Consider the following 56,131-nt stretch of genomic DNA (forward strand, 5'->3'; position numbering starts at 1 on the left):
GCACCACGCCCATGCCGAAGATGCCGCTGGCGCGGCCCTGCTCGTGCGGCTCGAAGGCGCGCAGGATGATGATGGCCGGGATCGGCTGCACCACGCCCGCGGCCAGTCCCTCGGCCACGCGCGCGATCAGCACCAGCGAGAAGTCGTTGGCCAGCCCGCCCGCGATGCCGCCGGCCAGCAGCAGCACCATGGTGCCGACATAGGTGCGCCGATAACCGTAACGGCCCAGCAGCCAGGGCGTGGTCAGCATCGACACCGTCATCGCCACCATGAAGCCCGAACTCACCCACTGGGCGCGTTCCTGGCCCAGCGCGAAGTAATGGCTCATGCCGGGGATCGCCACGTTGACGATGGTCGACGACATGATCGAGGCCATGGTGCCGACCATCACCGACAGCAGCAGCAGCCAGCGGTAGCGTTCGCCATAGCGTTGGCTGAGGGAGGGGAGGGGCGAGGCGGTCATGGGGCGGGGCGGCGGCCGTTTGGGGTCGGCCTGTCCTACAAGGATATCGGTCTTTGCGCTTCGCGGCGCCCGGAAGCGGGGGAGACAATGCCTGCGCTGTCCCACACCCACCCAGAAGAACATACACCATGGACTCTCTCTCCGATGACGGCAGCCAGGCCGTCGATCCGCAGGGGCTGCCCGACGGCAATGCCTCCTCGCTGGCCGCCGACCTGCGCGCGCCCACCATCAGCCGCGCCTACCAGTGCCAGTGCGGCCGGCCGGTCTTCCTCGGCAACAGCCAGTGCCTGGCCTGCCGCACGCCGCTGGGCTTCGTGCCCGAGCGGCTGGGCGTGGTGCCGCTCTCGCCCGGCCCCGAAACCGACACCTTCACCGTCTTCGGCGATGCCGGCGGACCGGTGCTGCGGCGCTGCGCCAACTTCCTGACCGCGGCCGGCTGCAACTGGATGGTGCCCATGCCGGCGCCGGGCGGCGACGCCGTGCCCTCGCCGCAGGGCCTGGCGCCCGGCTACTGCCTGTCGTGCAGCGCGACCCGGACCATTCCCGACCTCTCGATCGAGACCAACGGCACGCTGTGGCGCAAGCTCGAGCAGGCCAAGCGCCGGCTGCTCTCGCAACTGCTTGCGCTGGGCCTGCCGGTGGTCACGCGCCATGCCGATCCGGTGCATGGCCTGGCCTTCGATTTCCTGAGCAACGTGCCGGGCGGCCCCCATGTGCTGACCGGCCACGAGATGGGCGTGATCACGCTCAACGCCGAAGAGGCCGAAGATGCGGTGCGCGAACGCATCCGCGCCGAGATGCGCGAGCCCTACCGCACGCTGGTGGGCCACTTCCGCCACGAGATCGGCCACTACTACTGGGACCTGCTGGTGGCGCCCACGCCCTGGGTCGAAGGCTTCCGCGGCCTGTTCGGCGACGAGCGCGCCGACTACGCGACCGCATTGCGCACGCACTACGAGAACGGCCCCCCACCCGACTGGGCGGTGCGCTTCGTCACCAGCTACGCCAGCTCGCATCCCTGGGAGGACTGGGCCGAGACCTGGGCCCACTACCTGCACATGGCCGACACGGCCGACACCGCGATGAGCTTCGGCGTCGACGCGCAGAACGTCGAACTGGCGAGCGACCTGTTCACCGTCGAGGACCTCTGGCAACCCGAGCACCCGGGCGCGCTGAAATTCCTCGACTTCCTCAATGGCTGGGTGCGGCTGACCAACGTGCTCAACGAGTTGTCGCGCAGCATGGGCCAGCCCGACTACTACCCCTTCGTGCTGCCGCGTGCCACCGTGGGCAAGCTGCAGTTCATCCACCAGGTGATCACCGAGCAGCGCCAGCGCGACCACGCGGGCGCGCCGCAGGACGAGGCCACCGGCACCGACGTGCCGCTCGACGCCGCCCCCGCGCCGCTGCCGCCGCCGGTCGATGCGCCGATGGAGAACAGCCAGGGACAGAGCCAGGGCCAGGTGCAGGCGCAGCAGCCTTTCTGCCAGACCGGGCTGCAGCAGAACCAGGGGATGTTTCAGGACGAGGGCGAAGGCACGCCGCCGCGCTGAGCGCCGTCGTCGGCGGCCGCCGCTGCGCAGCGCGCGCAGATGCAGGCCTGTCCACGCGCCTGGGCCGGGATGCGCGCCAGCAGCGCCTCGCCGAAGCTGAAATCCGCCGCCATGCACCAGCAGGGCGGCTGCGCCTCGTCGGTCGCGCGTTCGATCTCCATTGCGCAGGCGTTCGACGCGCCGCACAGCGGGCAGCGCGTGGGATCGGTCGGCACAGGCGTGGGCATGGACCGATTGTCGGCCCTGCGCGACTCAGCCGCCGGCCAGGAAAGGGAAGTGCTCGCGCAGGCTGCTGGCTTCCGGCAGCACATAGACCACGCCATGCGCCGTGCCCAGTGCCGGCTTCACGTAGCTGTCGTAGAAACTCGCCGGTATGTTGATGCAGCCGTAGGAGATGCGGTTGTCGGCCACGGTCGGCGTGGCCAGCCGTTCGAGGCGGCGATCGGCCTTGTTGCTTGCGCGCACGCGGTGCATCGAGACGGCCGCGTCGTAGTCGACCCAGACGATGTCCTCGCCGCCGGTGTTGCGGCCGGGCTCCGACACGAAGCGCCCAGCCGGCGTGGTGCGCTCGTGCGGCTGGATCTGCGCCATCGGCCGCTCGCCGATGCCGGGCACCGAACGGTCGCCGCGCGCCAGCCCCAGCAGCACCGGCGACGAGGCCTGCAGCCGGCCCTCGCCGTCGTAGACGTAGAGGCGCGCGTTCTTCTTGTCGATCACCGCGAAGGGCTGGCGCTGGTGGTCGTTCGAGGCGAGCACGCCCTGCACCACGGTGCGCACATCGGTCGACAACGTGGGCGCAGGCGGCGCCGCCTGCGCGAAGCCCGCGGCGCCCAGCAGGGCGATCGCGGCGATGCGGGTACAGAAGGAGGAACGCGTCATGTCGGCCCTTCGGAATTTGGTGACGACGCAGTGTCGCCCGGAAGCTGTTTTTCCAACGCACGAGGCCGGCAGCGCATGGCGATGCCGGCCTCGCGTGGCGGCGTGGGCCGCCCTCAGTTGCGGTCGGCGCGTGCGGGACGCATCGCCGGCGCGGGCATCGGTGCCGGTGCAGGCGCCGCGGCCGGGGCGGCGGTGTTGTTCATGGGGGCGCCCGCGGCCGGGCCGGTCGGGGTGCCGGTGGTGCCCATCGGCGTGCCCATCTGGGTCTGCTGGCCCGCGGCCGTCGCCGGGTTGGGCGAGGCGTTGGTCGGCGGGTTGCCCTGGGCGAAAGCCATGCCGGCGGTGCCGAGCAGAAGGGCGGCGAGAAGGGGGGCAGTGCGTTGGATCATGTTGTATCTCCTAGGGTGGTGGAACGAACAGGGTGTCGACCGAACCGGCGGGGCCGGCATCGCTGCTGGCCCTTGGGGACAGCTGCGTTCACCTTAGGGGGCGGGGCATGGCGCACCGGGTCGGCATGCCGCGCGGTGCCGTGTAGGCGCAACGTGCCCTTGCGTGTGGACATCGGGGCTGCCGGCTTGCGCGCCTGCGCTGTCGTGGGGTGCGCGTGGGCCAAAAAAAACGGCACCCGAAGGTGCCGTTCATGCTGCCGCGAGGGGCCGCTGGATCAGGCCTCGCCCTTGACCTTCAACCGCCACGCATGCAACAGCGGCTCGGTGTAGCCGCTGGGCTGCTCGAGGCCCTTGAACACCAGGTCCTGCGCGGCCTGGTAGGCGGCCGAGGTCTTGAAGTGGCCGGCCATCGGCTGGTAGAGGCTGTCGCCCTCGTTCTGGCCGTCGACCACCGCGGCCATGCGTTCGAAGGTGGCATTGACCTGCTCCTTCGTCACGATGCCGTGCAGCAGCCAGTTGGCGATGTGCTGGCTCGAGATGCGCAGCGTGGCGCGGTCTTCCATCAGGCCCACGTTGTGGATGTCGGGCACCTTCGAGCAGCCCACGCCCTGGTCGATCCAGCGCACCACGTAGCCCAGGATGCCCTGCACGTTGTTGTCCAGCTCCTGCTGCTTGTCGGCATCGCTCCAGACCGGCTTCGGCGCGACCGGGATCTGCAGCAGGTCGTTGAGGATGTTGTCGCGCTCGGCGTTGGCGTCGATCTTCTCGAGTTCCTTCTGCACTTCGGCCACGTTGACCTGGTGGTAGTGCAGCGCATGCAGCGTGGCGGCCGTGGGCGAGGGCACCCAGGCGGTGTTGGCGCCGGCCTTGGGGTGGCCGATCTTCTGCTTGAGCATGTCGGCCATCAGGTCGGGCATGGCCCACATGCCCTTGCCGATCTGCGCCTTGCCGCGCAGGCCGCACGAGAGGCCGACCAGCACGTTGTTCTTCTCGTAGGCCGCGATCCACTTGGTGCCCTTGATGTCGCCCTTGCGCAGCATCGCGCCGGCGTGCATCGCGGTGTGCATCTCGTCGCCGGTGCGGTCGAGGAAGCCGGTGTTGATGAAGGCCACGCGCGCGCCGGCTTCGGCGATGCAGGCCTTGAGGTTGACGCTGGTGCGGCGCTCCTCGTCCATGATGCCCAGCTTCACCGTGTTGGCGGGCAGGCCCAGCAGCTGCTCGACGCGGCCGAACAGCTCGCTGGCGAAAGCCACTTCGGCCGGGCCGTGCATCTTCGGCTTCACGATGTAGACGCTGCCGGTGCGCGAGTTGCCCTTGCGCTTCAGGTCGATGGTGGCGATGGTGGTGGTCACCACGGCGTCGAGGATGCCTTCGGGGATCTCCTGGCCGTCGCCGTAGAGGATGGCCGGGTTGGTCATCAGGTGGCCCACGTTGCGCAGGAACATGAGCGAGCGGCCGTGCAGCTTCAGCGGCTTTCCGTCGGCACCGGTGTATTCGCGGTCGGGGTTCAGGCCGCGGGTGAAGGTCTTGCCGCCCTTGGCGACTTCCTCGGTCAGCGTACCTTGCTGGATGCCCAGCCAGTTCGAATACGCCAGCACCTTGTCGGCCGCGTCGACCACGGCCACCGAATCCTCGAGGTCGAGGATGGTCGAGAGCGCGGCTTCGAGCACCAGGTCGCTCACGCCGGCGGCGTCGGTCTTGCCGATGGCGGTCGTGCGGTCGATCTGCAGGTCGAGGTGGATGCCGTTGTGCTTGAGCAGCACCGACGACGGCGCGGCCGCGTCGCCCTGGTAGCCGACGAAGGCGGCCGGGTCCTTGAGCGCGGTGCTGCTGCTGTGCAGCGCGACGACCAGCTGGCCGTCCTTCACGCTGTAGCCGGTCGCGTCCTTGTGCGAGCCGTTGACCAGCGGCACGGCTTGGTCGAGCACCTCCCGCGCGAAGGCGATGACCTTGGCGCCGCGCACCGGGTTGTAGCCCTTGCCCTTTTCGGCGCCGTCGGTCTCGGGGATCGCGTCGGTGCCGTAGAGCGCGTCGTACAGCGAGCCCCAGCGCGCGTTGGCGGCGTTGAGCGCGTAGCGCGCGTTCAGGATCGGCACCACCAGCTGCGGGCCGGCCTGCAGCGCGAGTTCGGCATCGACGTTGGCGGTGGTGGCCGTCACGTCCTGGGGCTGCGGCAGCAGGTAGCCGATCTTCTCGAGGAAGGCGCGGTAGGCGGGCATGTCGGCGATCGGGCCGGGATTCGCCTTGTGCCAGGCGTCGAGCTCGGCCTGCAGCCGGTCGCGTTCGGCCAGCAGCGCGATGTTCTTGGGCGCCAGGTCGGCCACGATGGCGTCGAAGCCCTGCCAGAAGCGCGCGCTGTCCACGCCGGTGGCGGGCAGCACCTTGTCTTCGATGAAGCGGTGGAGTTCGTTGGCGACCTGGAGGCCGTGGACGGTGGTGCGATCGGTCATGGGAACCTCGTCTGGTGGATGGGGGGCAAAGAAAGCGCGCCGGGGCGCGCGACGCTGCCTGGCCCTCTACTTTATTGCATCCCCGACTGCCAATTAATCGCCGGGAAATCCTTTGATTGATGACAAAAATGAAGGTAATGATGGAGCGGTCGCGCCGGCAACGGCCGCATGGCGACAATGCGATCCTCTTCCTTCGAACGCCACGGATGTCCCCATGCCCCAGCCCGATGTGCTGATCAGCGAGGTCGGCCCTCGCGACGGACTGCAGTCCGTCCACGCCACGATGCCCACGGCGGACAAGCTGCGCTGGATCGACGCGCTCTACGCCGCGGGCGTGCGCGAGATCGAGGTCGCCTCCTTCGTGCCCGCGCGGCTGCTGCCGCAGATGGCCGATGCCGCCGAGGTGGTGCGCCATGCGGTCTCGCTGCCCGGCCTCACGGTGATGGCGCTGGTGCCCAACCGGCGCGGCGCCGAGGCCGCGCTGGCCGCGGGCGTGCACAAGCTCACCGTGCCGGTGTCGGCCAGCGAGGCGCATTCGCTGGCCAACGTGCGCAAGACGCGCGCGCAGATGGTCGAGGAGGTGCGCGCCATCGCCGAGCTGCGCCGCAGCCTCGCACCGCAGGTCGGCTTCGAGGCCGGCCTGTCGACGGCCTTCGGCTGCACGCTGCAGGGCGAGGTGCCGGAGGACGAGGTGATCCGCCTCGCGGTGCAATGCATCGAGGCCGGCGCCGACGAAGCCGGGCTGTCCGACACCGTGGGCTACGCCAACCCGGCCCAGGTGCGGCGGCTGTTCCGCCGGCTGCGCGCCGAGCTGGGCGACAAGGCCGGCGCCGCCCACATGCACAACACGCGCGGCCTGGGCCTGGCCAACTGCCTGGCGGCCCATGACGAGGGTGTGCGCACCTTCGATGCCTCGCTGGGCGGCCTGGGCGGCTGCCCCTATGCGCCGGGCGCCTCGGGCAATGTGGTGACCGAGGACCTGGTCTTCATGTTCGAGGCCATGGGCGTGCGCACCGGCATCGACCTGCCGCAGCTGATCGCGGCGCGCGCGCCGCTCATGGCCGGCCTGCCCGGCGAACCGGTGTACGGCATGACGCCCGAGGCCGGCCTGCCCAAGGGCTTCCGGCCCTGAGGCGGCGGTCGGCATCGAGGCTACGGCCCAGGAACAGCGGCACCCGCGGCGGCGCCCTGCATCGCGGCGAAGCCCGCGTCCAGGTCGGCCAGCAGGTCGGCCGGGTCTTCCAGCCCCACGTGCAGGCGGACCACCGGTCCGCGCCCCTGCCAGTCCGCGCGGCTGCGGGCGCGCGCCATGTCGACCAGGACGGCGAGGCTCTCGAAGCCACCCCAGGAGGCACCGATGCCGAACAGCGACAGGCTGTCCACCAGCCGCTCGGCCGCCAGCGCCGAGATCTGCGGCTGCAGTTCGAAGGACAGCAGGCCGTTGGTGCCGGCGGCATCGCGCAGCCACAGGTCGTGGCCCGGATGCGTCGGCAGCGCGGGGCAGAACACGGTCGCGACTTCCGGCCGCGACTGCAGCCAGGCGGCCACCTGCAGCGCGTGGCGCTCGTGCATCTGCAGCCGCGCCGAGAGGGTGCGCATGCCGCGCAGCACCAGCCAGGCGTCGTCCGGGCTGACCGTCATGCCGAAGGTGTCGCTGCGCCGCGCCAGCGGTTCCCAGGCCTCGCGCGTGGTGCACACGGTGCCCATCATCACGTCCGAGTGCCCTGACAGGTACTTGGTCGCGGCCATGATGGAGATGTCGGCACCGAGGGCGAGCGGGCGGTACTGGCAGCCCGAGCCCCAGGTGTTGTCGGCCGCGAGCCAGGCGCCGTGCGCGTGGGCCAGCGCGGCCAGGCGGGGCAGGTCGCACAGCTCGTAGACCAGCGACCCCGGGCATTCGGCGTAGACCATGCGCGTCGCGGGCGTGAGCAGTTCCGCCACGTCGCTGCCGTCGGCGCGGAAGAAGGTGCAGCCGATGCCGTAGGACGCGAGGAAGTCCTCCGCCAGCTTGCGCACGGGCTCGTAGACGCTGTCGGACATCAGCACGTGGTCGCCGGGCTTCAGGTAGGCCAGCAGCGTCATGCCGACGGCCGCTAGGCCGGTCGGGAACAGCCGGGTGCGGAAGCCGCCTTCGAGCTCGGTGACCGCGTCCTCGAGCGCGAAGGTGGTGGGCGTGCCGCGCGCGCCGTAGGTGAACAGGCGCTCGTCGCCGCGGCGCGCCCGCATCTCGCGCTGCGCCGCGACGCTGTCGAACAGCACGGTGCTGGCGCGCACCAGCGGCGGGTTGACCGCGCTGCCGCCGGCATAGGCGGGCGCCTGGCCCGCGTGCAGCAGGCGGGTCTGCAGGCCCAGGCCGGGCGCAGGGGGGGATGGGGCACGCATGGTCGCTCGCGCCGGGTCAGTCGATCTTCGCGCCGGACAGCTTCACCACGCGCGCCCAGCGGACGATGTCCTGCTGCAGCTGGGCGGCAAAGGCGTCGGCCGTGCCGGCGACCACCTCGCTGCCGCCGTCGGTGATCAGCCGGCTGACCTCGGGCATGCGCAGCGTGCGCACCAGCGCTTCATTGAGGTAGGCCACGCGTTCCGGCGGCGTGCCGGCGGGCGCGAAGAAGCCGTACCAGTCCTCGAAGCGGGTGTTCGGGTAGCCCAGTTCTTCCAGCGTCGGCACCTTGGCGAACACGCCGATGCGGCGTGGGCTGGTGACGGCGAGGGCACGCATCTTGCCGCTCTGCAGCATGCCGGCCACCGAGGCGGTGGAGCTCACGAGCACGTCCACCTGGTGGCCCAGCAGGTCCGTGATGGCCGGCCCCGCGCCCTTGTAGGGCACGTGCGTCATCTCGATGCCGCTGTCCTTGCCGAGCACCACGCCGAACAGGTGCGACAGGGTGCCGTTGCCGGGCGTCGCATAGGTCACCGTGCCCGGGTGGCTCTTGGTGCGCGCGGCCAGGTCGGCGAAGGTCTTGTAGGGCGATTCGGCCGCCACGACCAGCGCCAGCGGCGCCGCGTTGATCTGGGTGATCGGCACGAAGTTCTTCAGCGGGTCGAAGCCGGCCGAGGCATAGAGACTGGGGTTGACCGCCATCAGCGAGACCTGGGCCGTGAGCACGGTGTAGCCATCGGCCTTGGCGTCGGCCACGGCCTTGGCGCCGATGTTGCCGCCCGCGCCGCCGCGGTTCTCAACCACCGCCGACTGGCCCGTCAGCTCCGGCAGCCGGGTGGTGACGAAGCGGGTGGTGCCGTCGTTGCCGCCGCCGGGTGGGAAGGGCGAGATGAAGCGGATCGGTTGCGACGGGAAGCCGTTGCGCTGCGGCAGCGGCTCGGCGGAGGCGACCGGCAGCATGAAGGAGGCGGCGCAGCCGACGATGGCGGCCCATGGCAGCAGGGACGGGAGACGAAGCACACGAAGCACGGAAGGCATGGCGAAACTCCTGAAAGTGGAAGAGGCGGAAAACGGGAAAGGCGCTAGCGAGATCTAGGCCGATGCGGCCGGCAGCCGGAAGCCGGCGAGTTCGTCGGCGTCGAGCTGCGCGACCAGGCCGGTCTCCCAGGCCAGGTAGCGGCGCGCGGCCTCCTTGTTGCCGTCGTGCCGGTCGTGCACGAAGAACAGGTAGTCGATGCACTGCGCGTCAGGCGGCGTGTCCGGGCTCGCGGCCACGGGCTGTCCGGCTTCGCGCCAGGCCGCCATGCCGCCGTCGAGCAGCAGCGGCGCGGGGCGCCCGCCGGGCCATTCGGTGGCGGCCCACGCGGCGAGCGCGGGCGTGTCGGCGACCAGCACGACCGGCCGCGTCTCGTGCTGCAGCAGCGAGGCCAGCGCGGGCCGGATCGACCAGCGCGCCTGCGGGATGTGCGCCGCGCGGAAGGCCATGCCGGGGCGCAGGTCGACCAGCGCCACCTCGTCGCGGCGCAGGCGCGCGGCCAGCGTCGCCGCATCGATGCCGGCCAGCGCCGGGGGCTGCGGCGCATCGGCCGGCGGGAGCGCCAGGCCGCTGGCCAGCCCGCCTTCGAGCACGCTGGCATCGTGGCCCATCTGGCGCAGCCAGCTCGCCACCGTGGGCGCGCGCACACCGTCGTCGTCGATCAGCACCAGGCGCGCGCCGCGCACGCCGACGTACTGGTCACCGGCCTGCATCAGCTGCCCGCCCGGCGTGTGCTGTGCCGTCGGCAGGCTGCCCGCGGCGAACTCCTCGGGCGTGCGCACGTCGCACAGGAACAGCGTGCGCTGCGGGTCGGCGGCCCAGCCGCGGACCGTGGCCGCATCCACCTGCGGCACCTCGAAGCGCTGCGCGAGCGCCTCGGCGGCCGGCTTCAGCGCGGGGCTGCCCGAGTCCTCGGCGTAGCCGCGGGTGCCGCCGTGCGCCAGCCGGTGGTCGGCGAGGTACCAGCCCTGCGTGCCGTTCTCCAGCGCGTACACCGGGTTGGGTACGCCCAGGTTGATGAGCGTCTGCGCGCCGATGATGCTGCGCGTGCGTCCGGCGCAGTTGACCACGATGGGCATGGTCGCATCGGGCACCAGCGTCGACACCCGCCAGGCCAGTTCGCCGTTGGGGCAGCAGGTGGCACCGGGGATGTTCATCTTGTGGAACTCGGACAGCGGACGGCCGTCGAGCACCGCCACGGGTTCGCCCTGCGCCAGCATCCGCGCCAGGCGGTCGGCCCCGATGCGGGGCGTGTGGTAGGTCTGCTCGGCGAGCTCGCCGAAGGTCTTGGACGGCAGGTTCACGCCCGCGAACAGGACGAAGCCCGCCGCCTTCCATGCGCGCGTGCCGCCTTCGAGCACCCGGACCTGGGTGTAGCCCAGGGCCTCCAGCCGCGCGGCGGCCCGCTCGGCCACCTGGGGCGTGCTGTCGTCGCCCGCGTCGCAGACCACCAGGCGCACGCTGCGGCGCGGCACCAGCCGGGGCGCGTCGATCTCGAGCCGGCTGTAGGGCAGCGGCACCGCATAGAACAGGTGCGCTTCGCCGTACTGGCCATGCTCGCGCACGTCGAGCAACGCGACCTCCTGTCCGTCGTGCAGCCAGGATTTCAGTGTGGAGGGAGACAGGTAGGTCGTCATGCGCGGAAGGGCTGGGTGGAGGGAGGGGACGACCGGCGTGCGCGGTCGCTGCCGCGGCGGCGCGGGGGCCGTCGCAGCGGGGTGTGTGTGGAGGTCGGGACAGGCGGCTGCCGCCGCGGCGCACTAGCGGCGCGTCTGCACGCCGATGCCCATGGTCTGGCAGGTGCCGGCGTCCAGGTCGTAGCCGGTGCGCGCGTTCAGCGTCTCCAGCGCCCGGCCGTACATGTGGAGATGGCGGATCACCTGCTCGCCCTGGATCTCCACCGAATGGATGTCCTCGGGCATCAGCGCGATGCCGGTGCCGGGCGCGACGACCACGCACTCGGTCTCCCGCAGCCGGCCCACGCCGGGCACCGTGCCGTCGTCCAGCCGCTCGTAGACGCGGTTGTGCTCGGTGCCCTCGACCGCCGCGATGCAGGCCCAAGTCGTGTGGTTGTGCGGCACGATGCGCTTGCCCGGCCGCATCACGTTGAGGTAGAGCGCGAAGCTCTGGTCGGCGTCCTCGGCGATCAGGTAGCGCGCCTGGTGCTCGCCGGCGGCGGGCGCCTGGAAGCTGTCCTCCTGCCAGAGCGGCTTCTGGTCGGCGAGCTGCAGCAGCGCGTCCAGCACCGGAACCAGCGTCTCGCGGGTCGCCTCGCCGCCCCGCAGCGTTTCCTTCATGTGCGCGATGGCGGACTGCACCGCCTGCTGGCGTTCGTCGGCAAGGGAAGCATGGGTCGCGGTCATGGAAATGGTTCCTTCGGAATTCGTGGTCGGTGGGATTCGCCGGACTTCACTTTAGTGACGACCGTCCGTTCGAACAATCCAGCTGCGGCACTGAAAACATCAGTAAAGTTAATCAATGGGCACACTGGATCTCGAACTGCTGCGCGCGCTGGCTGCGATCGTGGCGCACGACGGCTTCGCCGCCGCGGCGGTGCACCTGGGCAAGACGCAGTCGGCCGTGACGCAGCAGATGCAGCGGCTGGAGGAGCAGATCGGCCATCCGCTGTTCGAGAAGCACGGCCGCAACAAGCGCCTCACCGACCATGGGCAGCGGCTGCTCGTCTACGCCCGCCACCTCTTGGCGATCAACGACGAAGCCCTGCGCAGCCTGCAGCAGGGCCAGCTCGAAGGCGTGCTGCGCATCGGCGCGCCGCACGACGTGGCCGACACCATGCTGCCGCTGCTGCTGACCGAGATCGCGCGCAACTCGCCCCTGCTGCAACTCGACATCCACATCGGCCGCAGCCCCTTCCTCATGAAATCGATCCAGAGCGGCGAGCTCGACATGATCATCTCCAATCGCAGCGATCCGCAGCTCGAAGGCGTGGTGCTGCGGACTTCGCCGACCGTGTGGCTGTGCGGCGCGGGCTACCTGCACGATCCGGCCAAGCCGGTGCCGCTGATCATGGCGGACGGGCCCAGCATTTTCCGCCGCATCGGCCACGAGGCGCTGGATGCCGCCGGCGTCGCCTGGACGCCGCGCTACACCTCGTCGAGCCTGATCGGCATCAAGGCCGCCCTGCGCGCGGGCCTGGGCGTGACGGCGCGCGGCGTCGAGCAGCTCGATGCCGGCCTGCGCGTGCTCGGGCCGGGCGACGGCATGCCGCGCCTGCCCGACCTCGTCTATTACCTCTACGTGCGCAGCCACGTCGTCAACCCGGTCACGCGCCAGGTCTTCGACACCCTGAAGAAGCACCTGGGGCTGCTGCGCTCCGACGGCCTGGAGCGGTCGTGACGCACGGGCGTCCACGCATCAGCGTCCCTTATGGTTCCAAGCCCTGCCCTCGGCGATGCCGCATGCCGCGCCGGCCGCCGATCCGCTGAAAATAGCGCTTTTCCAGTGTCCCAGGCTCACCCATGTCCCATGCTCCACCCCTGCCCTATGCGGGCATCCGCGTCGTCGAATTCACCCACATGGTCATGGGTCCGACCTGCGGCATGCTGCTGGGCGACCTGGGCGCCGAAGTCATCAAGGTCGAGCCGATCGCGGGTGACGACACGCGCCGGTTGCTGGGGTCGGGCGCGGGCTTCTTTCCCACCTTCAACCGAAACAAGAAGAGCATCGCGCTCGACCTGAAGAAGCCCGAAGGCGTGGCGGCCGCGCTCAAGCTGATCGCCAGCGCCGACATCGTGAGCGAGAACTTCAAGCCGGGCACGATGAAGAAACTGGGCCTCGACTATGACGCCCTGCGCCAGCGCGACCCGCGCCTGATCTACGTGAGCCACAAGGGCTTCCTGCCCGGCCCCTACGACCACCGCACCGCGCTCGACGAGGTGGTGCAGATGATGGGCGGCCTGGCCTACATGACCGGCCGCGCCGGCGACCCGCTGCGCGCGGGCACCAGCGTGAACGACATCATGGGCGGCATGTTCGGCGCCATCGGCGCCATGGCCGCGCTGCGCCAGCGCGAACAGACGGGCGAAGGCTGCGAGGTGCAGTCGGCGCTGTTCGAGAACAACATCTTCCTGGTGGCGCAGCACATGATGCAGTTCGCCGCCACCGGCAAGGCCGCCGACCCGATGCCCAGCCGCATCTCGGCCTGGGGCATCTACGACGTGTTCACGGTGCAGGGCGGCGAGCAGATCTTCCTGGCCGTGGTGAGCGACAAGCAGTGGGCCATCTTCTGCCAGGCCTTCGGGCTGGCCGAGATGCAGGCCGACCCGCGGCTTGCGACCAACAACGACCGCGTGCGGGCGCGCGACTGGATGATGCCGATCCTGCGCGCGCACCTGGCCTCGCGCAGCGCGGCCGAACTCAGCGCGGTGTTCGAGCGCAACGAGCTGCCCTTCGCGCCGATCGTCAAGCCGCAGGAGCTGTTCGACGACCCGCACCTCAACGCCACCGGCGGCCTGGCGCCCGTGCGCATGAACGACGGCAGCGAATCCAAGGTGCCGCTGATGCCCTTCACGCTGGGCGGCCAGCGTCCGGGCCTGCGGCTGCAGCCCCCGCTGCTGGGCGAGCACACCGATGCGCTGATGAAGGAAGTCGGCTACAGCGACGCGGAGATCGCCGCACTGAAGGCGGGCGGCGCGGCGGCCTAGCGCTTCGCGTCCGCCGCCTGCCACCCACCGCCCAGCGCGCGGTCGAGCGCGATGCGGGCCGAGAGCTGGTCCGCCCGCAGCTGCAGCGCCGTCTGCTGCGCGCTGAACAGGTTGCGCTGCGCGTCCAGTTCGTCGAGGTGCGAGGCATAGCCCTCGCGGTAGCGGTTGCTCGCGACGCGCAGGGTCTCCTGCAGCGCCACGCGCTGGGCTTCCACCTCGACCGCCTGGCGCGCCAGCTCGTCGATCGCGGCCAGCTGGTCTTCCACTTCGCCGAAGGCGGTCAGCACGCTCTTCTCGTAGGCAGCCAGCGCCTGGTCGCGCCGCGCGTCGGCGGCGCGCACGCCCGCGCGCAGCCTGCCCCCCTCGAACAACGGCGCCAGCACGCTGCCGCCCAGGCTCCAGAGCTGGAACGGGTCGCCGGTGAGCGCGCTCGAGCTGATGCTGCCCAGCGTGGCCGACAGGCGGATCGCGGGCAGCAGCTGCGCGCGTGCCGCGGCGATCTGCGCATCGGTCGCGGCCAGTTGCGCTTCGGCGCTCGCGATGTCGGGGCGGCGGCGCAGCAGCTCCGAAGGCAGGCCGATCGAAGGCAGCGCGGCCATGCGCAGGTCGGTCAGCGGCAGGCCGCGTTCGACGGCGCCGGGCGCGTCGCCGGTCAAGAGGCGCAGCGCATGTTCCTGACGGCGGATCGCCAGCGCGAGCTGCGGCACCACGGCCGCGGTCGCGCGGTATTCGGCTTCGCTCTGCTGCGTTTCCAGCGCCGAGCTGTAGCCGCGCTGCTGGCGCGAGCGCGCGAGGTCCAGGGCCGATGCGCGCGCCGCCAAGGTCTGGCGCGCGACCTCGACCCGGGCATCCAGCGCCCGCAGGTTGACGTAGCCCGAGACCAGGGTCGCAGCCACGCTCAGCGCGGCGCTGTCGCGCGCGGATTCGCTGGCCTGCAGCTGCGCGTCGGCGGCCTGGCCCAGCGCATCGATGCGGCCCCACAGGTCGACCTCGTAGGCGGCCTGGAACTGCGGCTGCAGCACGGTCGACAGGTAGGGCTTGCCGGTGGCGGCGCTGATGCTGCGGCTGCGGTTGGCACCCACGCCGAAGTCCAGCGTGGGCAGCGCGGAAGCCTGCTGCACGTCGCTGAGCGCGCGCGCTTCGGCCACGCGGGCGGCGGCGCTGCGCAGGTCGGTGTTGCGCGCCAGTGCGCGTTCGACCAGGCCGTCGAGCACCGGGTCGCCGAGATCGCGCCACCAGCCGGCCTGCACGCGGGTGGCCGAGGTCTGCAGGGTCGAGGGCTGCCATGCGGCGGGCACCTCGGCCGGGAGCGCATGCGCGGCCGGCACGCTGCCGCAGGCCTGCAGCAGCAGCGCCGCACCCAGGGCCGTGGCGATCAGGGCGAGGCGTTTCACGGCGTGCTCCTTGTCGTGTCCTGCGCCGAGTGCGTGTCCACGCTCACCACCACCGACATGCCCGGGCGCAGGCGCGCGCTCTGGGCCTGGTCGGGATCGACCGCGATGCGCACCGACAGCCGCTGCGGGATCTTGGTGAAGTTGCCGGTCGCGTTGTCCTGCTTGATCACGCTGAATTCCGAGCCGGTGGCCGGCGACAGGCGCTCGACGCGACCGGTCAGCGCCGCATCCGACAACGCATCGACATGGAAGCGCGCCACCTGGCCCGGCGCCATGCGCGCGGTCTGCGCTTCCTTGAAGTTCGCCACCACCCACACTTGTGACGGCACCACCGCCACCAGCTGCGTGCCCGGCGTGACGTACTGGCCCAGCTTCACGCCGACTTCGCCCACATGGCCGTCGCGCGGTGCGCGAATCTGCGTGTTGTCGAGATCGATCTCGGCCAGCTTGACCGCGGCGCGCGCCGACTCGACCGCCGCTTCCACCGCGCCGCGGTTGACCACCACGGTCTGCAGGTCCTGCGTGGCGACCGCCTGGCCGGCCTGGGCCTGCGCCGCGCCGGCCTCGGCCTGCTTGAGCGTGGCCTCGGCCTGGTGCAGCGCGGCCTCGGTCTGGTCGCGTTCGCGCTGCGACAGCGAGCCGTCCTGCGCCAGCGGCGTGGCGCGCCGCATGTCGGCCTGGGCGCGCGCGAGCTGGGCGCGGGCATTGGCCTGCTGGGCCTTGGCGCTGGCGATCTGCGCCTGCGTGTTGCCGATCGCGGCCTCGCGCGCGCGGCGCGCCTGCACGGTGTTGGCCAGGTTGGCTTCCTGCGCGGCGAGCGCGCTGCGTGCCTGCTCGAGCTTCTGGCGGTAGATGCGATCGTCCAGCTTCACCAGCACTTGGCCCGCCTGCACCGCCATGTAGTCCTGCACCAGCACCTCGGCCACGTAGCCGTCGACCTTGGGCGCGACCAGGGTCACCATGCCGCGCACGTAGGCGTTCTCGGTGGTCTCGGTGCCGGTGCGGAAGGGCGGCAGGCGCCAGGCGTAGAGCACCAGGCCCAGGCAGAGCAGGGTGGCGGCGAGCACGATCCAGGTGCTGCGCGAACGGAGGGTCTTGGAAGCGAAGGACATGATGAGGCGATCAGGAAGAAGCGGGTGCGAGCGGCGCGGCCGGGGCCGCGTTGCGGGCACGGTGCCAGCGGTGCGTCTTGACGCCCGCGAAGACGAGGAAGCCCAGCGTGGAGACCAGCGCCACCGCGTGGAACAGGTCGTTGTAGGCCATGACGAAGGACTGCTGCGTGACCTGCTGGCCCAGCAGCGTGAGCGCCTGGTTGGCGCGCGCGGCGCTGTCGTTGAGCGTCGAGGCGTAGGCGCCGCCGAGCTGCGTGAGCCGCTGCACCACCTGCGGGTCGCCCAGCGTCAGGTGTTCGACCAGCTGGCCGTAGTGCAGCCGCTGGCGTTCGGCCAGCAGGGTCGAGAGCCAGGCCTGGCCGACCAGGCCGGCCAGGGCCTGGCCGCCGCTGAAGATGGCGATGAAGCTCACCAGGTTCTTCATGCCGCCCGCGATCACGTGCAGGAAGCCCTGCAGCATGGCCGAGGCCAGGAACATCGAGCTGGCCGCGGCCAGAAGCGTCTGCGAGAGGTACAGGTCGTGCGGGCGGGTGAGCACGGTCGAGCGGCCGTCCATCACGGCCGCCACCATGATCAGCACCAGCGCGATGTCGCCCAGCACCCCGAAGCGCTTCGACGGGATCGCCAGCGCGGCCGCGAGGAAGCCGACCACCGTGCCCACCGTGACCCAGGCGAACAGCACATGCATCTGGTCGTTGGTGAAACCCAGCGTGTTCATCAGGCCGACCGCGCCCACGGTCTGCTCCGACAGCACGATGCGGAACAGCAGGATCGCGCCCATGAAGCGCAGCATGAAGGGCGTGCCCAGCCAGTGCAGGTCGATCAGCGGCTTCTCGCGCTGCAGCTCGATCGCCAGGTAGAGCCCGAAGCACACCACCGCGCCGGCCAGGCACAGGCCCAGCCAGGGCGTGTCGCTCCACCAGTGCAGCCGGCCCTGCGTGAGCACCACGCACAGCAGCGCCAGCGCCACCGCGTAGAGCGTGAACACGATGCCGTCGCCCTTGGCGAACATCTGCTGCGTGGGCATGGGCTTGAGCCGCACCACGTTGATCGCGGCGAAGCACAGGATGGCCAGGCCGGCGTCGATGAAGTGCAGGCCGTGCCACTGGCCGATCTGCAGCAGGTCCTCGGAAATGATGCGTGACAGCGGCGCCCCGATCTGCAGGCCGGCGAAGCCGAGCAGCAGCCCGATCACGGCCTTGGGCGCGGGAAAGGCCTGCGCCATGTAGAGCACGGCCAGGCTGCTGATCGGCGCGGCCGCCAGCCCCAGCGCGGCGCGCACCAGGATGGCCGAGCCCAGGTGCTGCGCGAACAGGTGCGACACCGCCAGCAGCAGGTACAGCGGGATCACGATGTCGACGAAGCGGCGCAGCCCGTACTGGTAGCGCACCTTGGTCAGCAGCAGCGAGGCCGTGATGTTGGTGGCGAAGTAGGCGGTGGTGAGCCAGCTCGCCTCGGTGGCGGTGGCGCCGAGCGCGCCCTGGATGCCGCTCAGGTTCGAGTTGACCAGGTTCACGCCCAGCCCCTGCGTGAGCGCGAGCAGCAGCGACACCGCGCCGAAGGCCACGCCTTCGCGCACGCTGTAGGGCGCGGCCTCGGGCACGGCCGGTGCTGCGGTGTCGACGGCCTGCTCGCTCATCTCGCCGTGTCCTTGCCGGGCGCGCGCGTGAGCGGCAGCACCAGGCCGTCGATGAAGCGCGCGATCGAGGCGCGGCTGACCTTCTGGTTGCGCGTGTTGTAGCGGTACAGGATCATGGCCGGCACCAGGTCGAGCAGCATGTCCATGTCCTCCGGCGCCGCGATCTCGCCGCGCGCGACCGCGCGCTCGACCAGCGCGCGCACCTTGGCGCGGCGCGCCGTGAGCCGCTCGGGCGTGACCTTCTCGGTCCAGGCCATGTGCTGGCGCACGTTGCCCAGCATCTCCTGCACCGCCGCCTGCATCACGTGGTTGCCCAAGCCGTAGTAGTGCTCGTAGACCTTGGCCAGGTCGCCGCGCAGCGAGCCGGTGTCGACCTCCACGTCGATGGGCGAATGCAGCGTGAGCGCATCGGCCAGCAGTTCGTCCTTGGACTTCCAGCGCCGGTAGAGCGAGGCCTTGCCCGCGCCCGCGCGCTGCGCCACCGCGTCCATGGTCACGGCATGGATGCCGGACTCGCCCAGGATCTCCATCGCGGCGCGCAGGATGCTGGCGTCGAGCGCGGCATCGCGCGGGCGGCCGGGGGTGGGCAGGGGCGTGTCGGTGGTCATGGAGATAACGGAACGATGTAGTTTCGAAACTCTATTGTATCGAAACATCGGATTTCCCGCTGGCGCCGGCCGTGCTCCCCATAATCGCCCCCGATGGACCGCCTCACCCAACTCGAATCCTTCGTCTCGGTCGCGACCCGCGGCAGCCTCACGGCGGCCGCCAAGGCCGAGGGGGTGGCGCCGGCCATCATCGGCCGGCGCATCGACGCGCTGGAGGAACGGCTGGGCGTCAAGCTGCTGCTGCGCACCACGCGGCGCCTCACGCTGACCCACGAGGGCAGCGCCTACCTCGAGGACTGCCAGCGCCTGCTGGCGGAGTTCGCCAACGCCGAGGCCAGCGTCAGCGCCGGCGGGGTCAAGGCCAGCGGCCACCTGCGGGTCACGGCGCCGGCCGGCTTCGGGCGCCGCCACGTGGCGCCGCTGGTGCCGCGTTTCCACGCGCTGCATCCGGAGGTCACGATCTCGCTCAACCTGAGCGACCGGGTGGTCGACGTGGCGGGCGAGAGCTTCGACTGCGCGGTGCGCGTGGGCGACCTGCCCGACTCCTCGCTGGTGAGCCTGCGCCTGGCCGACAACCGCCGGCGCTGCGTGGCCACGCCCGAGTTCCTGCGCCGCCATGGCATGCCGCGCCATCCTTCGGAGCTGGCGCGCTTCGCCTGCCTCACGCTGTCGAGCGATGCCTCGCAGACTCGCGGCTGGGCATTTCGCGTGGCCTCGGCCCAGGGCGAGGCCGAGATCGTCCACATGAAACCGACCGGCCCGCTCGACTGCTCCGACGGCCAGGTGCTGCACGACTGGTGCCTGGCCGGCCACGGCATTGCCTGGCGCAGCAGCTGGGAGATCGAGGCCGAGGTCGAGGCCGGGCTGCTGGTGCCGCTGCTCGACGACTACGCGGCGCCGCCCAACGGCATCTACGCGGTGTTCCCCCAGCGCAAGCATCTGGCGCTGCGGGTGCGGCTGTGGCTGGATTTCCTCAAGGCCGAGTACGGCCGGCCGGAGTTCTGGACGACCGGATAGCGGCACAATCGGCCGCACCGTCCGACCCCTTGACGAAGAAGAGAGCCATCGATGACCCTCGAAGCCATCCTCGCCTACCTGCACATCCTGGCCATCCTCACGATGGTCGTGTTCGTCTCCAGCGAAGCCGCGCTGTGCCGCGTGCAGTGGCTCAACGCCGCCGTGGTCGAGCGCCTGGCCACGGTGGACCGGGTCTACGGCATCGCGGCGGTCGCGGTGCTGGCCACCGGCATCGCCCGCACGCTGCTGGGTGTCAAGGGCACGGCCTGGTACTGGACCCACCCGCTGCTGCACGTGAAGCTCACCTTGTTCATCGTGGTCGGCCTCGTCTCGATCTTCCCCACGCTGACCTACCTGCGCTGGCGCAAGACGCTGCGCGCGACCGGTGCCTTGCCGGCCGCCGCCGAGGTCGCGAAGACGCGCAAGCTGGTGATGGTGCAGGCGCACCTGATCGCGGTGATCCCGCTGTTCGCCGTCTTCCTGGCGCGCGGCTTCGGCAAGTAGCACCCGCCATGACAAAGGCCCGCACGCGGCGGGCCTTCGGTCAGCGGCTGTCCGCGCCTCGCGGTGTCAGCCCTTGGCGGCGTCCGCTTCGCACTTCTTGACGAAGCTGTTCTTGGCGGCGCCGGCCAGGGGCTTGCCGTTCTTGTCGATGGCCTTGGCGGCGCAGGCGGGTGCCGAGGCGGCCTTGGCGTCCTTCTCACACTTCTTCACAAAACTGGTCTTGGCGGCGCCGGCCAGGGCCTTGCCGTTCTTGTCGACGGCCTTGGCGTCGCAGGTGGCGCCGGCGGCCGCGGTGGCGGCGGGCGCGGCTGCCGGTGCGGCGGCCTTGTCCTGCGCATAGGCGCTGAAGGAGAGGCAGGCGCCCAGCGCGATGGTGGAGGCGACCAGGGAAAGGAGCTTTTTCATGATGGGATGTGTCCTTGCAAGGTTGGTTGTGACCCGTGCCCCACCCTGGGGCGAGCCATCCTAACGGGCCACGGCAACGATCGGATGACGATCGTCAACGGGGCTCGGGTTTGCCCCCGGTAAAATCCGGCGATGCTATTGGTCAAACAGGAGCTGCTCGCGGCGCTCGCGAACACGCTCGAATCCTTTTCCCCCGGTGCCGGTGCCAAGGCGATCTTCGAATCGCCCAAGGTCGCGGCGCACGGCGATTTCGCCAGCACGGCGGCGATGCAGCTCGCCAAGCCCCTGGGGCGCAAGCCGCGCGAGCTGGCCGAGGAACTCAGCGCCGCGCTGCGCGCCACGCCGGCCTTCGGCCAGTGGGTCGATGCGGTCGAGATCGCCGGCCCGGGCTTCCTCAACATCCGGCTCAAGACGGCCGCCAAGCAGCAGATCGTGCGCGAGGTGCTGGCCGCTGGCGAGGCCTTCGGCCGCCAGCCGGCGCGCGGCGAGCGCGTGCTGGTCGAGTTCGTCTCGGCCAACCCGACCGGCCCGCTGCACGTCGGCCACGGCCGCCAGGCGGCGCTGGGCGACGCGATCTGCAGCCTGCTGAGCACCCAGGGCCAGGACGTCTACCGCGAGTTCTATTACAACGACGCCGGCGTCCAGATCCAGACGCTGGCCCACAGCACCCAGCTGCGGCTGCAGGGCTTCAAGCCGGGCGACGCCGAATGGCCGAGCGGCGAGAAGGCCGCGGCCTACAACGGCGACTACATCGCCGACATCGCCGAAGACTTCAAGGCGAAGAAGACCGTCAGCGCCGACGACCGTGCCTACACGGCCAGCGGAGACGTCGAGGACATCGATTCGATCCGCCAGTTCGCGGTGGCCTACCTGCGGCGCGAGCAGGACCTGGACCTCCAGGCCTTCCAGGTCAAGTTCGACAACTACTACCTCGAGTCCAGCCTCTACACCAGCGGCCGCGTGGCCGCCACGGTGCAGAAGCTGATCGACGCCGGCAAGACCTACGAGCAGGACGGCGCGCTGTGGCTCCGGTCGACCGAGTACGGCGACGACAAGGACCGCGTCATGCGCAAGCAGGACGGCACGTACACCTACTTCGTGCCCGACGTGGCCTATCACATCGCCAAGTGGGAGCGCGGCTTCCACAAGGTCGTGAACATCCAGGGCACCGACCACCACGGCACGATCGCGCGGGTGCGCGCGGGCCTGCAGGCGGCCGGCGTCGGCATCCCGGCCGGCTACCCCGACTACGTGCTGCACACCATGGTGCGCGTGGTCAAGGGCGGCGAAGAGGTCAAGATCAGCAAGCGCGCCGGCAGCTACGTCACGCTGCGCGACCTGATCGAATGGACCAGCACCGACGCGGTGCGCTTCTTCCTGCTCTCGCGCAAGCCCGACACCGAATACACCTTCGACATCGACCTCGCGGTGGCGAAGAACAACGACAACCCGGTCTACTACGTGCAGTACGCGCATGCGCGCATCTGCTCGGTGCTGGCGGCCTGGGGCGGCGACGTGGCCGCGCTGCAGGGCGTCGACCTGTCGGCGCTCGAGAGCCCGGCCGCGCAGGCGCTGATGCTGCTCTTGGCCAAGTACCCGGCCATGCTGACGGCCGCGGCGGCCGACTTCGCGCCGCACGACGTGACCTTCTACCTGCGTGAGCTGGCGGCCAGCTACCACAGCTACTACGACGCCGAACGCATCCTGGTCGACGACGAGGCGGTCAAGAAGGCCCGGCTGGCGCTGGTCGCCGCCACCGCGCAGGTGCTGCACAATGGCCTCGCGGTGCTCGGCGTCAGTGCGCCGCGCAAGATGTGAACCCTTCCTCACCCATGAAAACAAGACAACGCGGCAACACGGCCATCGGCCTGATCATCGGCATCGTGCTGGGGCTCGGCGTCGCGCTCGGCATCGCGGTCTACGTGACCAAGGTGCCGATCCCCTTCATGACCAAGACCCAGCGCGGCGGCGCCGAGCAGGACGAGGCCGAGGCGCGCAAGAACCGCGACTGGAACCCGAACGCACCGCTGTCGGGCAAGCCCTCGGCACGGCCGGCCACGCCGCCCGAAACCTCGCAGCCGGCCTCGGCCGGGCCGCTCAATCCGCCCTCGACCGGCCCGGTGCCGGTGGTGGTGCCGCCCGATGCCTCCGGCACGGCGCAGCCGGCCAAGCCGCGCACCGTGTCGCCGGCCGAAGTCGCCAAGCCCTCGACCTCGGCCGATCCGCTGGGCGACCTGGCGCGCGCGCGTGCCGGTGCCGTCGGCCCGGTCGGCACCGTCGGCGACGGACCCGATCCCTTCGTCTACTTCGTGCAGGCCGGCGCCTTCCGCACCACCGAGGACGCCGAGGCCCAGCGGGCGAAGATGTCGCTGATGGGCGTGGAAGCCCGGATCACCGAGCGCGAGCAGGCCGGACGCACGGTATTCCGTGTGCGTGCCGGGCCTTTCAACAAGAAGGAAGATGCCGACCGGCTCAAGTCGCGCCTCGACGGTGGCGGCTTCGAATCCAATCTGGTGCGCGTTCAACGATAGGCGCAGGGCCTCGGCCCGATGCGATGTCGCGCGGCCCTCGATTTCTTCGGTGCGGGAACTCCGCACCGGCCTCGCGGCTCTGTCAGCCGCACTGGAGAACCTTTGATGATGAAACGCCGTGACTTTTCGCTGACCGCCGCCTCGGTGGCGCTGCTTCCCTTCGCCGCCACCGGCGTGCAGGCCCAGGGCCGCGCACCCAAGGCCGGCACCGACTACATCGTGCTGGGCAAGCGGGCGCCGGTCGACACGCCCGCGGGCAAGGTCGAAGTGGTCGAATTCTTCTCTTACAACTGCCCGCATTGCGCCGCCTTCGAGCCGCGCCTGGAGACCTGGGTCAAGCAGCTGCCGGCCGACGTGGTGTTCCGCCGCATCCCGGTGCCTTTCGTGGGCAACGACACCGAACCCAAGCAGCGCCTCTACTACGCGCTCGAAGCCATGGGCAAGGTCGACGAGTTCCAGATGAAGCTGTTCCAGGCCATCCACCAGCAGCGCCAGCCGCTGTTCGGCGACGCCGCGATCGTGGCCTGGTTCGAGAAGCAGCCCGGCTTCGACGCGAAGAAGTTCGCCGACCTGTACAAGTCCTTCTCGGTGGCCGGCAAGGCCAAGCGCGCGACCCAGCTCACGGCCGACTACCAGGTCGCGGGCGTGCCCGCACTGGGCGTGGCCGGCCGCTGGTACATCGACGGCGATACGGCCGGCTCGCTGGACCGTGCGCTGGAAGTCACCAACGCGCTGATCGCCGAAGCGCGCAAGTCCTGAAGCGCCGCGGTTTGTGCGGCTCCGCCCGGAACCAGCCCGCTTCGGCGGGCTTTTTCGTCTGCGCAACCGATGCGGCGCCCCGTGCCGCATACAATGATCGAGCAAGTTTCGTGCCTCTATGACCTCGCGCCCCACCTCCCCACTCCTCTCCCTCCTGCGCGCCGGCGCTGCCGTGCTGATGCTGGCCTGCGCCGCTTTTCCGGCCCTGGCCGAGAAGGCCGACCGGACCAAGCCGATGAACATCGAGGCCGACGCGATGCGCTATGACGACCTCCAGCAGACCAGCGTGTTCACCGGCAACGTGGTGGTGACCAAGGGCACCATCCTGATCCGCGGCGCGCGCATCGACGTGCGCCAGGACCCCGAGGGCTACCAGTACGGCGTGGTCACGGCGGCCCCGGGCAAGCTGGCCTATTACAAGCAGAAGCGCGACACGGCCGACGACGAGTGGACCGAAGGCGAGGGCGAGGTCATCGAATACGACAGCCGGGCCGACAACGTGAAGTTCATCCGCCGCGCGGTGATGCGTCGCCTGATCGGCGCCACGCCCAACGACGAGAGCAGCGGCGAACTGATCGTCTACGACCAGGGCAAGGACACCTTCACCGTCAACGGCGCGAGCGCGGCGCCGGGCGCCAGCGTGACCGCCGGCGCGCCGGGCAGCCGGGTCCGCACCATCCTCACGCCCCGGGCCGCGGCCTCCGGCGCCGCCAAATCGTCGGCCACGCCGGCCCCCGCACCCGCCACCCCGACGCCCGCGCCGGGCCGTGGCCTGCGACCGAGCACCACGCTCGACGGAGGACCGCGCCCGTGACCGACGGCAGCGTCAACACCGGGCGGATGTCGATCGACGGGACCGGCGCGGCCGATCCGTCGGTCAGCCGGCTGCAGGTGCGCGGCCTGCAGAAGCGCTACGGCAGCCGCCAGGTCGTCAAGGACGTGTCGCTGGACGTGCAGAAGGGCGAAGTGGTGGGCCTGCTGGGCCCCAACGGCGCCGGCAAGACCACCTCCTTCTACATGATCGTCGGGCTGGTGCGCGCCGATGCAGGCGAGATCAGCATCGACGGCGAACCGATCGCCCACATGCCGATCCATCGCCGCGCGCGCATGGGCCTGTCGTACCTGCCGCAGGAAGCCTCGATCTTCCGCAAGCTCACGGTGCAGGAGAACGTGCGGGCCGTGCTCGAGCTGCAGCGCGAACCCGACGCCAAGGGCAAGCAGGCGCCGCTGTCGAGTGCGCGTGTCGAGCAGCGGCTCAACGAACTGCTGGCGGAACTGCGGGTCGACCACCTGCGTGACTCGCCCGCGCTGGCGCTGTCGGGCGGTGAACGCCGCCGCGTCGAGATCGCCCGCGCACTGGCCACGCAGCCGCGCTTCATCCTGCTCGACGAGCCCTTCGCCGGCATCGACCCGATCGCGGTGATCGAGATCCAGCGCATCGTGAGCTTCCTCAAGGGCCGCGGCATCGGCGTGCTCATCACCGATCACAACGTGCGCGAGACCCTGGGCATCTGCGATCACGCGTTCATCATCAGCGACGGGCATGTGCTGGCACAAGGCACGCCTTCGGAGATCGTCGACAACGCCGAGGTACGCCGCGTGTACCTGGGCGAGCATTTCCGGATGTGACCGTGCGGCGAGGTCAAGGATGAACGTGGCCGTCATCCACGCGGAACTTCTTCGCGGGGGCCGCCGCGCACGGCCGCCCGAAGCGGCCGGCCCGCCCCCGGTAGGGGGTTGGCGTAGCGCGAAGCGCGCAGCCTGGGGGGGAGCCATTTTTCCATGAAGCAGGGCCTTTCGCTGCGTGTCTCGCAGCATCTCGCGCTCACGCCCCAGCTCCAGCAGTCGATCCGGCTGCTGCAGCTGTCCACGCTCGAGCTGAGCCAGGAAGTCGAGCAGATGCTCGACGAGAACCCCTTCCTGGAACGCACGGCCGAAGAGGCGCCGCGCGAGGAGTTCGGCGTCGACGTCGCCGATGCACCGCCGCCGCGCGACGACGACTTCACGACCGGCCCGTCGGCCACGTCCAGCACCGACAGCAGCAGCGCCGCCGCCGAGGCCGATGCGCCGCCCGTCGACGCGACCGAGGCCGCTCCTGACTGGGAAGGCGACGGCACCGTCGAGATGGCGCCCGACGACAGCGAGTGGGGCGGCGACGCCCCGGCCAGCAGCAACAACCTCGGCCCCAACGACGGCAGCGAGCGCGCCGATGCGACCGAGCTGGCGCGCAGCCAGGAGTCGCTGCAGTCCTTCCTGCACCGCCAGGCGCTGAGCCTGCGCCTCAACGAGAGCGATCGCGCCGCCCTGCGTTTCCTGATCGAGTCGCTCAACGACGACGGTTACCTCGAGGATTCGCTGCCTGCGCTGGCCTCCGGCCTGGCGGGCGACGACAACGACGAATTCGACGGCCTGGTGCACCACTTCCAGGTGGCGCTGGGCCTGCTGCAGAGCCTGGAGCCGGTCGGCGTGGGCGCGCGCGACCTGGGCGAATGCCTGGCGATCCAGCTGCGCGCGCTGGCCGAGCCCGGCGAGTCCGAAGACAGCGCGCAGGTGCGCAAGACCGCCATCGCGATCTGCAAGCAGCCGATGGAGCTGCTGGCGCGGCGCGACTTCAAGCGCCTGGCCACGCTCACGCGCAGCAACGAGGAAGAGGTGCGCAGCGCGCTGCAGCTGATCGCCACGCTGGAGCCCAAGCCGGGCCGTCGTTTCGTCGACGTCGAGCGCAACATCGTGGTGCCCGACGTGATCGTGACCCGCACCGGACAGGGCACGAACGTCAAGTTCCGCGTGATGCTCAACCCCGAGGTGATGCCGCGCCTTCGCGTGCACGACATCTATGCCGGCGCGCTCAAGTCGCACAAGGGCGAGGGCAGCCAGGCGCTGTCGCAGCGACTGCAGGAGGCGCGCTGGTTCATCAAGAACATCCAGCAGCGCTTCGACACCATCCTGCGCGTGAGCAGCGCCATCGTCGAGCGCCAGAAGAGCTACTTCGTGCACGGCGAGCTGGCCATGCGCCCGCTGGTGCTGCGCGAGATCGCCGACGAACTGGGCCTGCACGAATCGACCATCAGCCGCGTGACCACCGCCAAGTACATGGCCACGCCCTACGGCACGGTCGAGCTCAAGTACTTCTTCGGCTCGGCGCTGGGCACCGAGGCCGGCGGCAACGCCTCGAGCACCGCGGTGCGGGCGCTGATCAAGCAGTTCGTGAGTTCCGAGAACATCAAGAAGCCGCTGTCCGACAGCCAGATCTCCGAGATGCTCAAGGAGCAGGGCATCGAGTGCGCGCGCCGCACCGTGGCCAAGTACCGCGAGGCGCTGCGCATCGCGCCGGCCAGCCTGCGCAAGGCGCTCTGAGCCGGAAGCGGCACGCGCCGCGCCAGCGGCGACAATCGGCGGGCCTCCTTCCGTCTGCCCGAACCCCATGAACCAGCTCCATCTCTTCCTGCCCTGCGCCGCCGGCGTCGAGGACTTTCTTGCCCAGGAGGTGCACGGCCTGACCGGTCTCGCGGGCGACGACCTGATGGCCTCGCGCGGCGGCGTGTTCGTGCGCGGCTCCTGGCGCGACGCGATGAAGCTCAACCTCTACAGCCGGCTCGCGCAGCGGGTGCTGATCGAGCTCGCGCATGCGCCCTACCGCAGCGAGAACGACCTCTACGCCATCGCCAGCGGCGTGGCCTGGGAGATCTGGTTCACGCCCCGGCAGACCTTCAAGATCGAGACCACGGCCCAGCACAGCCCGCTGACCAGCCTGAACTTCGCGACGCTGCGCATCAAGGACGCGATCGCCGACCGCTTCCGCGCCAAGGCCCACGGCGTGCGCCCCAGCATCGAAACCCAGCATCCCGACGTGCGTGTGTTCGCGCACCTCACCACCGACAGCTGCACGCTCTACATCGACACCTCGGGCGAGCCGCTGTTCAAGCGCGGCTGGCGCCAGGACACGGGCGATGCCCCGCTCAAGGAGACGCTGGCCGCCGCCATGCTGGCCGCCAGCGGCTGGTGGAACCCGGAGACCGGCGCGGTGTCGGCCGCGCCGCTGTACGACCCCTGCTGCGGCAGCGGCACCATCGCCATCGAGGCGGCGCAGATCGGCCTGGGCATCCCGGCCGGCGCGCTGCGGCGCTTCGGCTTCGAGAAGCTGCTGCCCTTCCAGCCGCACGTCTGGGAATCGATCCAGAACGAGGCCGCCGACCAGCCCGCGACCGCCGCACCGCCTATCTTCGGCAGCGACGTGTCGCACCGGATGGTCGATTTCGCCGAGCGCAACGCCGAGCGCGCGGGCGTGGCCGGGGCGATCCAGTTCCGCGGCGGTGACGCCCTGCAGCGCATGCCGCCCGAAGGCACGCCGCAGGGTGGTGTGATCGTGCTCAACCCGCCCTACGGCGAGCGCATCGAGGTCGGCGGCGTGGCCCGCCTGGGTGCGCGCGAGCAGGCCGCGACCGAGGACGGCGGCGAATTCTTCAGCCAGCTCGCGAGCCACTGGAAGAAGAACTACGCCGGCTGGACCGCCTGGATGCTCACGCCCGACCTGCAGCTGCCCAAGCGCATGCGGCTCAAGGAGTCGCGCCGGGTGCCGATGTGGAACGGGCCCATCGAATGCCGGCTGTTCCGCTTCGACATGGTGGCCGGTTCGGCCCGCGCGCCGCGCCCCTGAGGCCCCCGCCCGCGCCTTTAGCGCTTGGGGACTATGCCGTTGGGGATAGATCCCGCTTGTCGTGCGTCGCAATCGACGTTATCTTTGGTTTTCAAGAGTTCGCTCGAGCCAGAGGTTGCGCCATGAAAATGCTGATCGCCGACGATCACTGGCTCGTCATCGAGGCGGTCAAGGCCAAGCTGTCCGAAATCGAACCCGGCATCGTCTTCGTCCAGGCGCTGAGCGTCGACGAACTGCTGGCCGGGGTGTCCGACGACGTCGACCTGGCGGTGGTCGACCTCCACATGCCCGGCGCGCAGGGCCAGTCGCACATCGACGAACTGCGCCGCCGCCATCCCGCCATCCCGGTGATCGTGCTGTCGGGCACCGAAGACCCGAACGTGATGCGCTGCGCGCTCGAGTGCGGCGTGCGGGGCTTCATTCCCAAGGCCTATCCGCCGCAGGTGATGATCTCGGCGGTGCGGCTGGTGCTGGCCGGCGGGGTGTACGTGCCGCCGATGATGCTGTCGGCGGTGCCGGCCGGCCTGCCCGGCGCAGCCGCTGCGGCCGCTGCCGCCGCGGTGCGCGGCCCCAACCCCGTGCAGACGCTCGACCTGCTGCGCAACGTGCTGACCGACCGCCAGGTCGAGGTGCTGCAGCTGCTGTCGCAGGGCAAGCCCAACAAGCTGATCGGCCGCAGCCTGGGCATCAGCGAGGGCACGGTGAAGATCCACCTCGCGGCGATCTTCCGCGCGCTCAACGTGCGCAACCGCACCGAGGCCGTGTTGGCGGCGCAGACGCTGACCGAGGCCTGAGCGCGTCGCGCGCTCAGGAGGCGTCGGGCTCGGCGTCGACCACCAGCGCCGGCGTGACCCGGCGGATGCGCTCTTCCTCGTAGTAGCCGCCATGCTCGGCGTAGCGCAGGAAGACCGAGCGGCACTGCTGGCAGCGCCACACGGTGCAGCGGTTGTAGGGGAAGAACTTCGGCGCGATGGGCGCGTCGGCCGACCAGTAGCGCGTCGGGCCCGGGTGGTATTCGGCCAGCGTGGCCTCCATCGGATCGCTGGTGTAGAGCGCGCCCACTTCCTCCAGCCGGTCGCGGTCGAAGCTCGAGGGCACGGCCTCCCAGCCGAGGCTGGGCAGCGTGGCGCAGGCGGGGCACGGGGCCGCATCGGCCTGCAGGGCCAGCGACGTCAGCCACGCGGCCTGGGAGGAGGGGAGGTCTGCGTTCATTTCAATCTCTTGCGCGCGACGGAGGCGCCGATCGCGTCGATCGTAGCGGTCATTCGAGCGGGTTCGAATGGAAGGCCGGCAGCACGAACTCGGCGATCTCCTCCATCGTCTCGTCCAGAGGCCGGCGGTTGCGCCGCAGGTGCAGGCCCACATGCTGCACGCCCGCCGCATGCAGATCGCTGAGCTCGCGCAGCAACGCGTGGCGGCCCATGCGGCCGCCGAAGGCATAACGCTCCAGCGGTGCATCCGCATCGTCGCAGAGGTCCAGGTGGATGAAGCTCGCATAGGGCTTGCCTTCGCCGGCCACCGCGCGCCATTGCGCCGAGCGCCGCGCATGGTCCTCGGGCGTGCCGGGGTAGGCCAGGCAGCCGTCCATGTGGGCGCCGATCCAGTCGGGCGTCTGCTGCGCCAGGCCGGCCACCAGCAGGGGCAGCGGCCGGGCGGTGCGCGGCAGCAGCGTGATGCCCTCGGGCAGGCTCGCGGCCCCGCCGTCGCGCAGCATCGCGACCTGGGTGCGGAAGCGCTCGCCGCGCGAGGCGAAGTCGCGCCCGAAGATCGGGTATTCCACCGGCCGGTCGCCGCTGGCCACGCCCAGCAGCAGGCGGCCGCCGCTGAGCCGGTCGACCGTGGCGGCCGACTTCAGCGTCAGCACCGGCTCGCGCAGCGGCAGCACGACGGCCGCGGTGCCGAGCAGGATGCGCTCGGTCACGCCCGCGAGGTAGCCCAGGTAGCTGAACACCTCGAACACCTGCGCGGCGTCGCCGAAGGCCGGGTCGTACAGCGGCACGTCGCGCGCCCACAGCGCGCGAAAGCCCAGGCGGTCGGCCAGCTTCACCAGGTGCGTGTGCTGCGCCAGGTCGGGCACGCCGAAGGGCCGGCCCGCGACGCGCCGGGCCGTGTCGCCCTTGGGCGACCAGTCGTTGTCCAGCGGCAGTTCGAGGCCGATGCTCGGGCCGTGGCCCGGCGTGGCGATCAGGGCCGCGAGGGCGGAAGGCATGTCGATGTCGGAGGTCATGGAGGGGGTCGCAAGCGTCTGGGATGGCGCCCAGTGTCCGGCTTTGTTCCTTGCGGAAAAACACCGGGATGCGCACAAGGCTCTTGCCTGTGAGGCAAGAGTGACCGGCGCGTTCGCGCGCGACCGCGTCCTCCTAGACGGGGGAGGGCATGCGCGGTGTGGCGGCGTCGCGCAGGCACTGCACGAACAGCTGTGCGCTGCGGCTGAGCGCCGCGCCCTTGCGCGTGACCACGATGCCGGCGACGGTGGGCATCCGGTCCTGCAGCGGCAGCGCCACGATGCCCTGCGCGTTGAGCGTGCCGCGCACCATGGGCTCGGCCAGCACCGACAGCGTGTCGGTCTGCGCGAGCAGGCCCAGCGCCACGGTGAAGGACTGGCAGCGCACCGCCTGGGCGGGCACCGGCAGGCCGTGCTGCGAGAACAGCTGGCGCAGCACGTCGCCGTTCTCCTCGGCATAGCCGGGCGCGAGCCAGTGGGCGTCCACGAGCTTCTTGAGCCGGCGGGTGCGTGCCAGCGGATGGCCCTTGCGCGCGCACACCGCCACCGGGGTGGAGAACAGGTGCGTGACCTCGAACTCCTCGCTCACCATGCCGGGCAGCACGTGAGTGGCGACGAAGTCGACGCTGCCGTCGCGCAGCTGCGCCAGCGCCATCGGCATCACGCCCTCGGAGAAATGCACCTGCGAGCGCGGCATGGCCTGGCGGAAGGCCTCGAAGGCCGCGGGCAGCACCGACAGCGCGATGGCCGAGCTGAGCGCGATCGACAGGCTCTCCGAGGTCCCGTGGCGGATCGCGTCCATCTCCTCGTGGGTGCGCCGCATCTCCTCGATCAGCAGCGAGGCGCGGCGGCGGAAGGCATGGCCGTAGTCGGTCAGCACCACGCCGTTGGCATGGCGCTCGAACAGGCAGACGTCGAGCTGGCGCTCGAGCTCGCGCATGGCCTTGGAGACGGCCGGCTGCGACACGTTGAGGCGCCGCGCGGCGGCCCGCAGGGCCTGGGTTTCGGCGACCGCGAGGAAGGCGCGAAGCTGGTTGAAGGTCATGGGCCGGCCCGCGTTTCGCGGGTGAAGAAAGGTGCAATCTTCAGGTTATCACGAGCCCTTTTGTGTTGTCTTTCTCTTTGCGGCCAATGTGCCTAAGCTCTGGCCCCGGCCCCGAGAGGCCGTCATGCCAGACAAAAACATTCGCTGCGGCGAGGAGACCGATGACCACCACCACTGCCGACGACGCCCTCCGGGCGCCGACCTTCCATGCCCCGCCGAGCCGCCGCAAGGTGCTGGTCGCCACGACCATCGGCAACGCGCTCGAGTTCTTCGACTTCACGGTCTACAGCTTCTTCGCGATCCTGATCGGCAAGCTCTTCTTCCCGATGGCGACCGCGCAGGGCCAGTTGCTGCTGTCGGTGGCGACCTTCGGCGTGGGCTTCGTCTCGCGCCCGCTGGGCGGCATCGTGATCGGCCAGTACGCCGACCGCCGCGGCCGCAAGGCCGCGATGGTGCTGACCATCATGCTGATGGCGCTGGGCTGCGCGCTGATCGCGGTGGCCCCCACCTATGCGCAGATCGGCATCGCCGCGCCCGTGCTGATCGTGGTCGCGCGGCTGCTGCAGGGCTTCTCCGCGGGCGGCGAGGTGGGCGTGTCCGTCACCATGCTGGTGGAGAGCAGCACGAACCGCAACCGCGGCTACTTCGCGAGCTGGCAGTTCGCCAGCCAGGGCCTGGGCATCATGGTCGGCGCGGGCGTCGCGGCCGCGCTGTCGCACTGGCTGTCGCCGGCCGCGCTCGAGAGCTGGGGCTGGCGCGTGCCCTTCGCGCTGGGCGTGCTGATCGCGCCCGTGGGCATGTACATCCGCAAGCAGCTGCACGAGACGCTGCAGGTGAAGGAGGCGAGCACCGGTGGGGCATCGCGCACGGCCGTGCGCGCCGAGCTGCCGAACCCGCTGCGCGTGCTGCTGCGTTCCTACAAGTGGAAGACGCTGCTGGGCATCCTGCTGATCATGGGCGGCACCGTGTCCTCGTACATCATCCTGCTGTACATGCCGACCTACGCGATCCGCGAGCTGGGCCTGCCTTCCGATGCGGCCCTGCTGGCGAGCGTGCTGTCGGCGGGCATCACCTTCGTGGTCGCGCCCTTCGTCGGCAAGCTGGCCGACCGCTACGGGCGCAAGCCGCTGGTGCTCACGGGGCGCATCGCCTCGCTGCTCGCGATCTATCCCTGCTTCATGTGGCTCAACGCCGCGCCCAGCGTGGCGAACCTGCTGGGCATCGTGGGCTTCCTCAGCGTGCTGCTCACGCTGCATGCGGTGCCCACCATCACCATGATCCCCGAGATGATCCCCAACGCCGTGCGCGCCACCGGCATGTCGGTCACCTACAGCATCGGCGTGGCCCTGTTCGGCGGCTTCGCGCAGCTGATCGCCGTGTGGCTGATCGGCGTCACCGGCAGCAAGCTCGCGCCGGCCTGGTACGTCATCGTCTCGCTGCTGCTGTCGACCTGGCCGCTGCTGTTCATGCCCGACCGCACCGGCGTCGGCATCGACGACCAACCCTCTCCCTGACCACGACAAAGGAAAACCCATGCCCACCACCACCGAATGTTTCGGCAGCACCTACGACGACGCGCGCGCCAAGTTCCGCGCGGGCGTGCGCGCCGCCGGCGCCGAGCTCGAGACCCATGTGCTCGAAGGCCACCTGGGCGCGCAGGGCGAAGCGCTGTCGATGGACGCCACCGTGCTCGGCCCGGCCGATGCGACGCGCCTGATCGTGATGACTTCCGGCACGCACGGCCCCGAAGGCTTCTGCGGCTCGGGCAGCCAGGTCGCGCTGCTGCACGACACCGAACTGCACGGCCGGCTTGCGGCCGAGGGCATCGCGCTGCTGCTGGTGCATGCGGTCAACCCCTACGGCTTCTCGCACCTGCGGCGCGTCAACGAGGACAACATCGACCTCAACCGCAACTGCGTGGACTTCGCGCGCCCGCGCCCGGCCAATCCGGGCTACGCCGAACTGCACGACCTGCTGCTGCCCGCCGAATGGCCGCCCACCGCGGCCAACCGCCAGGCGCTGGCCGATTTCATCCAGGAACGCGGCGAGCAGGCCTACCAGTTCGCGGTCACGCTGGGCCAGTACGACCATCCCGAGGGCATGTTCTACGGCGGCGCCGAACGGGCCTGGAGCCTGCGCACGCTGCAGCAGATCCTGCAGACGCACGGCCGCGGCAAGCGCAGCGTGGTCTGGCTCGACATCCACACCGGCCTGGGCCCGCGCGGCCATGCGGAGAAGATCCACACCGGCGCTGTGGCCGAGCTGCCCTTCGCGCGCCGCTGCTGGGGCGCCGACGTGTTCTCGCTCAGCGAGGCCACCTCGAAGTCCGCGCCGGTCAGCGGACCGATCAGCCTGCTGCTGGCGCAAGCCTGCCCCGGCGCCGAGCAGGCCAGCGTGGCACTGGAGTACGGCACCGTGCCCGTGCTGCCGGTGCTCGACGCGGTGCGCGGCGACCACTGGCTGAACCGCCGCCAGGGCGATGCGTCGGCCGAGCAGGTCGTCGCCGTCAAGGCGGCGATGCGCGAGGCCTTCTACGGCGATGCCGACGACTGGCGCGGCATGGTGCTGGGGCAGGCCCGGACCGCGGTGCTGCAGGCCCTGTGCGGCATGCGCCACTGAGCCGGCGACGCGCTGATCGAAAATGCGGCTCCACGCGCAACGTCTTTTGGCGTTGCGCCGCTTCACGTCCTGAACTCGATCGGCCCGCTTTGAACGCTCCACGCCTGAACCTCTCGGATTTCGATGCCGCCATCGTCGACCTCGACGGCACGATGGTCGACACCCTCGGCGATTTCGTCGCCGCGCTCAACGCGATGCTGGTCGACCTCGGCCTGCCGGCCGTCCACGCGCAGGCGGTCGAGAAGATGGTCGGCAAGGGTTCCGAGCACCTCGTGCAGTCGGTGCTGGCGCATGTGGGCGCGGAGGCGGCGCGCTACGAAGACGCCTTTGCCCGCTACCAGCACCACTACATCGCGATCAACGGCCAGCACTCGGCGCTCTACGCGGGCGTGATCGACGGCCTGCAGGCGCTGCGCGCACGCGGCCTGCGGCTGGCCTGCCTGACCAACAAGCCCCAGGCCTTCGCCGTGCCGCTGCTCGCGGCCAAGGGGCTGGACGGCTTCTTCGAGCAGGTGTTCGGCGGCGATGCCTTCGCGCGCAAGAAGCCCGACCCGCTGCCGCTGCTCAAGACCTGCGAGGCGCTGGGCACCGTGCCCGCGCGCACGCTGATGGTCGGCGACTCGAGCAACGATGCGCGCGCGGCACGCGCCGCGGGCTGCCCGGTGGTGCTGGTGAGCTACGGCTACAACCACGGCGAGCCGGTGCGCGGCGTGGACGCCGACGGCTTCGTCGATTCGCTGGCCGAGCTCGCGGCCACCTGAGCCGGCGCTACGGCCTGCCCAGCAGCGCGTCCTTGAGCTTCCAGTCGGCCGGGCTGGGCCCCAGCCAGATGCGCAGCAGCGCGTTGTAGAAGGCCGGCTCCTTGACCGGCTCGGGCTGCGGCACGCCGCGCACCGTGATCAGGGTGCCGGTGCCCGGTAGCCAGTCGATGGTGAAGGTGTCGCCAGTCCTGAGCTGTTTCTGGTCGGCGAACATCTGGCCCATGCGCAGCAGGCCGGGAATGAGGTTCACCATCTCGCTGCGCGGCGAGTTCTCCTCCACGCCCTTGGTGAAGAGCTTGCCCAGTTCGTTGGCGTCGATGTCACGCAGCATGGTGATGGCCACGCGCTTCGGGCCGGTGGCGGCCAGCACCTCTTCGGGGCTGGACACCTTCTGCCCCAGGTACAGGCCGGCCGTGTAGACCTTGAACACGGCCTTGTAGCGCACGCCCGCGCCGTTGAGCTGCAGCGGGCTGCCGGCCAGCGTCAGGCGGTCGTCGAGCTTGACGCCGGCCACGTCGACGGGCGCCGCCGCGCCCCCCGTGGCAGCGAGGCCCAGGCAGGCCGTCAGCGCGAGCCGGCGGCACAGGGGAGGGAGCGAAACACGGGACATGAAGGCACCTCCGGGGTCTTTTTCGAACGGTCGTGCGAATCTATCGTTTCGTTTTCTGGCCGCGCTCCGGGGGAACCCTGAAGTCCCCGCTTGCACCCCCGGCCGTTTTCGTGGGCTAAACTCACGCCAACATGTTCGTTCATCACATCCATCAAACAGGTGAAGGCAGCCGGGGAGCCTGGCCCTGGCGTCGCCATCCATCGCTGACTGTTTGATGGCACGGCGCACGCCGTGCGCCCGCGGTTCCGGATCGACACATACTCGACGACGCCGGACCACCTGTGAATGACCTTGCCGCCGGCCGAAGACGCGCCCGCAGGCAACTGGAGAACGAATCCGTGATCACCGAACTTGAATTCAAGAGCCTCAGCGCTCAGGGCTACAACCGCATCCCGCTGATGGCCGAGGCCTTCGCCGACCTCGAGACGCCGCTGTCGCTGTACCTCAAGCTGGCCCATTCGGAGGGCGGCGGCAAGCACAGCTTCCTGCTCGAATCCGTGGTGGGCGGCGAGCGCTTCGGGCGCTACAGCTTCATCGGCCTGCCCGCCAAAACCTTGTTGCGCGCCACCGGCTTCGGCGCCGAGGCGAAGACCGAGGTCGTGACCCACGGCCAGGTGGTGGAAAGCGCCACGGGCAACCCGCTCGACTTCATCGCCGACTACCAGAAGCGCTTCAAGGTCGCGCTGCGGCCCGGCCTGCCGCGCTTCTGCGGCGGCCTCGCGGGCTACTTCGGCTACGACACCGTGCGCCACATCGAGCGCAAGCTGGAAAAGAGCTGCCCGCCCGACACGCTGGGCTGCCCCGACATCCTGCTGCTGCAGTGCGAGGAACTGGCGGTCATCGACAACCTGTCGGGCAAGCTGTACCTGATCGTCTATGCCGACCCCAAGCAGCCCGAGGCCTATGCCAACGCCAAGCGCCGGCTGCGCGAACTCAAGGAAAAGCTCAAATACTCGGTGAGCGCGCCGGTGGTGAAGCCCACGCAGGCGCATCCGGCCGAGCGCAGCTTCGCCAAGGCCGACTACATCACGGCCGTGGAGCGCGCCAAGGAGATGATCGCTGCCGGCGACTTCATGCAGGTGCAGGTGGGCCAGCGCATCAGCAAGCGCTACACCGAGTCGCCGCTGTCGCTGTACCGCGCGCTGCGGTCGCTGAACCCGTCGCCCTACATGTACTACTACCACCTGGGCGACTTCCACGTGGTGGGCGCCTCGCCCGAGATCCTGGTGCGCCAGGAGAACACGGACGACGGCGAGCAGAAGATCACCATCCGCCCGCTGGCCGGCACCCGTCCGCGCGGCGCCTCGCTCGAGCTCGACAAGGCGGCCGAGGTGGAACTGATCAACGACCCGAAGGAGCGCGCCGAGCACGTGATGCTGATCGACCTGGCGCGCAACGACATCGGCCGCATCGCCAAGACCGGCACGGTGAAGGTGACCGAGGCTTTCGCGGTGGAGCGCTACAGCCATGTGATGCACATCGTGAGCAATGTCGAAGGCACGCTCAAGGACGGCATGACCGCCATCGACGTGCTCAAGGCCACCTTCCCGGCCGGCACGCTGACCGGCGCGCCCAAGGTGCATGCGATGGAACTGATCGACCAGCTCGAGCCCACCAAGCGCGGCCTCTACGGTGGCGCCTGCGGCTACATCAGCTATGCGGGCGACATGGACGTGGCGATCGCGATCCGCACCGGCATCGTCAAGGACCAGGTGCTGCACGTGCAGGCCGCGGCCGGCGTGGTGGCGGACTCGGTGCCCGAGCTGGAATGGAAAGAAACAGAGGCCAAGGCGCGCGCACTCCTGCGGGCGGCCGAACTGGTCGAGGAAGGCCTGGAATGAGCTCCGCACCCGATATTCAGAACGACTTCTCGCACGAGATCATCGGCGCGGCCGTCGAAGTGCAGCGCGTGCTCGGCACCGGGCTCGACGAGGGCGCCTATGCGGCCGCGCTGGCCATCGAACTGGCCGAACGCGAGATCGGCTTCACGCGCGACGTGGCACTGTCGGCCAGCTACAAGGGCCGTTCGCTGGGCGAGGTGTACCGTGCGGGCTTCGTGATCGAGCAGTCGGTCATCGTCGAGCTCAAGGCGGTCGACGTGCTGACCGACCTGCATCGTTCGCAGGTGCTGGCCGCGCTGCGGCTGTCGGGCCTCAAGCTGGGCCTGCTGATCAACTTCAACGTCTTTCCCGTGGTGAAGGGCGTGCACCGGATTGTGAGCAAGCCATGAAACTGCTGATGATCGACAACTACGATTCCTTCACCTACAACATCGTCCAGTACTTCGGCGAGCTGGGGGCGGAGGTGGAGGTGGTGCGCAACGACGAGATCGACGTGGCGCAGATCGCCGGGCGTATCGCCGGCGGCGTGACGCGGCTGGTGATCTCGCCCGGGCCGTGTTCACCGGCCGAAGCGGGTGTGTCGGTGGCGGCCATCCAGGCCTTCGCGGGCCAATTGCCGATCCTGGGCGTTTGCCTGGGTCACCAGGCCATTGGCGCGGCCTTCGGCGGCCAGATCGTGCGCGCGCAGCAACTGATGCACGGCAAGACCAGCGAGATCACGACCACGCGCGAGGGCGTCTTCGCGGGGCTGCCGGAGCGCTTCACGGTCAACCGCTACCACTCGCTGTCGATCGAGCGCGCGAGCTGCCCGAAAGAATTGGCCGTCACCGCCTGGACCGACGACGGCGAGATCATGGGCGTGCGACACACCGGCTTCGCGCACGAGGTGCGCATCGAAGGCGTGCAGTTCCACCCCGAATCGATTCTCACCGAGCACGGCCACGCCATGCTCAAGAACTTCCTGGACTGACCGACCATGACCGACCGCACCTCCATCGTCGACCTGCGCAGCGACACCGTCACGCAGCCCACGCCCGCGATGCGGGAAGCCATGATGGCGGCCCCGCTGGGCGACGACGTCTTCGGCACCGACCCGACGGTCAATGCGCTGCAGGAAAAGATCGCCGCGCTGCTGGGCTTCGAGGCCGCGCTGTTCGTGCCCACGGGCACGCAAAGCAACCTGTGCGCGATCCTCTCGCACTGCGGCCGCGGCGACGAATACATCGTGGGCCAGCAGGCGCACTGCTACCGCTGGGAAGGCGGTGGTGCGGCCGTGTTCGGCAGCGTGCAGCCCCAGCCGCTCGACCATGCGCCCGACGGCACCTTGCCGCTCGCGCAGATCGAGGCCGCCATCAAGCCCGACGACGCGCACTTCGCGCGCACCAAGCTGCTGGCGCTGGAGAACACCTTGGGCGGCAAGCTGCTGCCCTTCGACTACGTGCAGGCGGCGACGGATCTGGCCCAGCGCAAGGGGCTGCAGCGGCATCTGGACGGCGCGCGTCTCTTCAACGCGGCGACCGCGCAGGCGGCGCAGAACAAGCACAGCGACATCCGCGCCGAAGCGCGCCGCATCGCGCAATGCTTCGACAGCGTGTCGGTGTGCTTCAGCAAGGGCCTGGGCGCGCCGGTCGGCTCGGCGCTGCTGGGTTCGCGCGAGTTCATCGCGCGCGCGCACCGCATCCGCAAGATGGCGGGCGGCGGCATGCGCCAGGCCGGCCTGCTGGCGGCCGCGGCCTCGCATGCGCTCGACCACCACGTCGACCGCCTGGCCGACGACCATGCGCTGGCGCAGCGGCTCGCACAGGGCCTTGAAGGCATCGAGGGCCTGGCGGTCGAGGCGCCGCAGACCAACATCGTGTTCGTCGACCTCAGGGGTGCGGCGCAGGCGCGTTCCTCGGAACTGCTCGCGAGCCTCAACCGCCAGGGCATCCTCGCGACCGGCCTCTACCGGCTGCGCTTCGTGACGCACCTCGATGTCGATGCGGCCGGGGTGGACCGCGCGGTCCACGCGATCCGCGGATTCCTCAACGCCTGAGCCCGGGGAGCGCGCGATGCCCGATCTTCCCCATCTGCTGGCCTTCATCGCCGCCGGCTGGCTGCTGAACCTCACGCCCGGGCCCGACGTGCTCTACATCGTGTCGAACTCGCTGCGCACCGGCGTGCGCGCGGGCATCGTGGCGGGGCTGGGCATCACGGCGGGCTGCTTCGTCCACATCATCGCGGCGGCGGTCGGCGTCGGCACGCTGATGGCGACCTCGGCGGCGGCCTTCACGGTGCTCAAGGTCATCGGCGCGGCCTACCTGCTGTACCTGGGCGTGCGCATGGTGCTGTCGCGTCCCCAGCCACCCGCCGACCTGAAAGCCGTGGCGGCCGCGGGCGGGGAGCGCAGCCTCAAGGTGATCTTCCTCGGCGGCTTCTGGACCAACGTGCTCAACCCCAAGGTGGCGTTGTTCTTCCTGGCCTTCGTGCCGCAGTTCATCGCGCCCGGCACCGAGCATGCGGCGCTGTACTTCGTGCTGCTGGGCGTGCTGTTCAACCTCAACGCCATTCCCGTCAACGTCGGCTGGGCGCTGGCCGCGGGCTGGATGGCGCGCCGCGGCGCGGTGCAGAAGGGCATGCACTGGCTCGACCGCGCCGCCGGCGTGCTGTTCATCGGCTTCGGCCTCAAGCTCGCGTTCACCGATGCACCCGCCGTGCCCGTCGGCCGCTGATTCCCTCTCGAGGAGACCTCTCTCATGATCACCCCCCAGGAAGCGCTGCAGCGCACCATCGAACACCGCGAAGTCTTCCACGACGAGATGCTGCACATCGTGCGCCTCATCATGAGCGGCGAGTGCTCGCCCGTGATGATGGCCGCTCTGATCACCGGCCTGCGCGTGAAGAAGGAAACCATCGGCGAGATCACCGCCGCCGCGCAGGTGATGCGCGAGGTCTCGACCAAGGTGCCGGTGGCCGACACCACGCACCTGGTCGACATCGTGGGCACGGGCGGCGACGGCTCGCACACCTTCAACATCTCGACCTGCTCGATGTTCGTCGCGGCCGCGGCCGGCGCCAAGGTGAGCAAGCACGGCGGGCGCAGCGTGAGCAGCAAGTCGGGCAGTGCCGACGTGCTGGAGGCGCTGGGCGTCAACATCAACCTCAAGCCCGAACAGATCGCGCAGTGCATCGCGGAGGTGGGCATCGGCTTCATGTTCGCGCCCAACCACCATCCGGCGATGAAGAACGTCGCGCCGGTGCGCAAGGAACTGGGCATCAAGACCATCTTCAACATCCTGGGCCCGCTGACCAATCCGGCCGGCGCGCCGAACATCCTGATGGGCGTGTTCCACGCCGACCTGGTGGGCATCCAGGTGCGCGCGCTGCAGCGCCTGGGCGCCGAACATGCACTGGTGGTCTACGGCCGCGACGGCATGGACGAGGTCTCGCTGGGCGCCGCCACCATGGTGGGCGAACTCCGCAACGGCGAGATCCGCGAGTACGAGCTGCACCCCGAAGACTTCGGCTTCCAGATGGCGAGCAACCGCGCGCTGCGCGTGGAGACGCCCGAGCAGTCGATGGCGATGCTGCGCGGCGTGCTCGACGACGAACCCGGCGCCGCGCGCGACATCGTGCTGCTCAACGCCGGAGCGGCGCTGTACGCGGCCAACGTGGTCGATTCGATCGAGGCCGGCGTGGAGAAGTCGCGCACGGCCATCACGAGCGGCGCCGCCAAGGCCAAGCTGGCCGAACTCGTCACGGCCACGCAGGCGGCCTGACGAAGAAGAACAGAGAGGAAGAAATCATGTCCGACATCCTGAACAAGATCGTGGCCGTCAAGCACGAGGAGATCGCCGCCGCCAGGAAGCGCAGCCCGCTGGAGGCCGTGCGCTTCGATGCCGAGAGCCGCGTGCTCACGCGCGACTTCGTGGGCGCGCTGCGCCGCAAGATCGCCGCCGGCCAGGCCGCGGTGATCGCCGAGGTCAAGAAGGCCAGCCCCAGCAAGGGCGTGCTGCGCGCCGAGTTCATCCCGGCCGACATCGCGCAGAGCTATGCCGAGGGCGACGGCACCGTGAGCGCGGCCTGCCTGTCGGTGCTCACCGATCGCCAGTTCTTCCAGGGCAGCGTCGATTTCCTCAAGCAGGCGCGGGCTTCGTGCGACCTGCCGGTGCTGCGCAAGGACTTCATGGTCGACCCCTACCAGCTCTACGAATCGCGCGCGATGGGCGCCGATGCGGTGCTGCTGATCGCGGCCTGTCTCGACGATGCGCAGATGCGCGACTTCGAGGCGATCGCGCTGGGCCTGGGCATGGCGGTGCTGGTCGAGGTGCACGACGCGGCCGAACTCGATCGCGCGCTCAAGCTCAAGACACCGCTGATCGGCATCAACAACCGCAACCTGCGCAACTTCGAGGTGTCGATCCAGACCACGCTCGAGTTGAAGGCGACGGTGCCGGCCGAGCGCATCCTGGTCACCGAATCGGGCATCACGACGCGCGACGACGTCGCGCAGCTGCGCGCCGCGGGCGTGCAGGCCTTCCTGGTCGGCGAAGCCTTCATGCGCGCCGACGAACCCGGCGAAGCCCTGGCGGCCTTGTTCCAATGAACGGGCCGGATCAGCTGACCGGCAGCGATCCCGCCGACTGGCCCGTGGCGCCGGGTTGGCAGCCGCTGGTCGACGACTTCTTTGCCGGCGCGGCGGGCCAGAAGCTGCAGGGCTTCCTGCGCGAACGCCTCGATGCCGGCGCGGTGATCTTCCCGCCGCAGCCGCTGCGGGCGCTGGAGCTCACGCCGCCCGAGGACGTGCGGGTGGTGATCCTGGGCCAGGACCCGTACCACGGGCGTGGGCAGGCCGAAGGGCTGTCCTTCTCGGTGGCGCCGGGCGTGCCCCTGCCGCCCTCGCTGCGCAACATCTTCAAGGAACTGCAGCGCGACCTGGGCACGCCGCCCCCGCCCTTCCCGAACCCGGGCGGCAGCCTGGTGAAGTGGGCGACCCACGGCGTGCTGCTGCTCAACACCTGCCTCACGGTCGAGGAGGCCCAGCCGGCCAGCCACGCAGGCCGGGGCTGGGAGGTGCTGACCGACGCCGTGATCCGCCATGTGGCGCAGGGCGATCGGCCTGTTGTTTTCATGCTCTGGGGTGCGCACGCGCAGAGTAAGCGGGCGTTGATCGACGTTGTGCGCCATAAGGTGCTGATGTCGAATCATCCCTCGCCGCTGTCGGCGCTGCGGCCACCCGTGCCCTTCATCGGCTGCGGACATTTTGGCCAAGCCCGTGCATGGCGTGAGGCGCAGGCGTCGGGAGAGGCCAAAACTGGTTGATAATCGATGGGTTCACACCTCGACGGAGGTTCCTGCTTCAAGTTGTCGCTAGGATTTCTGTGTAGTCACAAAATCGTGCTATATTTCGAGGTTCGCCGGAGAGGTGGCCGAGTGGTTAATGGCAGCAGACTGTAAATCTGCCCTCTTACGAGTACGCTGGTTCGAATCCAGCCCTCTCCACCAGCGATGAATTTGGTTTCTGAGAGCGATTGGATCTAGCGCTTTGGGTGCCTTGCAGTGCCCCCGAATGCGGGAGTAGTTCAATGGTAGAACCCCAGCCTTCCAAGCTGATGACGCGGGTTCGATTCCCGTCTCCCGCTCCAGAGGCCCGGTTTGTGGTTGGCATGCGTTTTGGTTAGATAAAAGCCCTTTTGGCTCAGTGGTAGAGCACTCCCTTGGTAAGGGAGAGGTCGCGGGTCCGATTCCCGCAAAGGGCACCAGTTTCAGGGGTTGCAACGAAGCCTTTGCACCCCATATGCACGCGTTGATATCGTTTTTTTTCGGAGTCGAAAAATGGCAAAAGGTAAGTTCACCCGCACCAAGCCCCACGTCAACGTGGGCACGATCGGTCACGTCGACCATGGCAAGACCACGCTGACCGCTGCGATCGCAACGGTGCTGTCGGCCAAGTTCGGCGGCGAAGCCAAGGCCTACGACCAGATCGACGCGGCGCCCGAAGAAAAGGCACGCGGCATCACGATCAACACCGCACACGTCGAGTACGAAACGGCCAACCGCCACTACGCACACGTCGACTGCCCCGGTCACGCCGACTACGTGAAGAACATGATCACCGGCGCCGCCCAGATGGACGGCGCGATCCTGGTGTGCTCGGCCGCCGACGGCCCGATGCCCCAGACCCGTGAGCACATCCTGCTGGCTCGCCAGGTGGGCGTGGGCTACATCATCGTGTTCCTGAACAAGTGCGACATGGTCGACGACGCCGAGCTGCTCGAGCTGGTCGAGATGGAAGTGCGCGAGCTGCTGGACAAGTACGACTTCCCGGGCGACGCCACCCCCATCATCCACGGTTCGGCCAAGCTCGCCCTCGAAGGCGACAAGGGCAAGCTGGGCGAAGAAGCCATCATGAAGCTGGCTGAAGCGCTGGACACGTACATCCCGACGCCCGAGCGCGCCGTGGACGGCACGTTCCTGATGCCCGTGGAAGACGTGTTCTCGATCTCGGGCCGCGGCACCGTGGTGACCGGCGCCGTCGAACGTGGCGTGATCAAGGTCGGTGAAGAAATCGAGATCGTCGGCATCCGCCCGACCGTCAAGACCACCTGCACCGGCGTGGAAATGTTCCGCAAGCTGCTGGACCAAGGTCAAGCGGGCGACAACGTGGGCGTGCTGCTGCGCGGCACGAAGCGCGAAGAAGTCGAGCGCGGCCAAGTGCTGTGCAAGCCGGGTTCGATCAAGCCGCACACGCACTTCACGGCTGAAGTCTATGTGCTGAGCAAGGACGAAGGCGGCCGTCACACGCCCTTCTTCAACAACTACCGCCCGCAGTTCTACTTCCGCACGACGGACGTGACCGGCGCGATCGAGCTGCCCGAAGGCAAGGAAATGGTCATGCCTGGCGACAACGTCAGCATCACCGTGAAGCTGATCAACCCGATCGCGATGGAAGAAGGCCTGCGCTTCGCCATCCGCGAAGGCGGCCGTACCGTGGGTTCGGGCGTCGTGGGCCAAGGTGATTGCGTAATTCCGGAGGGGTATAGCTCAATTGGCAGAGCGTCGGTCTCCAAAACCGAAGGTTGTAGGTTCGATTCCTACTGCCCCTGCCACCTGAGGGTGGCCCCCAAGGCCCGTCGCAACCCGACGGGCTTCGGCGTCTCAAGAGGCGCATTGATTTGAAGGCCCTAAAGGCCGCAGGAACTTGCCGAAGATGGCTACAACACAAATCGAGACCGTGAGCACCAGTGCCGACAAGGCGAAGCTGGCGGCTGCGGTCGTGCTCGCAGTGGGCGCCGTCGTGGCGTTCTACCTGCTGGCGCGCCAGGGTTCCCTGGTGCAGTGGGCGGTGCTGCTGGTGGGTCTGGCGGCGGCCGTGGGTGCGTTCGCAAGTTCCGAGAGCGGTCGCCAGCTGTGGGCCTTTGGCCGCGATGCCTGGCGCGAGGTCAAGAAGGTCGTCTGGCCGACCCGCAAGGAAGCCATCCAGATGACGGCCTACGTGTTCGCATTCGTGGCGGTCATGTCGGTGTTCCTCTGGCTCACCGACAAGACGCTCGAGTGGGTGTTCTTCGACCTCATTCTGGGCTGGAGAAAATAATGACCGACACCGTCGAAACCACGCCGGAAAGCACCCCGGTGCTCGCCGCCCCGACCAACCCGGATTTCCGCTGGTACGTGGTGCATGCCTATTCGGGCATGGAGAAGGCCGTGGAGCGCAACATCACGGAGCGCATCAACCGCGCCGGGATGCAGGACAAGTTCGGTCGCATCATGGTGCCGACCGAGGAAGTGGTCGAGATCAAGAACGGCCAGAAGCGCACCACCGAGCGTCGCTTCTTCCCGGGCTACGTGCTGGTCGAGATGATCATGGACGACGAGAGCTGGCACCTGGTGAAGCACACCAACAAGGTGACCGGTTTCGTCGGCGGCGCGAAGAACCGTCCCGCACCGATTTCCCAGAAGGAAGTCGAGGACATCGTGAGCCAGATGCAGCAGGGCACCGAGAAGCCCCGCCACAAGGTCGAGTTCATGGCGGGCGAGTTCGTGCGCGTCAAGGAAGGCCCGTTCACCGACTTCAACGGCACCGTCGAGGAAGTCAATTACGAAAAGAGCAAGGTGCGTGTGTCGGTCATGATCTTCGGTCGTGCCACCCCCGTCGAGCTCGAATTCAGCCAGGTCGAAAAGACCTGACCAGAGGATAACGAGGCTCGAAACGAGCCTCGTCCTTGTGTGTTGATTGCCACTCCGGCTCGGCAATCAACCGTATCGAAGAGCCGTTAACCCCGGGGAGCCACGGCCGCGTGCCGAGGCGATATCACCCGCAAGGAGCAAAGCATGGCGAAAAAAATCGTCGGCTTCATCAAGCTGCAAGTGCCAGCTGGTAAGGCCAACCCGTCCCCGCCGATCGGTCCCGCACTGGGTCAGCGCGGTCTGAACATCATGGAGTTCTGCAAGGCGTTCAACGCCCAGACCCAAGGCGTCGAGCCGGGTCTGCCGCTGCCGGTGGTCATCACCGCGTTCGCGGACAAGAGCTTCACCTTCATCATCAAGACGCCGCCCGCGGTCACCTTGATCAAGAAGGCCATCAAGCTGGACAAGGGTTCGGCCACGCCGCACACCGCCAAGGTCGGCAAGATCACGCGCGCTCAGCTCGAAGAGATCGCCAAGGCCAAGATGAAGGATTTGACGGCAGCCGACCTGGATGCCGCCGTTCGTACCATCGCCGGCTCTGCCCGTTCGATGGGCGTGACTGTGGAAGGCGTGTAATGGCCAAGATCACCAAGAAGCAAAAAGCCCTGGTCGGCAAGGTCGACAGCAACAAGCTGTACGCACTGGTCGATGCCATCGGTCTCGTGAAGGAAGCTGCCACCGCCAAGTTCGATGAATCCATCGACGTGGCCGTGCAACTCGGCATCGATGCGAAGAAGTCGGACCAGGTCGTGCGTGGCGCCGTCGTGCTGCCCAACGGCACCGGCAAGACCAAGCGCGTCGCCGTGTTCGCCCAAGGCGCCAAGGCTGAAGAAGCCAAGGCCGCCGGCGCCGACATCGTCGGCATGGACGACCTGGCTGCCATGGTCAAGGCTGGCGACATGCCTTTCGACGTGGTCATCGCCGCACCGGACGCCATGCGCGTCGTCGGTACGCTGGGCCAGATCCTCGGCCCGCGCGGCCTGATGCCCAACCCGAAGGTCGGCACGGTCACGCCGGACGTCGCGCAAGCGGTCCGCAACGCCAAGGCCGGTCAGGTGCAGTTCCGCGTCGACAAGGCCGGCATCATCCATGGCACGATCGGCCGTCGCTCGTTCGACACCGACAAGCTGCAGGGCAACCTGGCAGCGCTGGTCGATGCGCTGGTCAAGGCCAAGCCCGCGACCAGCAAGGGTGTGTACCTGCGCAAGGTGGCAGTGTCGTCGACCATGGGCGTGGGCGTTCGCGTCGACACCCAATCGATCGCACAGAGCTGATGTGAAGAATTTGCCGCGCCTCTCGGGGTGCGGCGATGTGGTGGGCCGACGCGGCGCTGTGTCACAGCAGCAGGCGCGACGGGCCATCCAAGACCGCTGGCGTGCAGTCCGCTGCACTTAATCGAGGTTCTTCGGAGCCTCAACCAGCGCAGATGGCGATCCCACTGCAAGGAATCCGTTTCCGAAACAGTTGGTCGCTGCATGAAGCGCGTCTGGAGGCCTGGACGAAAGTCCGGCCGAAAGGCGCATTAAAAGGAGTAGACCTTGAGTCTGAATCGCAGTGAGAAAGAAGCGGTCATCGGTGACGTGACCAGCCTCGCCGCAAAAGCTCAAACGCTCGTGCTGGCGGAATACCGTGGCATCACGGTTGCCGATATGACGAAGTTGCGCAATACCGCGCGCAGCCAGGGCGTGACGCTCAGCGTGTTCAAGAACACGCTGGCACGCCGTGCTGTCGCGGGCAGTGCCTTCGAAGTCATCGGTGACCAGATGACCGGTCCGCTGATCTACGGTTTTTCCGTCGACGCCGTGGCTGCCGCGAAAGTGGTGGCCGATTTCGCGAAGACCAACGACAAGTTGGTGATCCGCGGTGGCGCTTTCGGCGGCAAGGTCCTGGACGTGGACGGCGTGAAGCAACTGGCCAACATCCCTTCGAAGGAAGTGTTGTTGTCGCAGCTGCTGGGCTTGATGCAATCCCCCGTTTCCCGCACCGCCCGCGTTCTCGCGGCGCTGGCCGAGAAGCGTGGTGGTGGCGAAGCCGCACCCGCCGAAGCACCGGCAGAAGCGCAGGCCGCTTGAGCCTCGTTTGAATATTCAACCCAATTGTTAGGAAACAAAAATGGCATTCGATAAAGACGCATTTCTGACCGCGCTCGACGCAATGACGGTCCTGGAACTCAACGACCTGGTCAAGGCCATCGAAGAGAAGTTCGGCGTGAGCGCTGCAGCCATGGCTGCACCCGCTGGCGCAGGTGGTGGCGCTGCTGCCGCTGCCGCCGAAGAACAGACCGAATTCAACGTCGTGCTGGTCGAAGCCGGCGCGAACAAGGTTTCGGCGATCAAGGCCGTGCGCGAAATCACCGGCCTGGGCCTCAAGGAAGCCAAGGACCTGGTGGAAGCCGCTCCCAAGGCTGTCAAGGAAGGCCTGTCGAAGGCTGACGCTGAAGCCGCCAAGAAGAAGCTGGAAGAAGCCGGCGCCAAGGTGGAACTGAAGTAATTCGGTCCCCCTCAAGGGCTGGAGGTGCTCGCAAGAGCCCTCCAGCCTTTGCCGCTTTCAGAGCGCACCCGAAAACCGGCCTGTTTTGCCGGCTTCCACAGACCCCGGGGTCGGCGGAAAGTCCCAGAAACGGTTTTCGAGTGTCTTCTGACCCCGACTGCAGAAGACCCCTTGGTTCGGGTGATGTGCAACGCATCACTGTCCGCCAACGGCTGGTAGTGGCCAGCCGCCAAGCAGGGATGCGCAAGCATCGCTGACAAGTCGCGCAAGATCTCAAGCCCCGGAGCTCTCATGGCCCAAACGTCCACGTACAGTTACACCGAACGCAAGCGCATCCGAAAGAATTTCGGCAGCCGCGACAGCGTCGTTGAAATCCCCTACCTGCTGCAGATGCAGAAAGACGCGTACACCGCGTTCCTGCAAGCCGGCATCGCGCCGCAGAAGCGCACCATCGACGGCCTGCAGGCCGCGTTCACCGCCGCCTTCCCGATCGTCTCGCACAACGGTTTCGTCGAGATGAAGTTCCTCGAGTACAACCTGGCGAAGCCGGCCTTCGACGTGCGTGAGTGCCAGACCCGTGGTCTGACCTTCGCCTCGGCCGTGCGCGCCAAGGTCCAGCTCATCATCTATGACCGCGAATCGTCGACCTCGCAGTCGAAGGTGGTCAAGGAAGTGAAGGAGCAGGAGGTCTACATGGGCGAAGTGCCGCTCATGACCGAGAAGGGCTCGTTCATTATCAACGGCACCGAGCGCGTCATCGTGTCGCAGCTCCACCGTTCGCCGGGCGTGTTCTTCGAACACGACAAGGGCAAGACCCACAGCTCGGGCAAGCTGCTGTTCTCGGCCCGCGTGATCCCCTACCGCGGCTCGTGGCTCGACTTCGAGTTCGACCCGAAGGACATGCTGTACTTCCGCGTCGACCGTCGCCGCAAGATGCCGGTCACGATCCTGCTGAAGGCCATCGGCCTGAACCCGGAATCGATCCTCGCGAACTTCTTCGTGAACGACAACTTCCGCCTGATGGACAGCGGCGCGCAGATGGAATTCGTCGCCGAGCGTCTGCGCGGCGAAGTGGCCCGTTTCGACATCACCGACAAGTCGGGCAAGGTCGTGGTCGCCAAGGACAAGCGCGTCACCGCGCGCCACACGCGTGAGCTCGAGCAGGGCGGCACCACCCACATCAGCGTGCCGGAAGACTTCCTGGTCGGCCGCGTGATCGCGCGCAACATCATCGACCCCGACACCGGCGAAGTGCTGGCCAAGGCCAACGACGAGCTGACCGAAGCGCTGCTGAAGAAGCTGCGCACCTCGGGCGTGCAGGACATCCAGGTCATCTACACCAACGAACTGGACCAGGGCGCGTACATCTCGCAGACCCTGCGCATCGACGAAACGGTCGACGAGTTCGCCGCGCGCGTGGCCATCTACCGCATGATGCGCCCCGGCGAGCCGCCGACGGAAGACGCGGTGCAGGCCCTGTTCCAGCGCCTGTTCTACAACCCGGACACCTACGACCTGTCGCGCGTGGGCCGCATGAAGTTCAACGCCAAGGTCGGCCGCGACGAATCGACCGGCCCGATGGTGCTGACCAACGAGGACATCCTTCACGTCGTGAAGATCCTGGTCGACCTGCGCAACGGCAATGGCGAAGTCGACGACATCGACCACCTGGGCAACCGCCGCGTGCGTTGCGTGGGCGAACTGGCCGAGAACCAGTACCGCACCGGCCTGGCACGGATCGAGAAGGCCGTGAAGGAACGTCTGGGTCAGGCGGAGCAAGAGCCGCTGATGCCGCACGACCTGATCAACAGCAAGCCGATCTCGGCCGCGCTGAAGGAATTCTTCGGCGCCTCGCAGCTGTCGCAGTTCATGGACCAGACGAACCCGCTGTCCGAAATCACCCACAAGCGCCGCGTGTCGGCCCTTGGCCCGGGCGGTCTGACGCGTGAACGTGCCGGCTTCGAAGTGCGCGACGTGCACGTGACCCACTACGGCCGCGTTTGCCCGATCGAAACGCCCGAAGGCCCGAACATCGGCCTGATCAACTCGCTGGCCCTGTACGCCCGCCTGAACGAATACGGCTTCATCGAGACGCCGTACCGCCGCGTGGTCGACAGCAAGGTCACGATGGACATCGACTACCTGTCGGCCATCGAAGAAGGCAAGTACGTGATCGCCCAGGCCAACGCGGCCCTGGACAAGGACGGCGTGCTGACCGGCGACCTGGTGTCCGCGCGTGAAGCCGGCGAATCGATCCTGGTGGGCGCCGAGCGCGTCCAGTACATGGACGTGTCGCCCGCGCAGATCGTGTCGGTGGCCGCTTCGCTCGTGCCCTTCCTGGAGCACGACGATGCGAACCGCGCACTGATGGGCGCCAACATGCAGCGTCAGGCCGTGCCCGTGCTGCGTCCCGAGAAGCCCTTCGTCGGCACCGGCATCGAGCGCGTTTCCGCGGTCGACTCGGGCACCGTCGTGACGGCCACCCGCGGCGGCATCGTCGACTACGTCGATGCGACCCGTGTCGTGGTGCGCGTGAACGACGCCGAAGCGGCCGCCGGTGAAGTCGGTGTGGACATCTACAACCTGATCAAGTATCAGCGTTCGAACCAGAACACCAACATCCACCAGCGCCCGATCGTCAAGCGCGGCGACAAGATCGCCAAGGGCGACGTGGTGGCCGACGGCGCCTCGACCGACCTCGGCGAACTGGCCCTGGGCCAGAACATGCTGATCGGCTTCATGCCGTGGAACGGCTACAACTTCGAAGACTCGATCCTGATCTCCGAACGCGTGGTCGCCGAAGACCGCTACACCTCGATCCACATCGAGGAACTGGTGGTGATGGCCCGCGACACCAAGCTGGGTGCCGAAGAAATCACGCGCGACATCCCGAACCTGGCCGAGCAGCAGCTCAACCGCCTGGACGAATCCGGGATCATCTACGTCGGCGCCGAAGTGCAGCCGGGCGACACGCTGGTGGGCAAGGTCACGCCGAAGGGCGAGACCACGCTGACGCCGGAAGAGAAGCTGCTGCGCGCCATCTTCGGCGAGAAGGCTTCCGACGTGAAGGACACCTCGCTGCGTGTCGACCAGGGCTCGCAAGGCACCGTGATCGACGTGCAGGTGTTCACCCGCGAAGGCATCACGCGCGACAAGCGCGCCCAGCAGATCATCGACGACGAGCTCAAGCGCTTCCGCCTGGACCTGAACGACCAGCTGCGCATCGTCGAGGCCGACGCCTTCGACCGGATCGAGAAGCTGCTCAACGGCCGCACCGCCAACGGCGGCCCGAACAAGCTGGCCAAGGGCACCAAGCTCGACAAGGCGTACCTCGCCTCGATCGAGAAGTTCCACTGGTTCGACATCCGTCCGGCGGAAGACGAAGTGGCTTCGCAGCTCGAGTCGATCAAGAACTCGCTCGAGCAGACGCGCCACAGCTTCGACCTCGCGTTCGAAGAAAAGCGCAAGAAGCTCACGCAGGGCGACGAGCTGCCCGCGGGCGTGCTCAAGATGGTCAAGGTCTACCTGGCCGTCAAGCGCCGCCTGCAACCCGGCGACAAGATGGCCGGCCGCCACGGCAACAAGGGTGTGGTGTCGAAGATCGTTCCGGTCGAAGACATGCCCCACATGGCCGACGGCACGCCGTGCGACATCTGCCTGAACCCGCTGGGCGTGCCCTCGCGGATGAACGTGGGCCAGGTGCTGGAAGTGCATCTGGGCTGGGCCGGCAAGGGCATCGGCCAGCGCATCGGTGACCTGCTGCAGGCCGAGTCGAAGATCGCCGAACTGCGCGCCTTCTTCGACAAGCTCTACAACGGTTCGGGCCGCAAGGAAGACCTCAGCACGCTGAGCGACACCGACGTGCTCGAGATGGCCGCCAACCTGTCGTCCGGCGTGACCTTCGCGACCCCCGTGTTCGACGGCGCGACCGAAGAGGAAATCGGCGGCATGCTGCAGCTGGCCTACCCCGACGAGATCGCCAAGCTCAAGGGCCTGACCGAATCGCGCACCCAGGCCTACCTGTACGACGGCCGCACCGGCGACCAGTTCGAGCGTCCCGTGACCGTGGGCTACATGCACTTCTTGAAGCTGCACCACTTGGTCGACGACAAGATGCACGCGCGTTCCACCGGCCCGTACTCGCTGGTCACGCAGCAACCGCTGGGCGGCAAGGCCCAGTTCGGCGGCCAGCGTTTCGGTGAAATGGAAGTGTGGGCGCTGGAAGCCTACGGCGCCGCCTACGTGCTGCAGGAAATGCTGACGGTGAAGTCCGACGACGTGGTCGGCCGCACCAAGGTCTACGAGTCGATCGTCAAGGGCGAACACTCCATCGAAGCCGGCATGCCGGAATCGTTCAATGTGCTGGTCAAGGAAATCCGTTCCCTGGGCCTCGACATCGAACTCGAACGTTCATAAGCAGGAAAGAATCACATGAAGTCTTTACTCGACCTGTTCAAGCAATTCACGCCGGATGAGCATTTCGATGCCATCAAGATCGGCATGGCTTCGCCCGAGAAGATCCGTTCGTGGTCTTTCGGCGAGGTGAAGAAGCCCGAGACGATCAACTACCGCACCTTCAAGCCCGAACGCGACGGCCTGTTCTGCGCCAAGATCTTCGGGCCCATCAAGGACTACGAATGCCTGTGCGGCAAGTACAAGCGCCTCAAGCACCGCGGTGTCATCTGCGAGAAGTGCGGCGTTGAAGTCACGCAGACCAAGGTGCGTCGCGAGCGCATGGGTCACATCGACCTGGCCGCGCCCTGCGCCCACATCTGGTTCCTGAAGTCGCTGCCGTCGCGTCTGGGCCTGGTGCTCGACATGACGCTGCGCGACATCGAACGCGTGCTGTACTTCGAAGCGTACGTGGTGACCGACCCCGGCATGACCCCGCTGAAGAAGTTCAGCATCATGTCCGAGGACGACTACGACACGAAGCGCAAGGAATTCGGTGACGAGTTCATCGCCAAGATGGGCGCCGAAGGCATTCGCGACCTGCTCGAAGGCATCGAACTCGACAGCGAGATCGAACGCCTGCGTGGCGACCTGACCGGCTCCGAAGTCAAGGTCAAGAAGAACTCCAAGCGCCTCAAGGTGCTGGAAGCCTTCCGCAAGTCGGGCATCAAGCCCCAGTGGATGGTGCTGGAAGTGCTGCCCGTGCTGCCGCCGGACCTGCGTCCGCTGGTGCCGCTGGACGGCGGCCGCTTCGCGACCTCCGACCTGAACGACCTGTACCGCCGCGTCATCAACCGCAACTCGCGCCTGCGCCGCCTGCTGGAGCTCAAGGCCCCGGAAATCATCGCGCGCAACGAAAAGCGGATGCTGCAGGAAGCGGTCGACTCGCTGCTGGACAACGGTCGTCGCGGCAAGGCCATGACGGGCGCCAACAAGCGTGCACTGAAGTCGCTGGCCGACATGATCAAGGGCAAGAGCGGTCGTTTCCGCCAGAACTTGCTGGGCAAGCGCGTGGACTACTCGGGCCGTTCGGTCATCGTGGTGGGCCCGACGCTCAAGCTGCACCAGTGCGGCCTGCCCAAGCTGATGGCGCTCGAGCTGTTCAAGCCCTTCATCTTCTCGCGCCTCGAAGCCATGGGCATCGCGACCACGATCAAGGCGGCCAAGAAGGAAGTCGAATCGGGCACGCCGGTGGTCTGGGACATCCTGGAAGAGGTCATCAAAGAGCACCCGGTGATGCTGAACCGTGCGCCCACGCTGCACCGTCTGGGCATCCAGGCCTTCGAACCCATCCTGATCGAAGGCAAGGCGATCCAGCTGCACCCGCTGGTCTGCGCGGCCTTCAACGCCGACTTCGACGGCGACCAGATGGCCGTCCACGTGCCGCTGTCGGTGGAAGCACAGATGGAAGCCCGCACGCTGATGCTGGCTTCCAACAACGTGCTGTTCCCGGCTTCGGGCGAACCGTCGATCGTTCCTTCGCAGGACGTGGTGCTGGGTCTGTACTACACGACCCGCGACCGCATCAACGGCAAGGGCGAGGGCCTGATCTTCTCCGACATCGGTGAAGTCCAGCGCGCGCTCGACGCCAACGAAGTCGAACTCACCGCCCGTGTCGCGGTGCGGATCACGGAGTACACCAAGAACAAGGAAACCGGCGAATTCACGCCGTCGACCTCGCTCGTGGACACCACCGTGGGCCGTGCCCTGCTGTCCGAGATCCTGCCCAAGGGCCTGCCGTTCTCGAACATCAACAAGGCGCTGAAGAAGAAGGAAATCTCCAAGCTCATCAACGTGAGCTTCCGCAAGTGCGGCCTCAAGGAGACCGTGGTCTTCGCCGACAAGCTGCTGCAGAACGGTTTCCGCCTCGCGACCAAGGCCGGCATCTCGATCGCCATCGGCGACATGCTGGTGCCCGCTGAAAAGCACGGCATCATCGATCGCTCGGCCAAGGAAGTGAAGGAGATCGAACAGCAGTACGTCTCCGGTCTGGTGACCTCCGGCGAGCGCTACAACAAGGTGGTGGACATCTGGGGCAAGGCCGGCGACGAAGTGTCGAAGGTCATGATGTCCAAGCTGTCGAAGGAACGCGTGATCGACCGCCACGGCAAGGACGTCGAGCAGGAATCGTTCAACTCGATCTACATGATGGCCGACTCGGGTGCACGCGGTTCCGCCGCGCAGATCCGCCAGGTGGCCGGCATGCGGGGCCTGATGGCCAAGCCCGACGGCTCCATCATCGAGACGCCCATCACCGCGAACTTCCGCGAAGGCCTGAACGTGCTGGAGTACTTCATCTCCACCCACGGCGCCCGCAAGGGTCTGGCCGACACCGCGCTGAAGACTGCGAACTCGGGTTACCTGACGCGTCGTCTGGTCGACGTGACCCAGGACTTGGTCGTGATCGAACAGGACTGCGGCACGCACGGCGGCTACCTGATGCGCGCCATCGTCGAAGGCGGTGAAGTCATCGAATCGCTGCGCGACCGAATCCTCGGCCGCTCGGCCGCCGACGACGTGCTGCACCCGGAAAACCGTTCGGTGCTGCTCAAGGCCGGCGAGATGTTCGACGAGGACAACATCGAAGAGCTCGAGGCGCAAGGCGTCGACGAGGTCAAGGTGCGTACCGCGCTGACCTGCGAAACCCGCTTCGGCATCTGCGCGACCTGCTACGGCCGCGACCTGGGCCGCGGCGGCCTGATCAACATCGGCGAAGCCGTCGGTGTGATCGCCGCGCAGTCGATCGGCGAACCCGGCACGCAGCTGACGATGCGTACCTTCCACATCGGTGGTGCCGCTTCGCGTGCCGCCGTCGCCTCGAGCGTGGAAGCCAAGTCGAACGGCTCGATCGGCTTCAACGCCACGATGCGCTACGTGACCAACAGCAAGAACGAGCTGGTCGTGATTTCGCGTTCGGGCGAGATCATCATCCATGACGAGCATGGCCGCGAGCGCGAACGCCACAAGGTGCCGTACGGCGCCATCCTGGCGGTCAAGGCGGACCAGCAGGTCAAGGCCGGCCTGATCCTGGCCAACTGGGATCCGCTGACGCGTCCCATCATCACCGAGTTCGCGGGCAAGGCCTTGTTCGAGAACGTCGAGGAAGGCCTCACCGTGGCCAAGCAGGTCGACGAAGTGACCGGCCTGTCCACGCTGGTGGTGATCGATCCGAAGCGCCGCGGCGCTGCCAAGGTCGTGCGTCCCCAGGTGAAGCTCATCGACGCCTCCGGCGCCGAAGTGAAGATCCCGGGCACCGACCACTCGGTGACGATCGGCTTCCCGATCGGCGCCCTGGTGCAGATCCGCGACGGCCAGGACGTGGGCCCAGGCGAAGTGCTGGCGCGTATTCCGGTCGAAGGCCAGAAGACCCGCGACATCACCGGCGGTCTGCCGCGGGTGGCCGAGCTGTTCGAAGCCCGCTCGCCCAAGGACAAGGGCATGCTGGCCGAGATGACCGGTACCGTGTCGTTCGGCAAGGAGACC

51 protein-coding genes, 4 tRNA genes and 1 pseudogene (2 of these 56 cut by a window edge) are annotated in these 56,131 nt (G+C 68.5%); 38 read left to right on the top strand and 18 right to left on the bottom strand.

The features are described from left to right. Positions 1-463, bottom strand: partial view of an MFS transporter gene (locus A9977_RS07665; RefSeq protein ID WP_183024291.1) — the beginning only. The gene continues 1,013 nt to the left of window position 1, outside the view; the window shows 463 of its 1,476 coding nt (coding positions 1-463); its start codon is at positions 461-463; its stop codon lies beyond the left edge, outside the window. 128 nt (positions 464-591) lie between these two features. Between A9977_RS07665 and A9977_RS07670 the strand changes: the two genes are divergently transcribed. Further along, positions 592-2,016, top strand: coding sequence for a putative zinc-binding metallopeptidase (locus A9977_RS07670; protein ID WP_183024292.1), 1,425 nt, complete (start codon positions 592-594; stop codon positions 2,014-2,016). Here A9977_RS07670 and A9977_RS07675 read toward each other — a convergent pair. From A9977_RS07675 to A9977_RS07690, 4 genes are all read right to left on the bottom strand, one after another. After that, entirely contained in the window at positions 1,983-2,243 is a 261-nt protein-coding gene (locus tag A9977_RS07675; protein WP_183024293.1) for a cysteine-rich CWC family protein, read from the bottom strand. The two genes, A9977_RS07670 and A9977_RS07675, sit on opposite strands and share 34 nt — an antisense overlap. Before the next feature lie 25 nt (positions 2,244-2,268). After that, on the bottom strand, positions 2,269-2,895 hold the full coding sequence (locus tag A9977_RS07680; RefSeq protein ID WP_183024294.1) for a L,D-transpeptidase: 627 nt from the start codon (positions 2,893-2,895) through the stop codon (positions 2,269-2,271). 113 nt (positions 2,896-3,008) lie between these two features. Then, positions 3,009-3,284, bottom strand: coding sequence for a proteophosphoglycan ppg4 (locus A9977_RS34190; protein ID WP_259651860.1), 276 nt, complete (start codon positions 3,282-3,284; stop codon positions 3,009-3,011). Between the two features lie 275 nt (positions 3,285-3,559). Then, positions 3,560-5,734 (bottom strand): malate synthase G, encoded by a 2,175-nt coding sequence (locus A9977_RS07690; protein ID WP_183024295.1) that lies wholly within the window; start codon positions 5,732-5,734, stop codon positions 3,560-3,562. Between the two features lie 214 nt (positions 5,735-5,948). Between A9977_RS07690 and A9977_RS07695 the strand changes: the two genes are divergently transcribed. Beyond that, positions 5,949-6,866 carry a hydroxymethylglutaryl-CoA lyase gene (locus A9977_RS07695; RefSeq protein ID WP_183024296.1) on the top strand — a complete coding sequence of 306 codons (918 nt, stop codon included), beginning with the start codon at positions 5,949-5,951 and terminating at the stop codon, positions 6,864-6,866. Positions 6,867-6,886: 20 nt separating this feature from the next. On the opposite strand, the gene metC is transcribed toward A9977_RS07695, so the two are convergent. From metC to A9977_RS07715, 4 genes are all read right to left on the bottom strand, one after another. Further along, positions 6,887-8,116, bottom strand: a complete 1,230-nt coding sequence (metC, locus tag A9977_RS07700; RefSeq protein WP_183024297.1) for a cystathionine beta-lyase — start codon at positions 8,114-8,116, stop codon at positions 6,887-6,889. A gap of 16 nt (positions 8,117-8,132) precedes the next feature. Continuing rightward, positions 8,133-9,074, bottom strand: coding sequence for a tripartite tricarboxylate transporter substrate binding protein (locus A9977_RS07705; protein WP_259651869.1), 942 nt, complete (start codon positions 9,072-9,074; stop codon positions 8,133-8,135). Positions 9,075-9,206: 132 nt separating this feature from the next. Beyond that, positions 9,207-10,787 carry a rhodanese-like domain-containing protein gene (locus tag A9977_RS07710; protein WP_183024299.1) on the bottom strand — a complete coding sequence of 527 codons (1,581 nt, stop codon included), beginning with the start codon at positions 10,785-10,787 and terminating at the stop codon, positions 9,207-9,209. Positions 10,788-10,910: 123 nt separating this feature from the next. Further along, positions 10,911-11,513, bottom strand: a complete 603-nt coding sequence (locus A9977_RS07715) for a cysteine dioxygenase family protein (RefSeq protein WP_183024300.1) — start codon at positions 11,511-11,513, stop codon at positions 10,911-10,913. Positions 11,514-11,628: 115 nt separating this feature from the next. On the opposite strand from A9977_RS07715, the gene A9977_RS07720 reads away from it, so the two are divergent. Next, positions 11,629-12,507, top strand: coding sequence for a LysR substrate-binding domain-containing protein (locus A9977_RS07720; protein ID WP_183024301.1), 879 nt, complete (start codon positions 11,629-11,631; stop codon positions 12,505-12,507). Positions 12,508-12,629: 122 nt separating this feature from the next. Continuing rightward, a complete protein-coding gene (locus tag A9977_RS07725) occupies positions 12,630-13,814 on the top strand; it encodes a CaiB/BaiF CoA-transferase family protein (protein WP_183024302.1) in 1,185 nt (394 codons plus the stop codon). Here the strand turns inward: A9977_RS07725 and A9977_RS07730 are convergent. Genes A9977_RS07730 through A9977_RS07745 form a run of 4 tightly spaced genes read right to left on the bottom strand, consistent with a single transcriptional unit; the run spans position 13,811 to position 18,567 of the window. Further along, positions 13,811-15,208: an efflux transporter outer membrane subunit gene (locus tag A9977_RS07730; protein WP_220811592.1), complete on the bottom strand. Its 1,398-nt coding sequence runs from the start codon at positions 15,206-15,208 to the stop codon at positions 13,811-13,813. The genes A9977_RS07725 and A9977_RS07730 overlap by 4 nt on opposite strands. After that, on the bottom strand, positions 15,205-16,320 hold the full coding sequence (locus A9977_RS07735) for an HlyD family secretion protein (protein ID WP_183024303.1): 1,116 nt from the start codon (positions 16,318-16,320) through the stop codon (positions 15,205-15,207). The genes A9977_RS07730 and A9977_RS07735 overlap by 4 nt, the downstream gene beginning before the upstream one ends. Positions 16,321-16,330: 10 nt before the next feature. Beyond that, entirely contained in the window at positions 16,331-17,959 is a 1,629-nt protein-coding gene (locus A9977_RS07740; RefSeq protein WP_183024304.1) for a transporter, read from the bottom strand. Further along, positions 17,956-18,567 carry a TetR/AcrR family transcriptional regulator gene (locus A9977_RS07745; RefSeq protein WP_183024305.1) on the bottom strand — a complete coding sequence of 204 codons (612 nt, stop codon included), beginning with the start codon at positions 18,565-18,567 and terminating at the stop codon, positions 17,956-17,958. Before A9977_RS07745 ends, A9977_RS07740 begins: the two co-directional genes overlap by 4 nt. A 93-nt stretch (positions 18,568-18,660) precedes the next feature. Here A9977_RS07745 and A9977_RS07750 point away from each other — a divergent pair, with 93 nt between their 5' ends. Further along, positions 18,661-19,584, top strand: coding sequence for a LysR family transcriptional regulator (locus A9977_RS07750; protein WP_183024306.1), 924 nt, complete (start codon positions 18,661-18,663; stop codon positions 19,582-19,584). A gap of 51 nt (positions 19,585-19,635) precedes the next feature. Then, positions 19,636-20,088 carry a DUF2214 family protein gene (locus A9977_RS07755; protein ID WP_183024307.1) on the top strand — a complete coding sequence of 151 codons (453 nt, stop codon included), beginning with the start codon at positions 19,636-19,638 and terminating at the stop codon, positions 20,086-20,088. Positions 20,089-20,154: 66 nt separating this feature from the next. Here the strand turns inward: A9977_RS07755 and A9977_RS07760 are convergent, their stop codons facing one another. Continuing rightward, positions 20,155-20,493 (bottom strand): hypothetical protein, encoded by a 339-nt coding sequence (locus A9977_RS07760; RefSeq protein WP_183024308.1) that lies wholly within the window; start codon positions 20,491-20,493, stop codon positions 20,155-20,157. A 132-nt stretch (positions 20,494-20,625) separates the two neighbouring features. Here A9977_RS07760 and argS point away from each other — a divergent pair, with 132 nt between their 5' ends. The 8 genes from argS to A9977_RS07800 all read left to right on the top strand — a co-directional run bounded on the left by argS (position 20,626) and on the right by A9977_RS07800 (position 29,234). Beyond that, positions 20,626-22,311, top strand: a complete 1,686-nt coding sequence (gene argS, locus A9977_RS07765) for an arginine--tRNA ligase (RefSeq protein WP_183024309.1) — start codon at positions 20,626-20,628, stop codon at positions 22,309-22,311. A 14-nt stretch (positions 22,312-22,325) separates the two neighbouring features. After that, positions 22,326-23,024: an SPOR domain-containing protein gene (locus tag A9977_RS07770; RefSeq protein ID WP_183024310.1), complete on the top strand. Its 699-nt coding sequence runs from the start codon at positions 22,326-22,328 to the stop codon at positions 23,022-23,024. Between the two features lie 108 nt (positions 23,025-23,132). After that, positions 23,133-23,783, top strand: coding sequence for a thiol:disulfide interchange protein DsbA/DsbL (locus A9977_RS07775; RefSeq protein ID WP_183024461.1), 651 nt, complete (start codon positions 23,133-23,135; stop codon positions 23,781-23,783). A 118-nt stretch (positions 23,784-23,901) separates the two neighbouring features. Continuing rightward, on the top strand, positions 23,902-24,597 hold the full coding sequence (gene lptA / locus A9977_RS07780) for a lipopolysaccharide transport periplasmic protein LptA (protein ID WP_183024311.1): 696 nt from the start codon (positions 23,902-23,904) through the stop codon (positions 24,595-24,597). A gap of 26 nt (positions 24,598-24,623) precedes the next feature. Next, complete coding sequence (gene lptB / locus A9977_RS07785; RefSeq protein ID WP_183024462.1) at positions 24,624-25,412, top strand: LPS export ABC transporter ATP-binding protein; 789 nt, start codon at positions 24,624-24,626, stop codon at positions 25,410-25,412. A 153-nt stretch (positions 25,413-25,565) separates the two neighbouring features. Continuing rightward, positions 25,566-27,140, top strand: coding sequence for an RNA polymerase factor sigma-54 (locus A9977_RS07790; protein WP_183024312.1), 1,575 nt, complete (start codon positions 25,566-25,568; stop codon positions 27,138-27,140). 67 nt (positions 27,141-27,207) lie between these two features. Next, entirely contained in the window at positions 27,208-28,440 is a 1,233-nt protein-coding gene (locus tag A9977_RS07795; RefSeq protein ID WP_183024313.1) for a class I SAM-dependent RNA methyltransferase, read from the top strand. A gap of 122 nt (positions 28,441-28,562) precedes the next feature. Then, complete coding sequence (locus tag A9977_RS07800; protein ID WP_183024314.1) at positions 28,563-29,234, top strand: response regulator transcription factor; 672 nt, start codon at positions 28,563-28,565, stop codon at positions 29,232-29,234. 13 nt (positions 29,235-29,247) lie between these two features. Here A9977_RS07800 and A9977_RS07805 read toward each other — a convergent pair whose 3' ends face one another. The 3 genes from A9977_RS07805 to A9977_RS07815 all read right to left on the bottom strand — a co-directional run bounded on the left by A9977_RS07805 (position 29,248) and on the right by A9977_RS07815 (position 31,709). Beyond that, the gene (locus A9977_RS07805) at positions 29,248-29,652 is read right to left on the bottom strand and encodes a hypothetical protein (protein WP_183024315.1); all 405 of its coding nucleotides are present in this window, start codon (positions 29,650-29,652) and stop codon (positions 29,248-29,250) included. Positions 29,653-29,701: 49 nt separating this feature from the next. Next, positions 29,702-30,649: a TIGR03571 family LLM class oxidoreductase gene (locus A9977_RS07810; RefSeq protein WP_183024316.1), complete on the bottom strand. Its 948-nt coding sequence runs from the start codon at positions 30,647-30,649 to the stop codon at positions 29,702-29,704. A gap of 151 nt (positions 30,650-30,800) precedes the next feature. Next, positions 30,801-31,709, bottom strand: coding sequence for a LysR substrate-binding domain-containing protein (locus A9977_RS07815; RefSeq protein ID WP_183024317.1), 909 nt, complete (start codon positions 31,707-31,709; stop codon positions 30,801-30,803). A gap of 161 nt (positions 31,710-31,870) precedes the next feature. On the opposite strand from A9977_RS07815, the gene A9977_RS07820 reads away from it, so the two are divergent. From A9977_RS07820 to A9977_RS07830, 3 genes are all read left to right on the top strand, one after another. Then, complete coding sequence (locus A9977_RS07820; RefSeq protein WP_183024318.1) at positions 31,871-33,223, top strand: MFS transporter; 1,353 nt, start codon at positions 31,871-31,873, stop codon at positions 33,221-33,223. A 19-nt stretch (positions 33,224-33,242) separates the two neighbouring features. Continuing rightward, complete coding sequence (locus A9977_RS07825) at positions 33,243-34,328, top strand: M14 family metallopeptidase (protein WP_183024319.1); 1,086 nt, start codon at positions 33,243-33,245, stop codon at positions 34,326-34,328. Positions 34,329-34,417: 89 nt separating this feature from the next. Continuing rightward, positions 34,418-35,089, top strand: a complete 672-nt coding sequence (locus tag A9977_RS07830) for a phosphoglycolate phosphatase (protein WP_183024320.1) — start codon at positions 34,418-34,420, stop codon at positions 35,087-35,089. Between the two features lie 7 nt (positions 35,090-35,096). On the opposite strand, the gene A9977_RS07835 is transcribed toward A9977_RS07830, so the two are convergent. Continuing rightward, a complete protein-coding gene (locus tag A9977_RS07835; protein ID WP_183024321.1) occupies positions 35,097-35,699 on the bottom strand; it encodes a chalcone isomerase family protein in 603 nt (200 codons plus the stop codon). A 338-nt stretch (positions 35,700-36,037) separates the two neighbouring features. Between A9977_RS07835 and trpE the strand changes: the two genes are divergently transcribed. The 21 genes and pseudogenes from trpE to rpoC form a co-directional block, all read left to right on the top strand. Further along, on the top strand, positions 36,038-37,540 hold the full coding sequence (gene trpE / locus A9977_RS07840; protein ID WP_183024322.1) for an anthranilate synthase component I: 1,503 nt from the start codon (positions 36,038-36,040) through the stop codon (positions 37,538-37,540). Next, positions 37,537-37,929 (top strand): GxxExxY protein, encoded by a 393-nt coding sequence (locus A9977_RS07845; RefSeq protein ID WP_183024323.1) that lies wholly within the window; start codon positions 37,537-37,539, stop codon positions 37,927-37,929. The genes trpE and A9977_RS07845 overlap by 4 nt, the downstream gene beginning before the upstream one ends. Next, complete coding sequence (locus tag A9977_RS07850) at positions 37,926-38,510, top strand: aminodeoxychorismate/anthranilate synthase component II (protein WP_183024324.1); 585 nt, start codon at positions 37,926-37,928, stop codon at positions 38,508-38,510. The genes A9977_RS07845 and A9977_RS07850 overlap by 4 nt, the downstream gene beginning before the upstream one ends. A gap of 6 nt (positions 38,511-38,516) precedes the next feature. Then, entirely contained in the window at positions 38,517-39,575 is a 1,059-nt protein-coding gene (gene ltaE, locus A9977_RS07855) for a low-specificity L-threonine aldolase (protein WP_183024325.1), read from the top strand. Positions 39,576-39,591: 16 nt separating this feature from the next. Next, positions 39,592-40,251, top strand: a complete 660-nt coding sequence (locus A9977_RS07860; protein ID WP_183024326.1) for a LysE family translocator — start codon at positions 39,592-39,594, stop codon at positions 40,249-40,251. A gap of 24 nt (positions 40,252-40,275) precedes the next feature. Beyond that, positions 40,276-41,298, top strand: a complete 1,023-nt coding sequence (gene trpD, locus A9977_RS07865) for an anthranilate phosphoribosyltransferase (RefSeq protein ID WP_183024327.1) — start codon at positions 40,276-40,278, stop codon at positions 41,296-41,298. A 26-nt stretch (positions 41,299-41,324) separates the two neighbouring features. Then, complete coding sequence (gene trpC, locus A9977_RS07870) at positions 41,325-42,125, top strand: indole-3-glycerol phosphate synthase TrpC (RefSeq protein WP_183024328.1); 801 nt, start codon at positions 41,325-41,327, stop codon at positions 42,123-42,125. Next, positions 42,122-42,841, top strand: a complete 720-nt coding sequence (locus A9977_RS07875; protein ID WP_183024329.1) for a uracil-DNA glycosylase — start codon at positions 42,122-42,124, stop codon at positions 42,839-42,841. Before trpC ends, A9977_RS07875 begins: the two co-directional genes overlap by 4 nt. Before the next feature lie 97 nt (positions 42,842-42,938). Continuing rightward, positions 42,939-43,024, top strand: a tRNA-Tyr gene (locus A9977_RS07880). Positions 43,025-43,090: 66 nt separating this feature from the next. Further along, positions 43,091-43,164, top strand: a tRNA-Gly gene (locus A9977_RS07885). Positions 43,165-43,206: 42 nt separating this feature from the next. Further along, positions 43,207-43,281 (top strand) — tRNA-Thr (locus A9977_RS07890). A gap of 73 nt (positions 43,282-43,354) precedes the next feature. Beyond that, positions 43,355-44,546: pseudogene (gene tuf / locus A9977_RS07895) on the top strand (elongation factor Tu). A 6-nt stretch (positions 44,547-44,552) separates the two neighbouring features. After that, positions 44,553-44,628: transfer RNA gene (locus A9977_RS07900), tRNA-Trp, on the top strand. A gap of 101 nt (positions 44,629-44,729) precedes the next feature. After that, positions 44,730-45,113 carry a preprotein translocase subunit SecE gene (secE, locus tag A9977_RS07905; RefSeq protein ID WP_183024330.1) on the top strand — a complete coding sequence of 128 codons (384 nt, stop codon included), beginning with the start codon at positions 44,730-44,732 and terminating at the stop codon, positions 45,111-45,113. Next, a complete protein-coding gene (gene nusG / locus A9977_RS07910; RefSeq protein ID WP_183024331.1) occupies positions 45,113-45,706 on the top strand; it encodes a transcription termination/antitermination protein NusG in 594 nt (197 codons plus the stop codon). Before secE ends, nusG begins: the two co-directional genes overlap by 1 nt. A 144-nt stretch (positions 45,707-45,850) precedes the next feature. Next, positions 45,851-46,282 (top strand): 50S ribosomal protein L11, encoded by a 432-nt coding sequence (gene rplK / locus A9977_RS07915; protein WP_183024332.1) that lies wholly within the window; start codon positions 45,851-45,853, stop codon positions 46,280-46,282. Continuing rightward, entirely contained in the window at positions 46,282-46,980 is a 699-nt protein-coding gene (rplA, locus tag A9977_RS07920) for a 50S ribosomal protein L1 (RefSeq protein WP_183024333.1), read from the top strand. Before rplK ends, rplA begins: the two co-directional genes overlap by 1 nt. Before the next feature lie 264 nt (positions 46,981-47,244). Then, positions 47,245-47,778 carry a 50S ribosomal protein L10 gene (rplJ, locus tag A9977_RS07925; RefSeq protein WP_183024334.1) on the top strand — a complete coding sequence of 178 codons (534 nt, stop codon included), beginning with the start codon at positions 47,245-47,247 and terminating at the stop codon, positions 47,776-47,778. Between the two features lie 40 nt (positions 47,779-47,818). Then, a complete protein-coding gene (gene rplL, locus A9977_RS07930; protein WP_183024335.1) occupies positions 47,819-48,196 on the top strand; it encodes a 50S ribosomal protein L7/L12 in 378 nt (125 codons plus the stop codon). A 291-nt stretch (positions 48,197-48,487) separates the two neighbouring features. Continuing rightward, the gene (rpoB, locus tag A9977_RS07935; RefSeq protein WP_183024336.1) at positions 48,488-52,612 is read left to right on the top strand and encodes a DNA-directed RNA polymerase subunit beta; all 4,125 of its coding nucleotides are present in this window, start codon (positions 48,488-48,490) and stop codon (positions 52,610-52,612) included. Between the two features lie 15 nt (positions 52,613-52,627). Then, positions 52,628-56,131, top strand: the 5' portion of a protein-coding gene (gene rpoC / locus A9977_RS07940) for a DNA-directed RNA polymerase subunit beta' (RefSeq protein WP_183024337.1). It continues 732 nt past the right edge of the window; only the first 3,504 of its 4,236 coding nucleotides appear in the window; it begins with the start codon at positions 52,628-52,630; the stop codon falls past the right edge of the window.

Origin of the sequence: Variovorax sp. UMC13 (assembly GCF_014170375.1) — a bacterium.
Lineage (GTDB): Bacteria > Pseudomonadota > Gammaproteobacteria > Burkholderiales > Burkholderiaceae_C > Variovorax.

What these genes read in the sequence shown, in the direction of transcription:
- A9977_RS07675 (WP_183024293.1), bottom strand. Translation starts at nt 2,243, where the DNA reads ATGCCCACGCCTGTGCCGACCGATCCCACGCGCTGCCCGCTGTGCGGC.
- lptB (WP_183024462.1), top strand. Translation starts at nt 24,624, where the DNA reads ATGTCGATCGACGGGACCGGCGCGGCCGATCCGTCGGTCAGCCGGCTG.
- A9977_RS07715 (WP_183024300.1), bottom strand. Translation starts at nt 11,513, where the DNA reads ATGACCGCGACCCATGCTTCCCTTGCCGACGAACGCCAGCAGGCGGTG.
- lptA (WP_183024311.1), top strand. Translation starts at nt 23,902, where the DNA reads ATGACCTCGCGCCCCACCTCCCCACTCCTCTCCCTCCTGCGCGCCGGC.
- A9977_RS07815 (WP_183024317.1), bottom strand. Translation starts at nt 31,709, where the DNA reads ATGACCTTCAACCAGCTTCGCGCCTTCCTCGCGGTCGCCGAAACCCAG.
- A9977_RS07680 (WP_183024294.1), bottom strand. Translation starts at nt 2,895, where the DNA reads ATGACGCGTTCCTCCTTCTGTACCCGCATCGCCGCGATCGCCCTGCTG.
- A9977_RS07710 (WP_183024299.1), bottom strand. Translation starts at nt 10,787, where the DNA reads ATGACGACCTACCTGTCTCCCTCCACACTGAAATCCTGGCTGCACGAC.
- A9977_RS07755 (WP_183024307.1), top strand. Translation starts at nt 19,636, where the DNA reads ATGACCCTCGAAGCCATCCTCGCCTACCTGCACATCCTGGCCATCCTC.
- A9977_RS07750 (WP_183024306.1), top strand. Translation starts at nt 18,661, where the DNA reads ATGGACCGCCTCACCCAACTCGAATCCTTCGTCTCGGTCGCGACCCGC.
- A9977_RS07875 (WP_183024329.1), top strand. Translation starts at nt 42,122, where the DNA reads ATGAACGGGCCGGATCAGCTGACCGGCAGCGATCCCGCCGACTGGCCC.
- A9977_RS07705 (WP_259651869.1), bottom strand. Translation starts at nt 9,074, where the DNA reads ATGCTGCCGGTCGCCTCCGCCGAGCCGCTGCCGCAGCGCAACGGCTTC.
- A9977_RS07740 (WP_183024304.1), bottom strand. Translation starts at nt 17,959, where the DNA reads ATGAGCGAGCAGGCCGTCGACACCGCAGCACCGGCCGTGCCCGAGGCC.
- rplA (WP_183024333.1), top strand. Translation starts at nt 46,282, where the DNA reads ATGGCCAAGATCACCAAGAAGCAAAAAGCCCTGGTCGGCAAGGTCGAC.
- A9977_RS07695 (WP_183024296.1), top strand. Translation starts at nt 5,949, where the DNA reads ATGCCCCAGCCCGATGTGCTGATCAGCGAGGTCGGCCCTCGCGACGGA.
- A9977_RS07770 (WP_183024310.1), top strand. Translation starts at nt 22,326, where the DNA reads ATGAAAACAAGACAACGCGGCAACACGGCCATCGGCCTGATCATCGGC.
- A9977_RS07790 (WP_183024312.1), top strand. Translation starts at nt 25,566, where the DNA reads ATGAAGCAGGGCCTTTCGCTGCGTGTCTCGCAGCATCTCGCGCTCACG.
- A9977_RS34190 (WP_259651860.1), bottom strand. Translation starts at nt 3,284, where the DNA reads ATGATCCAACGCACTGCCCCCCTTCTCGCCGCCCTTCTGCTCGGCACC.
- A9977_RS07800 (WP_183024314.1), top strand. Translation starts at nt 28,563, where the DNA reads ATGAAAATGCTGATCGCCGACGATCACTGGCTCGTCATCGAGGCGGTC.
- secE (WP_183024330.1), top strand. Translation starts at nt 44,730, where the DNA reads ATGGCTACAACACAAATCGAGACCGTGAGCACCAGTGCCGACAAGGCG.
- A9977_RS07690 (WP_183024295.1), bottom strand. Translation starts at nt 5,734, where the DNA reads ATGACCGATCGCACCACCGTCCACGGCCTCCAGGTCGCCAACGAACTC.
- A9977_RS07795 (WP_183024313.1), top strand. Translation starts at nt 27,208, where the DNA reads ATGAACCAGCTCCATCTCTTCCTGCCCTGCGCCGCCGGCGTCGAGGAC.
- A9977_RS07735 (WP_183024303.1), bottom strand. Translation starts at nt 16,320, where the DNA reads ATGTCCTTCGCTTCCAAGACCCTCCGTTCGCGCAGCACCTGGATCGTG.
- metC (WP_183024297.1), bottom strand. Translation starts at nt 8,116, where the DNA reads ATGCGTGCCCCATCCCCCCCTGCGCCCGGCCTGGGCCTGCAGACCCGC.
- rplL (WP_183024335.1), top strand. Translation starts at nt 47,819, where the DNA reads ATGGCATTCGATAAAGACGCATTTCTGACCGCGCTCGACGCAATGACG.
- A9977_RS07810 (WP_183024316.1), bottom strand. Translation starts at nt 30,649, where the DNA reads ATGCCTTCCGCCCTCGCGGCCCTGATCGCCACGCCGGGCCACGGCCCG.
- A9977_RS07860 (WP_183024326.1), top strand. Translation starts at nt 39,592, where the DNA reads ATGCCCGATCTTCCCCATCTGCTGGCCTTCATCGCCGCCGGCTGGCTG.
- A9977_RS07850 (WP_183024324.1), top strand. Translation starts at nt 37,926, where the DNA reads ATGAAACTGCTGATGATCGACAACTACGATTCCTTCACCTACAACATC.
- A9977_RS07720 (WP_183024301.1), top strand. Translation starts at nt 11,629, where the DNA reads ATGGGCACACTGGATCTCGAACTGCTGCGCGCGCTGGCTGCGATCGTG.
- A9977_RS07670 (WP_183024292.1), top strand. Translation starts at nt 592, where the DNA reads ATGGACTCTCTCTCCGATGACGGCAGCCAGGCCGTCGATCCGCAGGGG.
- A9977_RS07820 (WP_183024318.1), top strand. Translation starts at nt 31,871, where the DNA reads ATGACCACCACCACTGCCGACGACGCCCTCCGGGCGCCGACCTTCCAT.
- A9977_RS07725 (WP_183024302.1), top strand. Translation starts at nt 12,630, where the DNA reads ATGTCCCATGCTCCACCCCTGCCCTATGCGGGCATCCGCGTCGTCGAA.
- rplK (WP_183024332.1), top strand. Translation starts at nt 45,851, where the DNA reads ATGGCGAAAAAAATCGTCGGCTTCATCAAGCTGCAAGTGCCAGCTGGT.
- trpD (WP_183024327.1), top strand. Translation starts at nt 40,276, where the DNA reads ATGATCACCCCCCAGGAAGCGCTGCAGCGCACCATCGAACACCGCGAA.
- A9977_RS07745 (WP_183024305.1), bottom strand. Translation starts at nt 18,567, where the DNA reads ATGACCACCGACACGCCCCTGCCCACCCCCGGCCGCCCGCGCGATGCC.
- A9977_RS07845 (WP_183024323.1), top strand. Translation starts at nt 37,537, where the DNA reads ATGAGCTCCGCACCCGATATTCAGAACGACTTCTCGCACGAGATCATC.
- A9977_RS07835 (WP_183024321.1), bottom strand. Translation starts at nt 35,699, where the DNA reads ATGTCCCGTGTTTCGCTCCCTCCCCTGTGCCGCCGGCTCGCGCTGACG.
- A9977_RS07775 (WP_183024461.1), top strand. Translation starts at nt 23,133, where the DNA reads ATGAAACGCCGTGACTTTTCGCTGACCGCCGCCTCGGTGGCGCTGCTT.
- argS (WP_183024309.1), top strand. Translation starts at nt 20,626, where the DNA reads ATGCTATTGGTCAAACAGGAGCTGCTCGCGGCGCTCGCGAACACGCTC.
- ltaE (WP_183024325.1), top strand. Translation starts at nt 38,517, where the DNA reads ATGACCGACCGCACCTCCATCGTCGACCTGCGCAGCGACACCGTCACG.
- A9977_RS07760 (WP_183024308.1), bottom strand. Translation starts at nt 20,493, where the DNA reads ATGAAAAAGCTCCTTTCCCTGGTCGCCTCCACCATCGCGCTGGGCGCC.
- trpC (WP_183024328.1), top strand. Translation starts at nt 41,325, where the DNA reads ATGTCCGACATCCTGAACAAGATCGTGGCCGTCAAGCACGAGGAGATC.
- rpoB (WP_183024336.1), top strand. Translation starts at nt 48,488, where the DNA reads ATGGCCCAAACGTCCACGTACAGTTACACCGAACGCAAGCGCATCCGA.
- nusG (WP_183024331.1), top strand. Translation starts at nt 45,113, where the DNA reads ATGACCGACACCGTCGAAACCACGCCGGAAAGCACCCCGGTGCTCGCC.
- A9977_RS07825 (WP_183024319.1), top strand. Translation starts at nt 33,243, where the DNA reads ATGCCCACCACCACCGAATGTTTCGGCAGCACCTACGACGACGCGCGC.
- A9977_RS07805 (WP_183024315.1), bottom strand. Translation starts at nt 29,652, where the DNA reads ATGAACGCAGACCTCCCCTCCTCCCAGGCCGCGTGGCTGACGTCGCTG.